The sequence below is a fragment of the Ruegeria sp. AF7 genome (assembly GCF_056541885.1).
On sequence record NZ_JBQFYX010000009.1, the window covers coordinates 1 to 53,017 of the forward strand.

Below are 53,017 nucleotides of genomic sequence, written 5' to 3' on the forward strand. Positions count from 1 at the left end.
CCTTGATCATTCCAATAATCTGTTCGTCTGAAAATCTGCGTTTCATGGTCCATCCTTTTCTTGGACGGATTACTAACACCTCGATGGCCTGATTTCAGGGGGTTGGGTCACTATGGATGAGAGCCATAGCATAAATACATCCCGGATAGCGGTTACGCTTTTGGCCGTACTAGTAGCTATTGCCGGATGTACAGGCAGGCATCACCATGGTGACTGGCATGGCCACGTGGCAGAAGAGTGTTATGGACCACACAATGACGTCGTTCATGAGGCTCATTGTGGGACATCTGAGTAAGTTATTCTGCACGTAGGCACCCGCAGGCAACCGGTCTGACTAGATGATGTTCATTAGTCGCCAGGCCAATGCCGTCAGTCTGTCCTTTACCCGAAGGGTCCCGCGTTTGGTGTGGGACTTTGGGCTTGTGCCGGGCAGTGGCCAACGGAAGTAATAAACGCCATGTCGGGACAGAGAGAGATACGCATACAGCTTCATTTTGTGTCACACCTGTGTGTCACACCGCTCTAATGCTTGCTATCTAGTTGTATTGTTAGGTTTTGGTGGAGCCTAGGGGAGTCGAACCCCTGACCTCTTGCATGCCATGCAAGCGCTCTCCCAACTGAGCTAAGGCCCCATCATTGTACCATCGGTACGGTGGACGGACGTTTAGGAGACAGCGGCAGCGAGTGCAAGTCCAAAGTTTGAATCGGGCGCGAATTTTCACCCGAGCTGCCCCTCAGGTGAAAAAGGCGACCCTGGGGATCGCCTTTTACTTGGTCAGTTGTCGTCGTCTGATGACATGTCGGTGATGTCGTCCAGAGAAACATCATCATTGTCGTCATCATCATCGTCCAGCAGATCGTCATCCAAATCCACGTCGACGTTGTCATCATCGTCCAGAACCAGATCGTCATCCGCCGTGTTTTCACGTGCTTTGACCGAAGCTGCGTCTTCTGCATCCGCCGAGATCATACGGCTTTTGGATGTTTCAAGCTCCACGATCTCGCCAGTGTAGGGGCTGATGATCGGGTCCTTGTTCAGGTCGTAAAACCGCTTACCGGTTGTCGGGCAAACACGCTTTACGCCCCATTCTTCCTTGGGCATGTCAAATCCCCTTGATATCAGGTGAGTCGTCTAAATGATTCAGCTCACCTGCCACAGGCAGAGGGCACTGTCAAAGTCTTTGCGCAAGAGAGGTCACGATATGGGAGAGCACGCATTGCCAGGGACACCGCCAGTGCCGCTGAGATTGCGCAAATCGGCCCGGGCACGGCGCATCAGTCTACGAATCTCCCAGCTGGATGGGCGCGTCACGCTGACTTACCCGACCGGTGTGCCGGAATCCGAGGCATTGAGCTTCGCCCGGACCAAGGAAGGGTGGATCCGGCAGCATCTGCAGGGTCGGCCGGATATGGCCACCGTGCAGTTTGGGCAGGTGATCCCGATCGAGGGTAAAACGCGCCGAATCGTCCCTGCAACCGGGCGGCGGGTTTTGCTGGATGCAGATGAGGTTGCCGTGCCCAAAGGGGCCGAGGCCCGCAGGCTGGCCCGTTATCTCAAGGAATTGGCGCGGGACCGGTTGACCGGAGCCTGCGATGATTATGCAGCTATCTTAGGGCGTTCGTATACGACACTCAGCCTGCGTGACACGCGGTCGCGATGGGGATCATGCAGTTCGCATGGCGGTTTGATGTTTTCGTGGCGCCTTATTCTGGCGCCTCCTGACGTGTTGCACTATGTCGCTGCGCATGAGGTGGCACATCTTGCCGAGATGAACCACTCGCCCGCCTTCTGGGCGCAGGTTGAAAAGATCTTTGGCCCGTATCAGTCGCCCCGCCGCTGGTTGCGTGACAACGGGGCCGAGTTGCATCGCTACAGATTTGACACAGAGCCGAGTTGACGTGGCGTTTTTTTGTGATCACATGAGCAAATGTTGAACGCGCGCCCTTCCGAAACCCAGACCGCAACACATGACCGGGTGTACCGGGCGCTGCGATCCCGGATCATGCATGGTGAGATGGCACCGGGGCAGGCCCTGACCCTTCGGGGCATCGGCAAGGAATTCGGTGTTTCAATGACCCCGGCGAGAGAGGCGGTGCGCCGCCTGGCCGCAGAAGGGGCATTGTTCCTGTCTACATCGGGCCGGGTATCGACCCCGGAGCTGACGAATGACCGGATTGAGGAACTGGCTGCCTTGCGCGCCTTGCTTGAGGTCGAACTGGCAAGCCGGGCCTTGCCCAGGGCACACATGGCCCTGATCGATAGGTTGCAGAGCATCAACATGACAGTTGCCGAGATGGTGACCAAACGGGATGCGGTTGGCTATATCCGTTCGAACCTGGAATTTCACAGAACCCTGTATCTGCGCGCTCAGGCTCCTGCGATGCTGGCCATTGCCGAAACTGTCTGGCTGCAGCTTGGGCCGACGATGCGGGCTCTTTACGGACGCCTCAGACGCGCAGAGCCGCCACATTACCACAAGCTGATCATCGCCGCGCTTAAGGCCGGGGACGAGCCGGGATTGCGGCTGGCAGTGCGCTCGGATGTGACACAAGGGCTGCGTTTGCTGGTCAGCTGAGCGGCTTCCTGCCGACATCGTCAAAGCGCCCTTCCAAGGTGTCACTGTTCTGGCCTGTGCAACCCGGCTGGGTTACTCTTGCGGCAAATCACAAACAAGAGCAGACCCAAACCATGATCACTCGCCGGACCTTTTCCATTTGCCTCGGATCAACGCTTTTGGCCGCCTGCACGGGCGGTGCCGCTCCGTCCGGCACGCCTGCAACCCGGATGCGGGCTGTTCCCAATGCCGGGTGGGATGCCTGGGTTGCCGGTTTCAAGGGCAGGGCAGTGTCGCAGGGGATTTCCCGGACAACCGTTGACCGCGCCTTTCAGGGGGCCGGGTATTTGCCCGACGTAATCGAACGCGATCGAAATCAGGTCGAATTCAAGCGCAGCCTCGAAGATTACCTAGCCATCGCGGCGTCGGACGAGCGGATCAGCACCGGCCAGCAGATGCTGCGGCAACATAACGGCACTCTGTCGCGGATCGAGGCGCAATATGGCGTTGATAAGGAAATCGTCGTGGCCGTCTGGGGGCTGGAAAGCCGCTATGGCGCGCGCCGCGGTGATGTGCCCGTTGTATCGGCGCTGTCTACGCTGGCTTATGATGGCCGGCGCGGGCAGTTCTTTGAAAGCCAGCTGATCGCGGCGATGAAGATCCTCCAGAACGGCGATACCACGCCTGCCAACATGACCGGCAGTTGGGCCGGGGCGATGGGGCACACGCAGTTCATTCCGACCTCGTATCTTGCCTATGCCGTGGATTTCACCGGCGACGGGCGGCGCGACATCTGGTCAGACGACCCGACAGATTCGCTGGCTTCGACCGCTGCTTATCTTTCGCGTGCAGGTTGGGTGCGTGGTCAACCCTGGGGCGGAGAGGCCGGAACCGTTTCCGGTACTCCGGTGGCCGTATTGCAGCCGCAAAAACCTGGCCCCCGCATCGCCGTGTTCCGCAATTTCCAGGTGATCAAACGCTACAACAACTCGGACAGCTACGCGATTGGTGTCGGTCATCTGGCGGACAGGATCGCGGGCGGCGCGCCGTTTCAGGCCTCGTTCGGGCCGGATGCAAACGGGCTGACACTGGACGACCGCAAGGAATTGCAGCGCCGCCTGACATCTGTGGGGTATGACACGCAAGGTGCAGACGGCGTGATCGGAAACAACACCACCACAGCCATCAGCGCGTATCAAAGCGCCAATGGTCTGCCCGTGACAGGTGAGCCTTCGGTTGCGTTGTTGCGCAGGTTGGGTGGCTGACGGTTACGCCGCCAGCCCTTTAGATCCGATATCAAGGAATTTCTGACGGCGGTCCTTTATCAGGGCCGCCCCATCCTTGCCGTCCAGTTCAGTCAACATGGCGGTGATGGCCTTGCGCACCGCCTCAACCGTTGCCGGACGATCGCGATGTGCACCACCCTTGGGTTCCGGGATGATCCGATCACATACGCCCAGCTTGTGCAAATCCTGTGCCGTCAAACGCAGTGCCTCGGCCGCTTCACGCATTTTTTCGGCATCTTTCCACAGGATCGATGCGCAGCCTTCCGGCGAGATCACCGAATAGACCGAATGCTCCAGCATCGCCACGCGGTTGGCGGTCGCAAACGCCACAGCGCCGCCCGAGCCGCCTTCACCGATGATGACCGAAACCAGCGGCACGCCGATTTTTAGGCACATCTCAGTCGATCGGGCAATCGCCTCGGATTGTCCGCGTTCCTCGGCCCCTTTGCCGGGATAGGCGCCAGCGGTGTCGATCAGGGTAATGACAGGCAGTCCAAAACGCCCCGCCATCTCCATCAGACGCACGGCCTTGCGATAGCCCTCGGGGCGGGCCATCCCGAAATTGCGTTCGATCCGCGACTTGGTATCGCTGCCCTTTTCGTGGCCGATCACCATCACCGGCTGATCGTTAAAGCGCGCAAGACCACCGATAACGGCCAGATCGTCGGCAAAGTTCCGGTCACCAGCCAGCGGTGTGAACTCGGTGAACAATGCGTCCACGTAATCCTTGCAATGCGGGCGTTCCGGGTGACGCGCCACCTGGCACTTCCGCCAGGGTGTCAGGTCGCGATAGAGTTCATCCAGCAGCTTGGAGGCTTTGGCATCCAACGCGGCGGCTTCTTCGGCCACATCCATTTCTTCGTTGGCACGGGCCAGCGCGCGCAGCTCTTCAGCTTTGCCTTCGATCTCGGCCAGCGGTTTTTCGAAATCCAGATACTGGGTCATGACGCCTCATCTGCGTGAAATTTCCTAGCTATATGCCGCTGGCTGGCCTCAGATGCAACTAGATGACACGGAAGCGGCATCTTTCATGTCAAAAGCCGTTGATCAGATTAAGAGATTCGCTTGCTTGTCAGCACATTCCCGACATGCCCAGCAAAACAATCGCTGAAATCGACCTTTGAGGAAACTCACCCCGGCCAAAGCACGGGATAGAGCGAAACCACAAGCAGCACAGCCATTGTCCAGTTGAATACGACCAATCGGCGCGGGTTCGTCAGCATCCGGGCCATCTGCTGTCCCAGAACGGTCCATGTGCTGACGGACGGTAAGTTGACGGCTCCGAAGACAAACGCAACGATGGCAATCGCATACATCGTCCGATCTGGCGTATAGGCCGTGGTGGCGGTCAGGGCCATGGCCCAGGCTTTTGGGTTTACCCATTGAAACGCTGCGGCTTGCAGAAATGTCATGGGCACGCCGGTGGCTTCGGCGCTGTTTGCCGGCGCGGCATGCGCGATCTTCCAGGCCAGATAGAGCAGATAGATCACCGACAGGACTTTCAACACCGTATAGCTGACGGGATACCGGTCAAAGACCTGCACCAGACCGGCCCCGACAAGCAGCACCATGAAGGTAAAGCCAAGCCCAATGCCCAACATATGCGGGATCGAGCGTCGGAAGCCGAAATTCGCCCCCGAAGCCATCAGCATCAGGTTGTTCGGCCCCGGTGTGATCGAGGTTACGAAGGCAAAGGCGATCAGGGCCATCAGGATGTCATAAGTCATGGAGCGAAGTATTGTCCGCTCTGCGGCAAATGAAATTGCTTTTTTGTGCGTGTTTCCTGTAGCTGTGCAATCAATGATGAAAAATGACAGAATAAACCGCCATATATTGCAGGAACTGACCCGTGACGGACGGATCAGCAATCTCGACCTGGCCGAGCGTGTGGGCCTTTCCCCTTCGGCCTGCCTGCGCCGCGTGCAAGAACTTGAGCGGGCCGGGGTGATCACGGGGTATCGCGCGGTGCTGGACCCGGCGGCGATGGGTATCGGCTTTGTCGCCTACATCGGTGTAGGGCTGGGCGAGCATACGAAGGCCGCGCAGGAGGGGTTTGAACGCGCGCTCCAACAAGCGCCGGAAGTTGTTGAGTGCCACAACATCACGGGAACAATCGAATACTTGCTGCGGGTCGAATGTGCAGACCTGCCGTCTTACAAGACCTTCCATACCGAGGTGTTGGGAACGCTGCCGCATGTCACCTCGATCACATCCTATGTGGTTATGGGTTCGCCCAAGAATTTACGGGCGTGACGTCTTGAATTGTGAAGGCACACTCACTTGCAGGGCGAAAACTCACGGCCTAATGTCGTGGAAATGACGTTGCCAGGGGATATGCACAGCCATAACGGCACGCAAACAGGGAGATTACGATGAAACGCGTTCGAACAGTGGCGGCCGCAGTTGCCTTGTCAGTGGTTGCCGGGGCCGCCTTGTCTGCCCCGCTGAAACTGCAACCTGCCAACCCGCAGCCTTCTCCGAAGGCGGGGCTGAATGTGAAATATGTTGGTACAGGTAATCAACACAAGAAGATCCGCGATCTGAGTCAGGCAAAAAGCATGTTGTCCAAAGCACAGCCTGGGCAACCGCTGCGAGGTTTGGATTACAGGGACACCAGTCAGGGTGACGATGTTATGACATTCGACAGCGCTTATAATGTTGCTGCCGAAATTACGGGGTACATGCGGTTCGATTCGCCGGGGATTTACGAGTTGGAAACCTGGTCGAATGACGGGATAGAAGCATTCGTCGGAGGCCAGAATATCGGCTATGTCACGGGTATTCAGGGCTGCGAGGCCAACCAGCGGACCGAAGTCGAAGTGCCCAAGGCCGGGTGGTACCCGCTCAAGATTATCTATTTCCAGAAGCTTGGAACATCCTGCCTGATGATGAAGTCGGGAAAAAAGGGCGAAAGGTTCACCTGGACGCCGAATGCAGTCTTTGGGCGGTGACGCCAGAAAACACATGAAAAAGGCGCCGGGTCAGGCGCCTTTATTTGTTTCTCAGCCGTTGGCCGCGATCAGTTCGGCCTGTGCCACGATTACCTCGGCCTGCTTGATCGATGCGATGTCGACCAGACGTCCTTTGTAAACTGTCGCACCTTCGCCATTGGCTTTGGCCTGTTCCATCGCGGCGAGAATTTCTCGGGCCTCTGACACGGCTTCTTCTGATGGGGTGAACACCTGATTGGCCAGCGCGATCTGCTTGGGGTGGATCGCCCATTTACCGACCATGCCCAGCGTGGCCGAGCGTTTGGCCTGCGCAATGTACCCCCCGTCATCGCTGAAATCACCGAAGGGCCCGTCGACTGGCAGCACGCCATGGGTGCGGCACGCGGCAACGATGGCGGCCTGTGCCCAATGCCATGGATCGGACCAGTGTTTCGCACCCTCGTGCAGCATGTAATAATTTTCCTGCGTGCCACCGATGCCGGTTGTTTGCATCCCCATCGAGGCAGCAAAATCCGCAGCTCCCAGGCTCATAGCCTGCAAACGGGGCGAGGAGGCCGCGATTTCTTCGGCATGGGCGATGCCAGCTGCGGATTCGATGATAACCTCGAAGCTGATCGGTTTGGCACGACCTTTGGCGCGTTCAATGGCAGTGACCAGTGCGTCCACCGCATAGACATCCGCCGCGCAGCCGACTTTGGGGATCATGATCTGATCCAGACGGTCGCCCGCCTGTTCCAGTACATCGACAACGTCGCGATACCAGTACGGGGTGTCCAATCCGTTGATGCGAACGGACATGTATTTGTTGCCCCAATCCACGGTGTTCAGTGCTTCGATGACATTGGCGCGGGCCGCATCCTTGTCCGAAGGTGCAACCGAGTCTTCAAGATCGAGGTTGATCACATCTGCGGCGGATGCTGCCATCTTCGGGAACAGTTTGGTGTTCGATCCCGGGCCAAACAGCTGACAGCGATTGGGGCGCGCCGGTGCGGCAGGTTGGATGCGAAAGCTCATCTGGACCTCGTCTGAGTAATGAAATTACGATTTTTCTGCTCAATGAGGTATTAAATTGCGTGGTACGGCGCAAGAGCGATTGTGCATCTGCGGCAATGCGGTTGCAGAAAGCGGCTTCAAAACTGCCCGGCTGGGGCGATTAAAGTTTAATCATTTTGAAAACTTCGAAGATTTTTGCACACATTGCGAATATTGCACAAGAAACTCGCGCATAGGTCGTGGTTGACGGGCCAAAACGCGAAGCGCTCGTTTTGCCGCTTCTCTAGCCTGCCCCGGAATCAAAGGAGTGACCGCAATGATCGAGACACCGTACCTGCTGTTCCTGGGCGATGCGCCCGACCAATTGGCGGCCAAAGTGGCTGTTGGGATCAAGGACTGGCGTCCGGAAAACGCCGTGGGCCAGTATCGAATGGATGGCTGCAAGGCCGATCTGGGCCTGACTGACATGACCCTGACCGAAGCGAAAGAAGCCGGAGCCAAGACGCTGGTGATCGGCGTGGCAAACCGCGGCGGTGTGATCAGCCAGGACTGGAAAAAGGTTCTGGTTATGGCGCTTGAGGAAGGGTTCGACCTAGCCTCGGGGTTGCATAACCTGCTGCGGGATGAGCCCGACCTGGTAGCGGTTGCCGAAGCAACCGGGCGAAAACTGCATGATGTACGGGTGCCCGAGATCGATTATCCGATCGCAAACGGGATCAAGCGCAAGGGCAAGCGGTGTCTGGCCGTCGGAACAGACTGTTCGGTTGGCAAGATGTACACCGCGCTGGCGATGGACGCCGAGATGCGTGAGCGCGGGATGAAATCGACCTTCCGCGCGACCGGCCAGACCGGCATCCTGATCACCGGTGACGGTGTGCCGCTGGACGCAGTCATTGCCGATTTCATGGCTGGTTCGGTCGAATGGCTGACACCGGACAATGACGTGGATCACTGGGATCTGATCGAAGGGCAGGGATCATTGTTCCACGTATCCTATTCCGGCGTGACCATGGCACTGATCCATGGCGGCCAGCCGGACGCCCTGATCCTGAGCCATGAACCGACCCGTGCGCATATGCGCGGCTTGCCAACCTATCAACTGCCGACATTGGAGGCCCTGCGCGACACCGCGCTGGCACTGGCCAAAGTGGCAAACCCGGATTGTCAGGTTGTTGGCGTTTCGGTCAACACGCAGCACATGTCCGAGGCTGACGCGACCGCCTACCTGGCCAAGATCGAAGCGGATATGGGCCTGCCTGCGACCGACCCGTTCCGCTTTGGTTCGGGCAAGCTGGTGGACGCGCTGGCCGCAATGTGATCTGAACAATGCGCCGGAGGCGGGGCTGTTTCGCCTCCGGCGTGAGTATTTGGGAAAAGATGAAGGAACGGGTGCGTGCAGATTGAGGTTTCTCGCGATGTGTTCCGGCTGGCGCAGGTCTTCACCATCTCGCGCGGGTCGCGGACCGAAGCAAAGGTGCTGACGGTTCGGGTGTCGGACGGAACTCATCAGGGCTGGGGCGAATGCGTTCCTTATGCGCGTTATGACGAAACGCTGGAGTCCGTAGAGGCCGAGATTGCCGGTCTGCCCGCGGATGTCAACCGCCGGTCGCTGATGGGTCTGCTGCCAGCAGGTGCCGCGCGAAACGCCGTGGATTGCGCCTTGTGGGATCTGGAGTGCAAACGTGTTGGCAAGCGCGCCTGGGACCTGGCAGGTCTGCCCAAGCCCGGCCCCGAGATCACCGCCTATACATTGTCGCTGGACACACCCGAGGCAATGCAGGCGCAGGCGGCCGCGAACGCGCATCGCCCACTTCTGAAGATCAAACTGGGCACGCCCGATGACATGCCCCGGCTTGAAGCTGTGCGCGCCGGTGCTCCGGTCTCCAAGATCATTGTGGATGCGAACGAAGGCTGGTCGGCCGAGGTTTACGCCGACCTCGCCCCGCATCTGGTGCGGCTGGGCGTGGCGTTGGTGGAACAGCCCTTGCCCGCGGGAGATGACGACGCATTGATCGGAATGAAGCGCCCGGTGCCAGTCTGCGCTGACGAATCCTGCCATGACCGCGCCAGCCTGCCCAAACTGAGGGGTAAATATGATGTCATCAACATCAAGCTCGACAAGACCGGGGGCTTGACCGAGGCGCTGGAGTTGCGCACGGCGGCAGTTGCCGAAGGCTATGACATAATGGTGGGATGCATGGTTGGCAGCTCGCTTGCCATGGCGCCTGCGACATTGCTGGCACAGGGTGCGATGGTAACGGACCTTGACGGCCCGCTTCTATTGGCCGAAGACCGCGACACCCCGCTGAATTTTGACGACGCCGGAGTGCACCCGCCTGCGGCCGCACTTTGGGGCTGAGGAGACGAACATGACACGTACCGTTTACGTAAATGGCGAATACCTGCCCGAGACTGAGGCCAAGGTTTCCATTTTTGACCGTGGTTTCCTGTTTGCGGACGCGGTTTACGAAGTCACCAGTGTGCTGGACGGCAAGCTGATCGAATTCGAAGGTCACTCAGTCCGTCTGAAGCGTTCGCTGGACGAGCTTGAGATGGCCGAGCCCTGCACCAAGGATGAACTGCTGGAGATCCACCGCAAGCTGATCGAGCTGAACGGCATCGAGGAAGGTCTGGTCTATTTGCAGGTCTCGCGCGGCAGCGATGGCGACCGGGATTTCGTGTTTCCGCCGGCAGATACCAAGCCCAGCCTCGTTCTGTTCACGCAGAACAAGCCCGGGCTGGCTGACAGCCCGGCGGCAAGGAAAGGTGCCAAGATCATCTCGATCGAAGACATCCGCTGGGGCCGCCGCGACATCAAAACGGTGCAATTGCTCTACCCGTCTATGGGTAAGATGATGGCCAAGAAGGCAGGTTGCGACGACGCATGGCTGGTCGAGGATGGCTTTGTGACCGAGGGCACCAGTAACAACGCCTATTTCGTCAAGAACGGCAAGATTGTTACCCGCCCTCTGTCCAACGATATCCTGCACGGTATTACCCGAAAGGCCGTGCTGCGGATGGCGGCTGAGGCGCAGATGGTGGTGGAAGAGCGTCTGTTCACCATCGACGAGGCCAAAGAGGCGGACGAGGCATTCACAACTTCGGCCAGTGCTTTTGTGATGCCGGTGGTCGAGATCGACGGTGTGGCGCTGGGCGACGGAACACCGGGTCCGATTGCCAAGCGTTTGCGCGAGATTTATCTGGACGAAAGCCGCAAGGCGGCGATCTGAAGAAAAAGGCCCGCTGCAGCGGCGGGCCTTTTCTCAGGCGTCAGCCTTTTTTGGTGACATTTTCTTCGAAGGCAACCTTGAAGGCGGCTTGTTTCTCGGGGCTGGCTTCGGTCTGGTAGTTGGTCTTCCACTCATCCATGGTCATGCCGTAAAAAACTTCGCGGGCTTCTTCCTTGCCCATCTCGATGCCTTTTTCATTGGCCGCTTCCTGATACCAGCGCGACAGGCAGTTTCGGCAGAATCCAGCAAGGTGCATCATGTCGATATTCTGCACATCGGTACGGTCTTCCATCAGGTGCTTTTGCAGCCGGCGGAAGGCCGCAGCCTGAAGTTCGATTTCGGTTTGCTTGTCCATAGTGTGACTTCTCTCTTGTGAGTTATATGGAACATAAGACGCCACCATGACCTTGAAAAGTGTGATGAATCAAATGATGATCAGATACGCGATGGACCTTTTTTGAGAGCTACTGTGAAAGTCATTTCTGCGCCGAAATCTGGATTTGAAACACTGGATCTAGTTTTGGTCGCTGCGAGTGTTGTGGTTTTTCTAGTGATCGCCATTTTGATCTATCGTGCTATGCTGCACCGCAAATCAATAAATTGCAAATGGGCCAGAAGCCAATCTTGATCGCGGTCAGCTGCGTGCTTGGGAATGCCAAGCGTGCCATTCTATTGCTTTCTCAGGAACCAAAAAGAAACCCCAGAATTGCAAAGCGGCCTTGCGGCCCAGACCTCTCTGAGATCTCGACCGTTCATCAAAGTCAAAGGTCGCTAGTGTCCAACGCTTCTTGCAGGATTATCGCCAGCCGCTCGGCCCAATGACGTTGCCCGGCATGGTCGGCGATCAGGTCGTTGCGCAGCTCGATCAATGCATTGGGACGGCCAAAAGCGGTGCAGTGCTTGTCAATCGCATCACCAGGCAAAACACCGGTATAGGGTTCATTGACACCAACGCACAGGTCATCTTCCTGTTGCAGCCGGTCGATCAAAGGGCGCGAAAACCGCTCGTCCGGTGTGTGCAGTACACCAATGTGCCATGGTCGGGGGTCACGTCCACGCAACTGGCGCGTGAAGGAATGCATCGACACAATTACCGCATGTGGCAGTGCCGCCAACTCGGCCAACGCTGTGTGGTAGGGGCGATAGCACATGTTCAGGCGGCGTTCGCGTTCGGCGGCATCGGCATTGCGGTTGCCGGGAATGATCGACCCGTCATACAGTTTCATCAACAGCGTGGGGTCATCTTCCCCTCGGTTCGGGTCGATTACGAGGCGCGAGAAATTGGCGGCAATCACCGGCGCGTTCAGAATCTCGCCCAGATGTTTTGATACCTCATACGCGCCGACATCATAGGCGATATGGCGCTCCATGTCCTCGCGCGGCAGGCCAAGGTCGCCGTCATTGACCTCGGGGGGGACAGTGTTGGTTGCGTGGTCGCATGTGATCAGCCATCGGGACGGGCGATCCGCGCCGTGAACGAAAAACGGGGTGTAAGTCATAAGCCTGTCATCTAGTTTGTCGCAGGTGTAGGGCAGTTGCTTTAAAAAGGGAATTGCGCAATAAGCGCCATAGCAGTGTTTGCGGTAACATTTTGCAAAAGCTGATCTGTGCAATCTGAGCCGGCATGAGGAGGTCAAGACCAATGCGACGCCTGAGAAATGTAAAAATCGTGGCGACGCTGGGACCGGCGTCCAGTGACTATGACACCATTCGCGCCCTGCACGAAGCCGGGGCGGATGTGTTCCGTCTGAACATGAGCCACGGCAGCCATGATGAGATTCGCGAACGCCACAGGATCATTCGGCAGGTTGAAAAGGATCTGGACAGCCCGATTGCCATTCTGGCTGATCTTCAGGGCCCCAAGCTGCGGGTTGGTGTTTTTGCAAATGATGCTGAGGAACTGGAAGAGGGCGCGGCGTTCCGTCTGGACCTTGATCCAACCCCAGGCGACACCACCCGCGTGTGCCTGCCGCACCCCGAGATTTTCGCGGCCCTTGAACCGGGCGCGCGCCTTCTGGTCAATGACGGCAAGATCCGTCTGATCGTTGAGGATTGTGGTCAGGACTTTGCCAATTGCTCAGTTGAGGTCGGCGGTACGATCTCGAACCGCAAGGGTGTGAACGTCCCGGATGTGGTGCTGCCGCTGGCGGCCTTGTCGGAAAAGGACCGTGGTGATCTGGAGTTTGTCTGCCAGTTGGGCGTTGACTGGCTGGCGCTGAGTTTCGTGCAACGCGCCAAGGATGTGTTCGAGGCCCGCGCGCTGGCTGATGGACGCGCCGCGATTCTGTCGAAGATCGAAAAGCCGGCGGCGGTCGAGGCGTTCGACGACATCCTCGATGCCTCGGACGGTATCATGGTGGCGCGGGGCGATCTGGGAGTGGAGCTGCCGGTATCAGCGGTGCCGCCCATTCAGAAGAGGCTGGTCCGCAAGTGCCGTAGTGCCGCCAAGCCGGTCATTGTCGCCACCCAGATGCTGGAAAGCATGATCGAAAGCCCGATGCCCACCCGCGCCGAGGTGTCGGATGTGGCCACCGCGATCTATGAGGGCACTGACGCCATTATGCTCAGCGCGGAATCGGCGGCAGGTGCTTATCCGGTTGAGGCCGTGCAGACCATGAATAAGGTAGCCATCGAGGTCGAGGCCGACCCGACCTATTCCCAGATCATCGCCGCGTCCCGGACGGCAAAAGGAAGCACTGTGGCCGATGCCATCGTCGCGGCCGCCCGAGAGATTGCGGAAAAGACCGATATCAAAGCCATCTGTTGCTTTACGCAAAGCGGAACGACCGCGTCATTGACGGCCCGCGAACGTCCCGGTGTTCCGATCATCGCGATGACATCGTTGATGGGGACCGCGCGCAGGCTTTGCCTGAGCTGGGGATGCAATTGCGTCATGACGCCCGAACTTCAGCGGTTCAAAAGCGCCGTTGTCAACGCGGCCCGCGCGGCGCGGGCAGGGGGGTTCGCAACCGAAACCGATCAGATCGTGGTTACGGCCGGTGTCCCTTTCAACGTTCCCGGCACCACCAACATTCTGCGGGTGGCCCCTTGTGATGAACGGCTGATCTACAGCACGGATCCGGAATAACCGCACCCTGACACTCGGGCCCGAGTGTCATGTCAGCCAACCGGCTCTTTTACAATTTCCATAACTGTAAAAGAGCTGGTCTGGTGTATTCCCGGCAGCTTGTTGATCTTCTCGCCCAGTACCAGACGGAAATGCGCAATATCGCGCGTTCGAACAGTCAAAAGATAATCAAACGAGCCCGCCACCATCAGGCAGCTTTCGATTTCCGACACATTCCGAACAGCGTCGTTGAACCTCACCAGGGATTGTTCCGCCGTCGCGACCAGGGATACCTGCACCACGGTCAACAGCGCCAGTCCCATCCTTTCCTTGTCGACGACGGCTCTGTACCCTTTGATATAGCCATTCTTCTCAAGTCGTTTTACACGCTCGGAACAGGGCGTATTGGTCAGGTTCACGCGCGCCGCCAACTCAACTATCGAGAGCCGTCCATTGGCCTCCAGCTCGTGCAGGATGCGTTGATCGATATTGTCTAAATCTCTGCTAATCAGTAAAATTCCCTGTATTTTTGGCGTAATACGACAAATTACACTGAAATTGGCCCAAAAAAATCTCCAATTCCTAGTGAAATTTCCTAATACTTATCAAAGGGCGGTCTTGTTGAAAAGTTCCAAGTTCCGGCCGCCCTGCCGGGGGCGTGGGCCCCGGCTTTAACAACAAAAAACGGAGGAACGAAATGACAACAAAGATTGTCATAGGACTCGACGGGACTGAGACCGGCGAGCGTGCGATTGCCTTTGCCAAGGATTTGGCAAAGCTGATCGGAACGTGCGATTTGCTGGTCGCTTATGTGATCGAATGGTCACCTTACACATTCCAGACACCTGAAGAAAACGCCCAGCGCCACAAGCGCCGCGAAGAAGAGGTTGATCTGGCGATGTCGCGTGTCGTGACACCTGCTGTAGAGGCCCTCAGGGCTGCGGGTTTCGAGGCGCAGGGCATTGTGCGCCATGGCGATGTAGCGGAAACGCTGAACGCCATCACGGTCGAAAACGGAGGTTCGCAAATCGTCGTGGGCCGGGCGTCCGCGGACGGGATCAAGAAACGTCTGTTCGGAAGTTCGACGCAATACCTGGTAATGCATGCCGACGTTCCGGTTACGGTCGTGAACTGAAGGGAGGGCCAAAAATGAGAACGCTAAAAACACTTGGCGCCGTAACGGCCGCCACCATTGCCGCCAGCCCTGCCCTTGCACAAGAGGCGCCGGGACTGGATGAAAAAATCAACCAAGCCTTTGCGAACCTGACCGGACCGTTTGTCAGCTTCATCTTTGCGCCGCTGCCCGGAACCAGCTTTCCGTGGATCGTTATGTGGCTGGTGATCGCGGCAACGGTTTTCACGCTGTATTTTGCCTTTGTGCAGATGCGGTTCTTCAGCCACGCGATCAGCCTTGTCAAAGGTGATTACTCCGATCCCAACGATGCGGGCGAGGTCAGCCACTTTCAGGCTCTGGCCACGGCGCTGTCCGGAACTGTCGGTCTGGGGAATATCGCGGGCGTGGCCGTTGCCGTTGGCATCGGCGGCCCGGGCGCAACCTTCTGGATGATCCTTGCGGGTCTTCTGGGCATGGCATCAAAGTTCACCGAATGTACGCTGGGCGTGAAGTACCGCAATGAATACGAAGACGGTACAGTATCCGGCGGCCCGATGTATTACATGTCCAAGGGCTTTGACGAGCTGGGCCTGCCGGGCGGCAAGATCCTGGCGGTACTGTTCTCGATCTTCTGTATTCTGGGCGCATTGGGCGGCGGGAACATGTTCCAGGCCAACCAGGCACATCAACAGATCGCGGGTATCGTTGGCGACTATCCGGGCTGGATTACCGGCATTGTTTTTGCTGGTGTGGTGTTCATGGTCATTGTTGGCGGCCTGAAATCCATTGCACGGGTGACCGAAAAGGTCGTGCCGTTCATGGGGGTGCTGTATGTGGCCACCGCACTGGTCATCATCGCGATGAATGCGGACATGATCGGCTGGGCCTTTGGTCAGATCTTTGCCGGTGCCTTCACGGGGCTGGGTGTTGCAGGGGGCATGGTCGGCGCGCTGATCCAGGGCTTCAAGCGCGCGGCATTCTCGAACGAGGCGGGCGTGGGCTCTGCAGCTATCGCGCACTCGGCGGTTCGGACCAAGGAGCCGATCACCGAGGGTTTTGTATCGCTGCTTGAACCCTTCATCGATACCGTCGTGATCTGTACCATGACGGCGCTGGTGATCATCATCACGCAACAGCTGATCATCGATCCCGAAACCGGCAACTACATGCTGAACGAAGCGGGTTCCGCCATCGCAACAGTGGATGGAAATTCCGGTGTCAGCCTGACTTCTGCCGCGTTTGGCAGCGCGTTCAGCTGGTTCCCGTACATCCTTGCGATTGCGGTGATCCTGTTTGCCTTCTCGACCATGATCAGCTGGTCCTACTATGGCCTCAAGGCCTGGACCTACCTGTTCGGAGAAGGACACACAAAAGAGCTGATCTTCAAGGTCATCTTCTGTGTCTTCGTGGTGATCGGCGCTGCGGCCAACCTCGGCCCCGTTATCGACTTCTCGGATGCGGCGATCTTTGCGATGGCGGTTGTGAACGTCTTTGCCCTCTACTTCCTGATGAAAGTGGTGCGGCAGGAACTGGCGTCCTACTCCGCAAGGCTGAAGAGCGGTGAAATCCGTAAATTCGAACACTAAATCCAATCACCGGGGCGGCTTGTGTCGCCCCGGTGCCTGACCAGGCTGCAAAAAGCACAGATTCTGGTCCAAACCCCCTTGCCAGTATGACCGAACTTGCGTAAACGGCGCTTCTGATCGCGTGACCGGCCGAGATGGCATGCCGAGTCGCGTCTGAAACCGAACCCGAAAAAGGAGACGGAAATGCCTAAGATGAAGACCAAATCAAGCGCCAAGAAGCGCTTCAAGGTGACTGCGACCGGTAAGGTCCTTGCTGGCCAGGCCGGCAAACGGCACGGCATGATCAAGCGGACCAAGAAATTCATCCGCGACGCCCGTGGCAACACCACCCTGTCCGCCCCCGACGCAAAGATCGTCAAGGGCTACATGCCCTACGACCGCTAAGAGGAGATGTAAGAGATGTCCCGCGTTAAAGGTGGAACCGTAACTCACGCCCGTCACAAGAAGATCATCAAGGCCGCAAAAGGCTATTATGGTCGTCGCAAGAGCAACTTCAAAGTCGCAACTCAGGCCGTCGACAAGGCCAACCAGTACGCGACCCGTGACCGCAAGAACCGCAAGCGCAACTTCCGCGCGCTGTGGATCCAGCGGATCAACGCTGCTGTGCGCAGCCATGACGAGGCTCTGACATATTCCCGCTTCATCAACGGTCTGAACCTGGCCGGTATCGAAGTGGACCGCAAAGTTCTGGCCGACCTGGCCGTGCACGAACCGGAAGCGTTCGGCGCGATCGTCGCCAAAGCTCAGGCTGCTCTGGCTGCCTGAACCTCTGAAAAGAGACAGTGAAAGAAAGGCCGTCCCTTTGGGGCGGTCTTTTTTGTTGCAACATGCGGTGCATTCCAAGCGCTTCTTGGGTCAGGGCATCCATCCCTTCTGCATTGGGATGACGCCAACCAGTTTCAGGCATGACCGGTTTGATCTAGATCATGTAACAGCCCTCGGATCATATTATATATGATTTTATGAATATAAATGAAAAGGGTGAAATCATGACACTAAACTGGAAAGTTGGAGGTGTTCTGCTAGGGCTCGTGTTCTTCGGGGCAGTTCTTCTGGTGAAGCCGATCGGTGTTTCGACCCAATTCGTCATCCTTGACGGAATTATCGCGGACACCGTCAATTCGGAATTCGTGACGCAGACGGATGACGGTTACGGTTCATCCAACGCATACATGGCGAAATCCAATGGCAAATACGCCAAGTACGTATCCAATCCGTTGAATTACAGCTTTGTCTTCGTTTTGGCTATGGCCGCGGGGGCGTTCTTGTCGGTCAAGGCGCGCGGTGGTCTGGAACGCGGAGAGGGCAAGCTGCCCATGATCTGGCGCGAAAACTACGGCGATACGCCCTGGGCTCGAAACCTGGTTGCGCTATTGGGCGGCTTTGTCGTCCTCTATGGGGCCAGGTTGGCGGGTGGGTGCACATCCGGTCACATGATGTCCGGTATGATGCAGACAGCCCTGTCAGGCTATATCTTTGCAGCCGGGGCATTTGCAGCGGCAATTCCTACGGCAATGCTGATCTACCGGAAAGGATAAGGCGATGGAAATCATTCTTGCGATCATCATTGGCGCCGCTTTCGGAGCCGTACTTGACCGGATTGGCGCAGCGAATCCAAATTGGATTGTGGGCATGCTGACACTGCGTCGACTCCAGCTGATGAAAACGATCCTTCTGGCAATCGGAACCGGTTCGATCCTCATGTTCGGCGGGCAGATGCTGGGGTTTGTGGATGTCGGCCATATGTCGGTGAAATCGGCCTATGTCGGTGTCTTCATTGGCGGATTGTTACTGGGTGCGGGCTGGGCTGCATCGGGCTACTGTCCGGGAACAGGGGTCTGCGCCGCTGCGTCCGGTCGCCGTGACGCCTTGTTCTTCATCGTCGGTGGTTTGTTGGGTGCTGCGGCCTATATGGCGACATATCCGGCCTGGAAGGCCACGGGTCTGCTCGATGGAATTGCTGGCGGCAAAGTCACCCTGGGTACAGTTCCGGGATCCGCTTACGAGGGTGTTTTGTTAATGTCCGGCGATATTCTCGGTATCGCACTGGGTGCCGTCTTTGTTCTGGTTGCTTTCGTTCTTCCGGACAGCCTGATCGCAACCGGTGAAAAGGTTGGTGTTGCGGCCGAATAATCACGGCTGAACGTACACATTCACGACCAGCATCCCGACAAAAAAACCGGCGCAACACGCGCCGGTTTCTTTTTTTAGGGATATCGGTGATCTTACCCGAACACACGCCCCAGCGCGCCGTCAACCGCGTCGGTGATCTGGTCGATGTCATCGGCCGTAGCAATCAGCGCAGGCGAGAAGCACAGCGTGTTGTTGCGACCGGGGATCGAGCGGTTGGTGACGCCGATGATCACGCCCTGTGCCATACAGTCGGCAGTAACGGCCTGCGCCAGTTTCTCGTCCACCGGCTCTTTGGTGCCGCGATCCACAACCAGTTCGGCCCCCAGGAACAAGCCCTTGCCGCGCACATCGCCGATGACCTTGTGCTTGTCCATCAGCGCCAGAAGGTTGTTCGTCATACGCGCGCCCATATCCGTGCAGTTCTGCAACAGGTTTTCATCCTGAATGATGCGCATGTTCTCGATGGCCGCTGCCGGACCAGCGGTGCACCCACCAAAGGTCGAGATATCGCGGAAATAGTTCATCGGGTCCGCGGCATCGTCTTTGAACAAGTCAAAGACTTCCTCGGTGGTGACCATGCAGGCAATCGCGGCATAGCCTGACGCCACACCCTTGGCCATGGTCACGAAATCGGGTTTGATACCGTATTGCTGGTACCCGAACCACGTGCCGGTGCGGCCCACGCCACAGACAACCTCGTCGATATGCAGCAGCACATCGTATTTCTTGCAGATCTCCTGCACGCGCTGCCAGTATCCTTCAGGCGCTTCGATTACACCACCACCCGCTGTTACAGGCTCAAGGCACAAGGCACCTACGGTATCGGGGCCTTCGCGCAGGATGACGGCTTCAATCTGGTCTGCGGCCCATTCGCCGAAATTCTCTTCGGGTGCGCTGTCCAGCTCGTGCTTGCGATATTCCATGCAATGCGGCACGCGCACGAAATCAGGTGCGAAGGGACCGTATTGCGCTGTGCGCTCGTCCTGACCGCCTGCCGACATGGTCGCCAGCGTCGAGCCGTGATAGTCCCGATCGCGGTACAGGATCTTGGTTTTCTTGCCGCCATATTTCTTGTGCGCGATCTGGCGCACCATCTTGAACGCCTTCTCGTTCGCCTCGGAACCTGAGTTGGTGTAATAGACCCGGCTCATGCCCGGCATCTTGTCGATCAGTTGCTCGGCAAACAGCGCACCCGGGATCGAACCGGCCGAATTGGCGAAATAGCACAGCTTCATCAGCTGGTTGTAAACCGCCTTGCAGATCGATTCGCGGCCATAGCCGACATTGACGGTCCAGACGCCGCCAGAAACCGCATCCAGATGCTCTTTGCCTTTCTGGTCCCAGACACGCATGCCCTTGCCCTCGACAATGATGCGAGGGTCATTGGTTTCAAAGGGTTTATGCTGGATCAGATGGTGCCAGATATGGGCGCGGTCAGCCTCGACTACGCGGGAAAGATCGTTTTCGTTGAACGTGCCGTCCATGACATGTCCTTTCAGTGAGGAAGCGGTGCGCGGGATATGGGAATACCACATCCCAGCATGTGTTTAAGATGCTTCAGATCACCGCGAAAGCCCTGCTGTAGATAGGGCCAGATCGTATCATCCCGTATTGCCAGTCGGTTTTGCCGCCGTATTTCTACGGGTTTGTCAGAACGCTAACTTTGTGCTCAATTCGCCCAAACTGCGTTTCGGGAGGACAGCGGATGGCAGCGACACATATCTACGAGCGTCATTTGGACAAATGCCGGGCAAATTACACACCTCTGTCGCCCCTTACGTTCATTGAACGGACGGCGCAGGTCTACCCGGATTACCCATCCGTGGTTTATGGGGATCGCCGGTATTCCTGGGCTGAAACCTATGCCCGTTGCCGGCGTCTGGCGAGTGCGTTGACAGCGCGTGGGATTGGACGGGGCGATACCGTTTCAATAATCGCGGCCAACATCCCGGAAATGTACGAGGCGCATTTTGGCGTGCCCATGACGGGCGCTGTTCTGAACGCAATCAACACGCGGCTGGATGCGCCGATTGTCGCATTCATCCTGAACCATGCCGAAGCCAAGGCGCTGCTGGTCGACCCCGAGTTTTCGGATGTGGTGAAAGATGCGCTGCAACAGGTCGATCATGACATTCTGGTCATCGATATCGAAGACCCCACCTTCGACGGCGGTGAAAAGCTGGGCCGCCTGACCTATGATGCCCTGCTGGCCGAAGGCGACCCCGCGTTTGACTGGTCACTGCCAGCGGACGAATGGGACGCGATCACATTGAATTATACCTCGGGCACCACGGGCAACCCCAAGGGCGTGGTTTACCACCATCGCGGCGCGACCCTGAACGCACAGTCGGATTTGCTGGACTGGGATATGCCCAAGCATTCGGTCTATCTTTGGACCCTGCCGATGTTCCACTGCAATGGCTGGTGCTTCCCGTGGGCCATGGCAGCCAATGCAGGTGTTTCCGTTTGCTTGCGCGCGGTGCGGGCCGAACCGATCTATGCTGCTTTCCGGGACGAGAAAGTGACCCATTTCTGCGGTGCGCCGATCGTTCTGAACATGCTGGCCCACGCTCCGGATAAGTTGAAGGACTTTGACCACCAGATCAAGGTGATGACGGCAGGTGCCCCGCCGCCTGCGGCCGTGATCGAAGCGATGGAGGCGATGGGTGTCGAGGTCACGCATGTCTATGGCCTGACCGAAACCTATGGGCCTTCGGTTGTCTGCGCATGGAAAGACGAATGGAACAGCAAAGGGCCTGAAGACCGCGCGGCCCTCAAGGTGCGGCAAGGGGTGCGCTATACAGCGTTGTCCGGACTGATGGTGGCCGACCCGGAAACGCTGGAACCGGTTCCGGCTGATGGCGAAACCATGGGTGAGATATTCATGCAGGGCAACGTGGTGATGAAAGGATACCTCAAGAATCCCGACGCTACCGACAAGGCCTTTCACGGTGGCTGGTTCGCGTCCGGTGATCTGGGTGTCATGCACCCCGATGGCTATATCGCGCTCAAGGACCGTTCAAAGGACATCATCATCTCGGGCGGCGAAAATATCTCATCTGTCGAGGTCGAAGGCATCCTCTACAAGCATCCGGCGGTGATGGAGGCCGCCGTAGTGGCCCGTCCCGATGAGAAATGGGGCGAAACGCCCTGCGCCTTTGTCGAGTTGAAACCCGGCGCGGCCGCAACCGAGGCAGAGCTTATCGCCTTCTGTCGCGACCACATGGCCCATTTCAAAGCACCCAAAACGGTGGTGTTCGGCACCCTGCCCAAGACATCAACCGGCAAGGTGCAGAAATTCGTTCTGCGGGATCAGGCGCGGGCGCTGGGTTAAAGATTGTCGAAGATCGACAGGTCCAACGCCAGCATCTCACCCATCCAGATCGCGCGGTCGCGGTGATCCTCCAGATGTTCACCGGTTTCCGGGTGCGTGAAGACCGTCAGACCCTGCCGGTTCAGCATCAGCCATGGGATGACCTGATCGAATGCGCTCGCAGCAAAGCCCAGCTGGCAGCTCCAGCGGGGATGCGGGCCGACGTTTCGGGCGTGCATTCGGCCCATTTGAACAGGGAACAGGCGGGCCGCCTCTTCACAGACCAGTCGCGCGGTGTCCTGCGTGTCGGCATCGAAATAGACATGGGCGTGATAGCCGGTGATCTCGGGCATAGGAACCTCATTTGCTTTGTTGGCTCAAAGCTAAGGCCTAAAAGGAAGAAAACCTAGCTGCGCATGCACACAGGGTCTGTGCAATGTTAACCCGGCGCATGTGCGTCGGGATGCGCCGCGACAAAGGCCGGGTGATCTGCGCAGGCCTCTTCAACCCGCAGCAGACGGGGCATATCCGACAGATCAACCTGCCACCGGCGCGCGTTATAGATTTGCGGGATCAGGCAGAGGTCGGCGAGACCGGGCTTTGACCCAACACAGTAGGGGGCCTGTTCAAAATCCCCCAGCATGGCTTCAAACGCCTGCAATCCGGGTTTGATGAAATGCCGCATCCAGTCGCCAGGCATGTCCGGGGCGTTTTGGCTCAGGGTGGTGGCAAAGCGCGCAACCGACAGGTTGCAGACCGGATGGATGTCGACCGCAATCGCATAAGCCAGCGCCTGAACACGCGCGCGTTCCGCCGGATCATCAGGCAGAAGGTTCAACTGCCGGGTCTGGTCCAGATAGTCGAGGATGGCCAGCGATTGCGTCAACCGCAGCCCGTCTATATCCAGAACCGGCACAAAGCCCTGCGGGTTCCGAGCGATATGTTCATCGCTCTTTTGTGCGCCGCCCACCAGATCGACAACAACCGGGCGATACGCGATTCCGGCCAGATTCAGGGTGATCCGCACCCGGTAACTGGCCGAGGACCGCCAATAGTCATAAAGGACGACGTCGCTCACGTCCGGGCCTGTCAACTGTCGGTCAAAGCGGCAGCGCGAAGGGCGTCCGTCAGCACCGTACTGTCACCGATGTGGTTGGCCAGCACCAGTACCAGCCGCGCATTCAGCGCGTCGCTGTCTGCTTTTTCCAGGCCCTCATGCGCGGCCAGAAGTTCGGCATAGAAGTCATCGGCGTTTTTGATGTTCGGGGTTAGGATCAGGTCTGACATGGGGCTTACTCCTTACCGCAGGCTCTGCGGATCGCGTGCCGGAAGGTGTTTTCTTCGTAACTGTCTCGGCGGGCCGCCACATGTTGGTCCGGCCGGATCAGGTAGACAGCGCTGGTCGCGTTACCCAGATAGCGGCGTTTGAGGGCCAGCGTCATATCATCCTTGACCGACAGCGCCAGTCGCGTGACTTCGATCCCATCTTCTTCCAGGGTATCAGGGGCGTCTGCATCGATGGTCAGAAGCGTGAACTTGCCTGCAAGCTTGGGCAGCAGAAATTCGTCACCAAGCGGAGCGTCGGGGCAGGCCGAACCCGGTCGCGTTCCGGTGGGGCCGTTCAGCGCGTCCGCAGAATTCAGCGAAGACCCGTCATAGGTGCAGGGCTGGCTCAGGCGACCCGAATTCACCAGTGGGCGGGCGAAGTCGTAATGTTCGCTCAGGTCCAGTACCGCATCACGCAGGATCCGCGACATCTCGGATTTCGGGGTGATGAAATCGGTCGACCGGCTGGAATTCAGGATGTTCTCGTCCGCCCCGTACACGCGTTCGGCGTTGTAGCTGTCCAGCAGAGTTTCAGGTGCTTTCCCATCCAGAACCAGCTTCAGTTTCCAGCACAGGTTGTCGGTGTCCTGAAGGCCGGAATTGGCCCCGCGCGCGCCAAAGGGGCTGACCTGATGCGCGCTGTCACCCGCAAACAGAACACGGCCCTTGCGGAAGCTTTCCATGCGACGGCACTGGAACGTATAGATCGAGACCCATTCAAGCTGAAACTCGACATCATCGCCCAGCATCGCCTTGAGGCGGGGGATCACGTTCTCTGGGCGCTTTTCGCGTTCCTTGTCGATATCCCAACCCAGCTGCAAGTCGATGCGCCAAACATTGTCGGGCTGTTTGTGCAACAACGCGGATTGCCCGCGATTGAACGGCGGATCGAACCAGAACCAGCGTTCAGACGGAAAATCCGCATCCATGATCACGTCTGCAATCAGGAAGTTGTCTTCGAAAATCCGTCCTTCGAAATCAATGCCCAACATCCGCCGGGCAGGGGATGTCGCGCCATCACAGGCAATCAGCCAATCGGCTTCGATTGTGTAAGGTCCTTCGGGCGTCTCGACCTCCAGCCGCACGTGATCTTCATGCGTTCCAATCGCCTCGACCTTGTTGCGCCCGCGTATCTCAATCGGTGCGCCTTCTGCCTGCAACTCGCGGACCCGTTCAACAAAGTAGTTCTCGAAATGGTATTGCTGCAGGTTGATGAAGGCAGGGTTGGCATAACCTTCATCCGGTTGCAGGTTGAAATCATAGACCTGTCGATCATCGAAGAACACCTTGCCCCGATCCCACAGGACGCCCTTGTCGACCAGTCGGCCCCCGCATCCCAGCCGGTCGGCAATTTCCAGCGTGCGTTGCGAGAAACAGATGGCGCGGCTGCCGAAACTGACCTTGTCATTCTCGTCCAGAACCACGACGTCGACCCCTTGCTGCGCCAGATCAATCGCGGCGGCCAGACCAACCGGGCCCGCGCCGATCACGATAACCTTGCGCCGAACTGGCGTCGGGCTGTCCTGATCCGGACTGCGTTCATAGCCGTAAAGCGGAGTTTCAAAGATCTTGTTCATGGGCTTCCCCCCAAGCAGATGGGCCAAAGTGCTGCATGTCCTGTGCTCCGGCAACATGTGCCGAAGCCTTTGGCATATGGTTTCATTGAATCCCGCCGCCTAAAACGATCTGGATCAAACTGGGTCGTTTTTCCTTACCCCTGCAGGGCCTCCCACATCTCAAGATCGCGCTGGGCGGTCCAGATGCGAGGCGTGTCGATACCACGGGCTTCGTCGTAGGCGCGGGCGACGTTGAACGGCAGGCAGTGTTCGTAGATCGCGTAATTGGCGAATTTCGGGTCACATTCGGCGCGGACTGCATCCCATGCCTCTTTCAGGCTGCCACCGCGCGCCGCAACCCTGGCCGCCGGGCGGTAGGTGCTTTCGACGAAATCGCGAGTGTTTTCGATGGCGGCATTGACCATGTCCTTGCCAACCAGCGCATCGCCGCGTCCCGGTGCGATGGCGTCGACATCGAACCACTTGATCTCGTCCAGCGTGTCGCCCCAGTCGTTGAAATGCCCGTCACCGCAATAGCAGGCCGAGTGATATTCGACGATGTCGCCGGTGAACATCACGTTCTGGTCTGGCACGTGGATGACGATATCGCCGGCGGTATGGGCGCGCCCCAGATGCATCAGGTCGATCCGGCGATTGCCCAGATAAACGGTCATCGTGTCGCTGAATGTGGTGGTGGGCCAGGTCAGGCCGGGGATGCTTTCATGCCCTTCGAACAGGCGCGGGAAGCGCTGGAATTCGCTGTCCCAGTCTTCCTGACCGCGTTCCACCACCATGGCGCGGGCCATGTCGGACATCAGGATCTGTTGCGCGCCAAAAGCGCTGGCACCCAAAACCCGCACTGCGTGGTAATGGGTCAGCGCCACATGGGTGATCGGCTTGTCGGTCACAGACCGCACGCATTCGATCACCTTGTTGGCCAGGCGCGGGGTCGCCTGTGCCTCGACGATCATCACGCTGTCATCGCCAATGATCACGCCCGAGTTCGGGTCACCCTCGGCGGTGAAAGCATAAAGCCCTTCGCCCACTTCAGTGAACGAGATTTTCTTTTCCGACATGTCCCCCTGGGACGCGAATGCTTTGGCCATCTTGGTTTTGTCCTTTTGCGGTTGCGCGGAAGGCAGAGGTTGGATGCCTCCGGCGGGAGTATTTGGAAAAAGATGAAGCTCAGTGCGTCATCGCCCGAATGGGGAATTGAGTGCAGGCAGAACGGTGCCGGTGCAATCGCCAAAGCCAATGGTATAGCCATCGCCCCTGGCAGCGCCGGTCAGGGTCATTGTGTCGCCGTCTTCGATAAAGCTGCGGGTCTCGCCGGTCTCAAGCGTAAATGGCTCGCGCCCGGCCCAGCTGAGTTCCATAAGCGAGCCGAATTCGCTGCGTTCCGGCCCCGAGATGGTGCCCGAGCCCAACAGATCGCCCGGGTTCATCGCGCAGCCGCCAATGGCGTGATGGCACAGCTGCTCAGCCGCCGAATAATACATGCGGTTATAGTTGGTCCTGGCGATGACCGAGGCGCGGTCGGCGCCTTCGGGCTGCATCAGAACCTCAAGCTCGATGTCGTATAGCCCGTCCTTGCTGCCCTTGAGATAGGGCAAAAGCTCTTTCTCACGCGGGGGGGTGGGCGCGCGGAACGGCTCCAACGCGGCAGCCGTCACGATCCACGGAGAGATCGAGGTGCCGAATGCCTTGCCCTGGAACGGCCCCAGCGGTTGATACTCCCAGCCCTGGATATCGCGCGCCGACCAGTCGTTCAGCAGCACATAGCCAAAGATCATCGCATCGGCCTCGTCCACCGTGATCGGCTGGCCGAACTCCGACCCGGTGCCGACGATGGCGCCCATCTCCAGCTCGATATCGAGCCGTTTCGAGGGGCCAAAGGACGGCATCTCGGCATCGGGGGCCTTGGTCTGGCCATTGGGGCGGTGGATCGGCGTGCCCGACACCACGACCGAGGAGGCTCGTCCATTGTACCCGATCGGGATATGCAGCCAGTTTGCCGGCAGATCGGGCGAGCCGCGCAGGATGGCGCCCATGTTCTGGGCGTGTTGCTTGCCGGCGTAAAAGTCTGTGTATTCGCTGACAACCAGCGGCATATGCAGCGTGGCTTTGGCCATCGGCACCAGCAGCGGTTCAACAGTCTCCTGCTCTTTCGACCCTTTGGACAGAAGCGCGGTCAGCCGCTCGCGCAGGGCGGCCCAGACGGCGGGGCCTTCTTCCATCAGATCGTTCCAATAGGGCACGTCGAACAGCGGATAGTCGTTCAGCGCGACAAGACCCTCGGCCTCGGCCGCGGCCATGTCGAGGATCATGTCGCCAATGGCCACGCCGCAGCGCGGATCATCTCCTTCGGTCGAGAAAACACCGTAAGGCAGGTTATTCAGTGGAAACGGATGCGCCGCGTCGTTGGCCGAGGCCACCCAGGATTTCATCAAAGGCATATTTTGCCCCTATTTTGTTGTATTTGGTACGTAGTTCGAAACGATCATAACCCCGAATAGACAGGCGCCAAAGCCCAGAGCGGGCGCGGTTGCAGCAGGTTGGCTGCCAAGGCCCCGCCTTTGTTTTCCGGTTGCGGCGGCAGTACGCCTGCAACCGGAATGGGAATGTTCCTCGCCATCAGGACGAGTGCCGTCTGGGTAACCCAGTCTGAGGGTCATTTCTTGCCTGGTGTGCCGTCGAACTTCTTCTCAAGCGATGTCCAGCAGTCGATATAGTCGTCCTGCAACGGTGCCTCATTGGCGGCAAACGGCGTCAGGTGCTGGGGGAACCGGGTTTCGAACATGAACGACATCGTCTGGTCCAGCTTTTCCGGCCCCAGATTGGAATAGGATGCCTTGTCAAACGCTTCCCTGTCGGGACCATGCGGAATCATCATGTTGTGCAGGCTGGTGCCACCGGGAATGAAGCCCTGCGGTTTCGCATCGTATTGGCCATAGATGTTGCCCATCAGTTCCGACATGATGTTCTTGTGATACCAGGGCGGGCGGAACGTATCCTCCATCACCATCCAGCGTTCGCGGAACAGGACAAAGTCGATATTTGCGGTGCCGGGCTGGCCCGAGGGCGCCGTCAGAACGGTAAAGATCGACGGGTCTGGATGGTCAAACAGGATCGCGCCAACCGGGCAATAGTTGCGCAGATCGTATTTGTAGGGTGCATAATTGCCGTGCCACGCCACCACATCCAACGGGCTGTGTCCGATTTTAGTGGTATGAAACTGGCCACACCATTTGATCGTCACGGTCGACGGGGTTTCACGATCCTCATAGGCAGCGACCGGAGCCTTGAAATCGCGCGGGTTGGCCATGCAGTTGGCCCCGATCGGACCACGACCCGGCAGTTCGAATTTCTGGCCGTAATTCTCGCACACAAAGCCACGTGCAGGGCCTTCGAGAACTTCAACCCGGTACAGCAGTCCACGCGGGATGATCGCGATTTCTTTGGGCTCAAGGTCAATGATTCCCAGTTCAGTCGCAAAGCGCAGGCGCCCTTCCTGTGGCACCACCAGCAACTCGGAATCGGCCGAGAAGAAATAGTCGTCGACCATGGATTCGGTGACCAGATAGATGTGGCAGGCCATGCCAACCTGGGTGTTCACATCCCCCGCCGTCGTCATGGTCCGCATCCCGGTCATCCAGTTCAGACCTTCGTCGGAATGCGGCACCGGATCCCAACGATACTGGCCCAGGCTGATCACATCCGGGTCGATGCAGGGGGCCGATTTCCAATAGGGCAAGTCGATTTTTTCGTAACGGTGCGAATGCTTTACCGACGGGCGAATACGATAGCACCAGGTGCGTTCAGGCGGGTTGGCGGTAAAGGCCGTGCCGCTCAGCTGTTCACCGTAAAGCCCGTAGTTGCACCTTTGCGGGCTGTTCATCCCCTGCGGCAGCGCATCGGGCAGCGCCTCGGTTTCAAAGTCGTTGCCAAAGCCGGGCATGTAACCGGCGTGGGTACCAACAGGCGTTGCTGCTTGCGTCAATGAATGCGGATCCGTCGGACGGTTCATTACGTATTCCTCCGTTTGCTGCTTGTCGGTTAATAGTTGATTTTGTAACTAACAAGCATGACACATGACGAATCTGAAAAAAATGATGACTTTTTCCTGCAGAATTTTCTGCCGTTCCTGCTGAACCAGGCGGCCGAGCGCGCCTCGTTGGAATTTCAGGCTGTCTACAAGGGGCGGTACGGAATGCTCAGAACCGAATGGCGAGTGCTGTTCCATCTGGGGCTGTTTGGCGAAATGACCGCCAAGGAAATTGGTGAACGGGCCAGAATGCACAAGACCAAGATCAGCCGTGCAGTTGCCAAGCTCGAGGAGCGCCGATACCTGAAACGCACACGGGACGAGGCTGATCGTCGGGCGGAATGGCTGACACTGACACCCGCCGGGCAAGCCGTGTATCGTGACTTGTACGGGGTGGCTGCAAGCTATGACGCAAGGCTGTCGGACCTGTTCAGCGAAAAAGAGGCCGCCTTGCTGCGCCAGATGTTGCGACGGTTGGCTGGCGTGGATTGACCACTGGTAATTAGCGCCTGCCGTCCCCAGATGTGTTTCATGCTTGATACGGAATTTGAAATGACGTCATTCGAACCTGCCAAGGTATCCACACACACCCTGATTGACTGGTTGGTCCAGAAGGGGCTTGAGGGTGCCGGGCAGGAAGAGTTGCTGGAAGGCTTCTGCACCAGCCTGGTCGATATGGGCATTCCGCTGATGCGGTTTCATGCGGCGCAGTCGACCTTGCACCCGGTTTATGGCGGAACCGGATATAGCTGGTACAAAAGCACCGGCGGTGAGTCCGAGAAGTTTGAAAACACGGATACGCCCAGCCCGATGTGGCAACAAAGCCCGCTCTATGCGCTGCTGAACGAGGATCTGGATGAAATCCGGGTCAAACTGGTGGACCATAATGAACCCAGCCGATTTCCGTTGTTGAACGACCTGAGAGAGGTTGGGGCGACCGATTATTATGCCACCGGCATCTCGTATGAGGGGTCGGGGAAGATGCACCCCGACGGTACCAAAAAAGTCAGTGATGGCGTCCTGATGTCCTGGGCCAGCGATGCGCCGTCCGGGTTTGATGACAGCGATCTCAGGCACATTCATGCAGTATTGCCGCATCTGGGGCTGGCGCTTAAATCCGCCAAGAACCAGAACCTGACCGAAGACCTGATGCGGGTCTATCTGGGTCGTGATGCCGGGCGCCGCGTCCTGTCGGGTGAGATTCGTCGCGGATCATTGCAGCAGATCGATGCGGTGATCTGGAATTTCGACCTGGAAGGGTTCACCAACCTGTCAGAAGACCTGCCGGGTCACGAAATCATCGACATGCTCAATGATTACCTGGCCGTGGCCGTGGGCGTTGTGCACGACAAGGGTGGGAATATCCTGAAATTCATGGGCGATGGGCTGATGGCCATGTTCGATGTCGGCGAAATCGACGAGGACGCCCGTGCCGCGCTCAGCGCGGTGCCCTTGCTGCAAGCCCGTATGGATGAATTGAACGCCAGACGTCAGGCGCAGGGGCTGCCGGTTGCGAATTTCACGCTGGCCCTGCATTCCGGCGAAATCCTGTATGGCAATATCGGGTCCGAAACACGGCTGGATTTCACGGTGATCGGCCCCGCCGTCAATCAGGCCGCCCGCATCGCGGGAATGCACCGGTCGCTGGGTCAGCGAATCCTGATCTCGGACGACGTCGCGGTCGCGGCACGCCCCTGCGCGCAAGACCTCATCTCGGTCGGGCGCTACATGCTGCGCGGGGTGAACGAACCCAAAGAGCTGTTCACGGTATACAGTTCCGGCGGGCCATCAGATTCCGGGTGAAACCGAGGCTATTCTGTTCAGCGATTCCGAAACTGAAAGTCGTGAAGGAACACCTTTGTTTAGCTGGGTACGAGCGGCGGGTTGGAGCGAATGTTCGAGAATGGTGAGGATTTGAACGAATAACTGGTTTGAGGCCATTGCCGACAATGCGGTTTTAAGCAGGGTAATCAGGGAAACCTTCATATTGACCTGATCCGGCGTCCTGTATTTGCATTGAGCTCGAATTGGAGTGCGGCCTTTGAAAAACAACTACATACTAATCGACTTTGAAAATGTTCAACCCAAGAACCTCGAACTCCTTCGGGGACATGTTTGCACCTTGATTGTTTTCGTAGGAGCCAATCAAAAAAGCATACCTTATGACTTTGCACAAGCACTGCAAAGCTTGGGAGAAAATGCTGTTTATCAGAAGATAGCAGGGAATGGCTCGAACGCCTTGGACTTTCATATTGCGTTCTACTTAGGAGAACTCTCTGCTAAAGACGCCAATGCGTACTTCCATGTTATTTCTCGTGACAAAGGCTTCGACCCATTGATTGCACATCTGCGACAAAGGAAGCTCCCCGCTTTCCGTCATGCAGACCTATCCGAGATTCCATTCGTCAAAATCTCGAATGCAAGCTCGCTGGATCAAAAAATTGATGCGATTGTTGACAGCTTGAAGTCTAGAGGAACTTCGCGTCCTAGGAAGATCAAAACCCTTAAGGGAACGATGAACGCCCTTTTTTTAAAGACCTTGGAGCAGGAAGAGCTGGAAAGGCTGGTTGATGAGTTGAAAAGACGTGGTCACGTAGTCTTTTCGGACCAATCAGTCAGTTATGGCCCCGACATTACCCAGCACTGACTGGCTTAGGGGCTGAGAGTTTCGCGTTTTGAATTGCCCGTTTTCCCCTCAGACCTGCCTCCAATACAACTGATCAGAAATCGACTTCGACACCCGGCAGGTTCAGCTCTCGCATCATGTCGCGCAGTTCCTGCCGTGCTGCGATGTTCGAGATGTTCAGCTGTTTGACGCCAATATCCTTGAGGTCCAGCAGGGTCAGGCCGCGCGGAAACAGTTCGCGAAAGATCACCCGTTCGGAAAAGCCCGAAGCGACGCGGAAGCCGATGCGCTGCGACAGCATTTCGATCGCGCGCTGCATCTTTTCCTTGTTGACCATGCGCTGGGTACCGACGCGGTTGCGCACAACGACCCAGTCGATGGGCTTCAGCCCGGCCTGTGCCCGCAATTGCCGGGCGTTCCAGACCATCTCGGAATAGACGGACGGGCCAAGGATTTTCTCACCCTTTGAATCAATCCGCGCCAGCAGGTCAAAATCGATGAAACTGTCGTTCAAAGGGGTGATCAGCGTGTCGGCCAGCGAATGGGCCACCTGGCTCAGCCGGGTATGAGAGCCGGGGCAGTCGATCAGGATAAAGTCACTGTCGCTTTCCAGTTGCGACACGGCAGCAGACAGGCGGTGGTCATAGATATTCTCGCCCGGCTTCAGCGTGCTGGCATCGATCTCGGGCAGGTCGTGATGGCGGGGGCCGGGCAGCGTCAGGCCTGCGCTTTTCAGAAAGTTGTTCCGGTTCTCGAAATACCGTCCAAGGCTGCGTTGCCGCAGATCCAGATCAAGCGTGCTGACCTTGTGCCCCAGTCGGGCCAATGCGGTTGCCACATGCATCGACACGGTCGATTTGCCAGCGCCGCCTTTTTCGTTCCCGACCACAATGATATGTGCCATGCTTGTATTCCCAAGTCTTGCCGTGTTTGACTACACGTTGTTGGCACCCACTATATGTTGTGTCGCCTGCGATGAAAAGAACCTCAAGCGGCGCTTTTGGGCATTATCGGACTCTATTTTGGAAAACACAGCGCCCTGCGCGGGTTACGCGAAGGTGCCTGTCTGGTGATCTGCCACGATCTGCCATCTGATCACGGGTTTGGCAGCGAAATCGCCGCGTCAGTGCGTGTTTCCGAACGCATACACCAACCGCTGCCTGCAACGATCCGCGTCGGAATCAATCGCGCCTTTAGCCTGATTCATACACGCACAGATCGCCCGCCCAATGGGTCCTTTCGCGGTAGCGCCGGTTGGGCCGGATCGTGAAAACTATGCGGGGGACGGAAAATTTGATTAAATACCAAACAGATTTACATCGAATAACCTCGCAGGCTTTGCGCAGGTCCTCTTTGGTTCATCTTCAAAGCAGGTGAAAGGGGCATAGGCATGCCGGACACTGCTGCGGACAGTTCAGGCGGTTCACGCGTTGTTCTTGCAATGACGGCCATTTGCATGATGGTCGTTGGCTTCAACACCACCGCTGTTGCGACCATCCTTCCATATCTGAAGGCCGAGTTCGATCTGACGCCCTCGGGTCTGCAATGGGTGATGGCGATCTATACGGTGGCAAGCGCGGCCCTTGTGACGATTGTAAGTCGGCTTGGGGATATCACGGGCAAGATGGGTGTCTTTTTCTTTGGCATGATCGTGTTTGCTTGTGGCTCGGCTTCGGTGCTGTTTTCACAGAACGCGTCGATGCTGCTGATTGGGCGTGGCGCGCAAGGGGCAGGGGCTGCGGCCCTGTTCGGCACCTCATTGTCCCTGCTGACCGCCGCAACGCCCGAGGAAGAACGGGCCAGCGTGACCGGTGTTTGGGGCGCAATCGTGGGCCTTGCGATAGGCGTCGGGCCCATAGTCGGAGGAAGTTTTGCCAACTTCCTGAGCTGGCGCGGGGTATTCGCCACGGACCTTGTATTGCTTGCCATTGCGTTTGTGATCGGCCTGCAGGTCAGCAGGAAAAACTATGTCCCGGATACGCGCCTTCAGGGTGCGAAATTCGATACCGCAGGGGCGATAGCCATTGTCTTGCTTCTGGGTCCATTGTCATTCGCACTCAGCAACGGTGAAGCACGCGGATGGGACAATGCCCTGACCATTGTTCCTTTGGGGGTCGCCGCTTTGGCGGCTGTCGGTCTGGTTTATACCTCGCGGCGCAGCGACGATCCGCTGGTCGAGTTCCGATATTTCCGGCACCCGCGCTACCTTATGGCGGCAACGGGGATGTTCTTTGTGGGATTTGCGTTGTTTTGTTTCTTTATCTATTTCAACGTGTTCGTCCAATCCCCGGACGCGTTCGGCTATTCACCGGTTGAGGCAGGCGTCGCGATACTGCCGCTAAGCCTGAGCATGTTTGTCATTTCCGTCACCGCTCCGCGCCTGCTTGCGCCATACAGTTTTCAATGGCCGGTGACCGTCGCAATGGGATTGATGGCCTGCGGCTTCCTGCTTTTGACAACAACCTCGAACATCGACAGCTATGCTGAAATCTGGTGGAAGCTGATCATTGTGGGGGTTGGCATCGGCATTTGTTTTTCGTTGCTGCCCCGTCTCGGGCTTCGGTTGCTGCCCGACGAACATGTCGGACAGGGGTCCGGGGTGATCAACACATTCCTGTATTTCGGGGCCACGATGGGATCGGTTGTCGGCGGTCTGGCCGCGTCCCTGACCATCCGCTCCGGCCTGTCCGAAGTCATCGCGGCGCTGCCCGACGGGTCGGCACAGCGCGGCGACCTTGCGCGCGCCCTGACGCATGGCACGGCAACACAGGTGGAACAGTTGATTGCCGGGCTTGACCCGTCAACAGGCTCAACACTAGCCAAAGCATTGCGTGACCTGCAGGATAATGCATTTGATGCGGCGATGCTCATGGCTGCTATCGCGGCCTGTATCGGGCTGGTGATCGCGCTGCTGTTGCTGCGCGGTCCGGTTCCGCCATTGCACGACGCGGCCGAACTCACGAAACCCAAGGATCAGAAACCGGGGAAAGCAGGGGCCTGAAACGAAAGAAGGCCGCCCGCTGGCGACCTTCCTTTGAAAGACTGTGGCAAAGGTTTAGAAACCCAGGCCTTCGTATTTCTTCTTGAACTTCGACACGCGGCCGCCAGCGTCCAACAGGCGCGACGAACCACCGGTCCATGCAGGATGTACCGAAGGGTCGATTTCCAGTGCCAGCTGGTCGCCTTCGCTGCCCCAGGTGGATTTCATCTGAACGACGGTGCCATCGGTCATCTTGACGTCGATGACGTGATAATCGGGATGGATGTCTTTTTTCATCTTTCCGCTCCTTACGCTTCGGCGCCAGCTTTAGGCTTGTAGTTGGTGACCTCTGCGATACGTGCGGATTTACCGCGACGCGAGCGCAGATAGTACAGTTTGGCGCGGCGAACGCGACCACGGCGGACAACGGTGATGCTGTCGATATTGGTCGAATACAGCGGGAACACACGCTCCACGCCTTCGCCAAACGAGATTTTGCGAACGGTGAACGAACCGGCAATGCCGCTGCCGTTGTTGCGCGCGATGCAGACGCCTTCGTAGTTCTGCACACGGGTGCGCGACCCTTCGGTCACCTTATAGCCGACACGGATAGTGTCACCGGCTTTGAAATCGGGGATGTCTTTCCCCAGGGCGGCAATCTGTTCCGCCTCAAGCTGTGCGATCAGGTCCATCGCAGTTTCTCCTATCTGCTCGTGGTTGGTCCACGAAGTTGGGTACGGCCTGAGAGCTCTTGGTCTTCACCGGGTCCTGCGTACAGCCCGCCAGAGGTCAGATCGAATGTTCCTTTGGTCTGGCCTGACCCGACGCATCCCTGCCGAAGAAAGCGGGACGTCACGCCATGGTGCAAACCAAAACACCGGAGTCGCAGAACGCGGCACCGGATTGCGGTCGTTTAAGGGTATTGCCGGCAGGGATCAAGGGAAAAACGCCCTGTCTTGCCCAAGGCGCCGGTAGGAATCCGCCAGCCTGAAAGTAAGGCGTTGCCAAGCGGCCCAGATCAGGCATTCTGAGGCAAATAATATGAGCAGATATTTCAGACAGGACCCTATGATGCGATTGGCATTCATGCTGGCCATAACGGCCGTCGCGCTGATGTCTTGCGGGCGGGGCGGCCCGAAACCTCAGGCCGTAGAACCCGTTCCGGGCGTGGACAGGACAGCACCGCTTGTGATCTACCCCGATTTTGGCGACGCGGATCCCCATGACTGGGAAGGGCGTCACCCCGGACAATACCCGATCCATGGCCTTGACGTTTCACGCTGGCAGGGGCCGATTGACTGGCGCACGGCCCGGGCATCAGGCGTCAGCTTTGTTTTTCTGAAGGCGACCGAAGGCGGCGACGTGGCCGATCCCCTGTTCGATGATCACCGCCGCGGCGCACAGTCGGCTGGTGTGCCCTGGGGCGCCTATCACTATTATTATTTCTGCCGCTCGGCCCGGGAGCAGGCCCGCTGGTTCATCCAGAACGTGCCCAAAGGGGCAGACCTGCCGCATGTGCTGGATATGGAATGGACGCCGCATTCCAAGACTTGCACGCTGCGCCCTGATGGCAGAACCGTCCGCGCCGAGGCGCAGCGTTTTCTGGACATTCTCGAACGACATTATGGCCGCCGCCCGATCGTCTATACCACGGTGGATTTCTTTGAAGACACCGATATCGGGCGCCTGCCCAAGACCGAGTTCTGGCTGAGATCGGTTGCGGGCCACCCCCGCACTGTCTATCCCCGCGCGGTCTGGCGGTTCTGGCAATATACCGGCACCGGTCTGGTGCCGGGCGTTCAGGGCCGGGTAGACATCAACACCTTCAACGGCACACCAGACGTCTGGGCCAGATGGAAGGCCGGGGGTTAGGTCTTTGGTGCGCCGTAGGTTTCCATAGTGCCGCCGCCAACCAGATGGTCCAACCGGCGCTCCCGCTCTTCCCCAAAGGCGTTGCGCACACTAGACCTGCGGCAAGTGCGCAACAATCCGGCCTGTCACTCAGACGAATCCGATCGGGATTTTGCATAGTCGGCCCAGATATCCGGGCGCCGCTCGCGGGTAATGTCCTCAGCCATCTTGTGACGCCATTCGGCGATGCGGCCGTGGTGGCCCGACATCAGAACCTCAGGTATCGGGCGGCCTTTCCAATCCGCAGGGCGGGTGTACTGCGGATGCTCCAGCAGGCCCGAGGAAAAGCTTTCCTCTTCGGTCGAGGCCTGATTGCCCAGAACGCCGGGGATCAGGCGCACCGTGGCATCGATCAGGGCCTGTGCTGCAATTTCACCGCCGGTCATCACGAAATCCCCCAACGAGACCTCCTGCACACCGTAATGCTCCAGCACACGCTCATCCACGCCTTCGAACCGGCCACACAGCAGGGTCATGCCATCGCAGCGTGCAAGGGTCTGCATCATGCGCTGGTCCATGCGCCGCCCGCGCGGGCTGAGGTAAATCAGCGGCCAGTTGCCCTGAATGCCCGACATGGTGTGCTCGATGGCTTCGCCCAACACATCGGGCCGCAAAACCATACCAGCGCCGCCCCCGGCGGGCGTGTCATCCACGTTGCGATGCCTGCCGACGCCGAATTGCCGCAAATCCACGGTTTCCAGCTGCCACAACCCCTCCTGCAGGGCCTTGCCGGTCAGGCTTTCCCCCAGAACGCCTGGAAAGGCGGTTGGAAACAGGGTGATAACCTTGGCTTTCCAGACGCCATGCAGGTCCGGGGTGGGTGTCATCAGCTCACGCGGTTTCAGCTTGGCCCGGATCGCCTTGCGACCATAGGATTTGCCGGGTTTGTCAGTCATTTCTGGCGGGCCAATTCATGTTGGGCGGTTCGAATCAGGGCCTTTTTCTGAGTGATTAACGCTGCTTCGTCCAGCGATGATCGGTTCAGGGCCAGCAGTTCCCTCAGGACGTCGTCGGACAGCTGAGGGCTTTCATGCACAGGCTTCACAAGCTGCGCAGATTTCCCGGGTGGCAGGTCGAGAAATTCGGCAAATGGTGCGCCCAATCCAAGGTGGTGGCCTTTCAGCGCTTCCATCCACGCGGTCCGTACCGTGACAGTTGGCAACCGGTCTCTGATCCGGTCTGCCGTGTCCTGTGGCGATGGCAGATGCGCAAGATCGGCGCAAAATCCGTCCAGGTCCTGAACCATGCGCGACAGTTGAAGATCGCGGGCCCAAAGGCTGCGCAACCACACATCGCGATTGCGTAACGACAGGTAGACGGTGATGTCGGTTTCTTCGCCCACCAGACGGCGGCGCAGCACGCTGACGACCGTTTCCGCCAGTTCGGGTGCGGCCCCGTATCCTTCGATTTTGTTCCTGCTGGGGCGCAGGCCCAGAAAATTCTCTTCGCTCAGGATCAATCCTCGGCGTGCTCCGAAATCCAGACCGTCGAAAAAAGTGTGCAACTGACCGCCAAAACCCGCCAGCGTGTCATCCAGTCGATAGATCGAATGGCGCGTGGCCGCTTCGCTTAAACCGGCCTTGCGGGTCTTATACGGAAGGACCAGAGCGAAATGAGGCCAGATCAGCTCGCGGTTTTCATGCAGAAAGGACTGTGCTGCCGTCATGCCGGTCTTGTGAAAACCCAGATGCAGCAGAACACGTCGCATCAGATCAGGCCTTCGGGCGGGTCGGCCACAATGCGGCCCTGTTCCAGATCGACGGTTGGCACCACCAGCATCGTGAACGGCAGCAGAACCGTCGCCTTCAGGCCCGGCCCGTGTAGTTCCAACAGGTCCGTGGCCCCGTGGTTCTGCACGGATTTGACCTTGCCCAGCAGGGTGCCGCCGGTGTCATAGACCTCAAGCCCGATCAGGTCTGTGTGGTAGAACTCGTCATCGGGCAACGAGGGCAACTGATCGCGCCGCGCAAACAGGCGCAAACCGTTCAGGGCATCCGCCTGTTCCTTGGTTTCAACCCCGCCAAGACGGGCGGCAAAACCGTTCTTGATCGTACGCGTCAGAACCACCGGATAGCGTTCCTTGCCGGTTTCATCCGTCAGTGGCGAATACGCCTCGATATCTTCGGGAACGGCGCAGAAGCTTTTCAGGCGCACTTCACCACGTACACCATAAGACCCCGCGACGCTGCCGACGCAGATCAGATCATTCATTGGCAGCCCCCGTCGTCAAACAGATCCCGTTTCTCCATTCGCCTAGCCCTTCGCAGGCTTCGCGCTGATTGTTGCGCTCAAAGAACACGCCCACAATAAAGGCGATCAGCAGCAGAATGGGAAGGCGTATCAATCCGAACATGCTGCCCTACCTTGTTTCGATCTTCAGGCTGTCGGCCCGGTTTTCCCAGCCAACCTGCTCAAGTTCGGGGGTGTCGGACACCTGTTCTGGCCACCCGACGCAAAAATACCCGATCAGACGCCAGTTGTCCGGCACATCCAGATCGCGCGCCATCTGCTCGGGGTCCAGAATGGATACCCAGCCCAGCCCCAGCCCCTCTGCCCGTAGGGCCAGCCAGAACAGGGTGATCGCAGAGACCACGGAATAACGCCGCATCTCGGGCATCGAGCCCGCGCCGAGACCCATTCCCTTGTCGGTGTTGTCGTCGCAGAACACGGCCAGTTGCACCGGCGCTTCCTGCATTCCCGACAGTTTCAGGCGGCTGTAAAGCTGCGCCCTGTCGCCGGAATATCCCGCCAGGGCGTCATCATTGGCGGTTTGGAAATTCCTTAGCGCCGCAGCCCGGGCCGCCGCGCTTTCGACGCGGATCACGCGCCACGGCTCGCTTAGCCCCACGGAGGGGGCCAGCCGAAACGCGTCGAGGCAGCGCGCAAGCACTGCCTCGTCTACCGCGTCGCCGCGGAACCGTCGCACATCGCGCCGGAGCCGCAACAACAGATCGAACTGCGTGCGAAATGCGTCAGTAAAGGTCTGATCCCGCACGCTTCGGCCTGCTTATTCTTCTGCAGCCGCTTCTTCAGCCGGTGCAGCAGCCGCTTCGGCAGCTTCCGCAGCCTTTGCAGCTTTCTCTTCCGCGCGTTCCTGAGCTTTCTTGCCCGGGGTACCCTTGTTGGGGTTGTTGCGCTCGGCCTTGTCACGGGTGCCGGCAGCTTCCAGCATACGTGCGATACGGTCGGTGGGTTGGGCGCCCTGATCCAGCCAGTGCTGAACGCGTTCCATGTCCATTTTCACACGCTCTTCGCTGTCTTTCGGCAGCAGCGGGTTGTAGGTGCCCAGTTTCTCGATGAAACGGCCGTCGCGCGGCATCCGGCTGTCAGCCGCGACGATGCGGTAAAACGGACGTTTTTTCGAGCCTGCGCGGGCGAGACGAATTTTCATTGCCATGGTGGTATCTCCTTTGAATGGCATCACGCCGGAGGCGTGTATTTGATTGGCCGGTGTCTTTTCCGGTTAATTCTGGTGTTTGTTGAACCTCTGGTTCACTTCTAACTTGCTGAACCTCTGGTTCACCCTTGGTGTTTCCTGTGGTGTCGGATGACTTCCTGAATGATGAAATTCAGAAAAGCCTTGGCGAAATCGGGGTCCAGATCGGCCTCTTTCGCCAGGTCTTCAAGCCGTGCGATCTGCGTGGCCTCACGCGAGGGATCGGACGGGGGAAGGTTGTGTTCGGCCTTGAGCTTGCCAACGGCCTGTGTGTGTTTGAACCGCTCGCCCAGCGTATAGACAAGGATCGCATCCAGCCGGTCGATGCTTTCGCGATGCTCTTTCAGCAATGCAGCCGCGCGTGTCACGGGGTTGTTCATTGGCCGGTCCTTTCGGCTGTCGAAACGTCAATCTTGGGGTGCCGCCACACCTGGCAGGACTGGCCCAGCAGTTCGGCATTGTCACGCTCCAGCGTTGCACCCAACCGCTCGGCCAAAGCGCGCGAACGGTCGTTTTCGTGGGCGATATACGAAATCACCCCGTTCAGGCCCTGATGCCGCGCCGCATAGGACCGGGCGGCAAGCGCCGCCTCGTAGGCAAAGCCTTTGCCTTCGAAATCTTCCATCACGGTCCAGCCCAGTTCAGGCTCGTCCCAGCCGGGGGCGTCAATCAGGCCGACTCCGCCAGCGAACCGACCGCTGGATTTCTCGGTCAGGTGCCAAAGGCCAAATCCTTTCAACGCCCAGTGCCCAAGGCGTCTGGCCAACATGCCCCAGCTTTCCAGCGCGTCCCGGGGTCCGCCCACCATATGGCTGCGCTCGGTTGCAAAGAATGCGGTCAGCGCAGGCAGATCATCCAGATGCGGCGCGCGCAGGATCAGACGTTCGGTTTCAACGGTGGGGATGGTGAACGCGGTCATGCGTAGGCCTCCATCCCGCCATTCACCAAATCGGCAGGCGCGGGGTGCCGCCAAATCTCGGACTTGCCGAATTTGGGGTGGTCATAGTGATACTCGAACTGCGCGCCCAGCCGTTTCGCCACGGCCTTGCTGGCATGATTGTCCAGATCAATCAGCGAGATCGCCGTCTCCCACCCCAGAACATCATACGCATAAGACCGCGCGGCCAGTGCCGCCTCGGTCGCGTACCCCTTGCCGGTGGCATGGTTCATCAACGTCCAGCCGATCTCGGGTTCAGGCCAGCCTTCGGGGCACCAAAGCCCGATCCGCCCGACATAACTGCCTGAGGCTTTTTCCTCGGCGCTCCAGAACCCGTAACCGCGCAGGGACCAGTGGCCCAGCAGCGAAGCGATCAGTCGCCAGACCTCATCCCGGCGCAGTGGCCCGCCGACGAACTTCGCCGCATCGCTGGCGAAAAACGCGGTATCGGCGTCCAGATCAGCCTCGGACGGCGCGCGCAGGATCAGGCGCTCGGTTTCAAGCCGGGGGATATGTTGGGCGACGGCGTTCATTACTTCTTCTTGCCAAACCCGCTCAGGCCCTGAGGCAGCCCCATGCCGCCGCCCAGGCCGGGCAGACCGCCGGGCATTTTGCCGCCCATTGCCTTGGCCGCCTGTTCCAGTGCCTTGGGGTCCATGCCGGCTGCCATGTCTTCGGGGCTGGGGCCGCCTTTGCCGAACATGCCCTTCATGGCCTGTTTCAGCATCTTGCCTTTGCCCATCTTGCCCATCTTCTTCATCATGTCCGACATCTGCCGGTGCATCTTGAGCAGCTTGTTGAGGTCGCTGACCTCCATCCCCGAACCGGCTGCAATCCGTTTCTTGCGGCTGGCTTGTAGCAGCTGCGGGTTGGCGCGCTCGCGTTTGGTCATGGACTGGATCAAGGCGATCTGTTGGCGCAGGATCTTGTCGTCCAGACCCGCCTGATCCATCTGCTTGGCCATTTTGCCCATGCCCGGCATCATGCCCATCATGCCCTGCATGCCACCCATCTGGATCATCTGTTCCAGCTGCATCTTCAGGTCGTTCATGTTGAACTGACCTTTGACCATGCGCTTCATCATGCGCTCGGTCTGTTCCATCTCCATCGTTTCCTGGGCCTTTTCGACCAGGGCAACGATGTCGCCCATGCCCAGAATACGTCCGGCGATCCGGTCCGGCTCGAAGGTCTCCAGCGCGTCCATCTTCTCGCCCAGACCGACAAAGCGAATGGGCTTGCCAGTCACTGCGCGCATCGACAGCGCCGCACCGCCGCGCCCGTCGCCGTCCATCCGCGTCAGGACCACGCCCGAAATGCCGACCTTGGCGTCGAATTCTTCGGCCACCTCAACGGCGACCTGACCGGTCAGGCCGTCAACCACCAGCAGGGTTTCGCGCGGGTCAACCGCGTTGCGGACCTGCTCGACCTCGTCCATCAGCACTTCGTCGATATGCAGGCGACCGGCGGTATCCAGCATGTAGACGTCATAGCCGCCCAATGTGGCCTGCTGCTTGGCGCGCTTGGCGATGTCGACGGGTTTCTGGCCCGGTACAATCGGCAGCGTATCAACGCCGACCTGCGCGCCCAGAACCGCCAGCTGGTCCATCGCCGCCGGGCGATAAACGTCGAGCGAGGCCATCAGGACTTTCTTGCCCTCTTTCTCTTTCAGGCGCTTGGCCAGTTTACCGGTGGTGGTGGTCTTACCCGAACCCTGCAAACCGACCATCAGGATCGGGGCGGGCGGGTTGTCGATCTTCAGCTTGCCGGGGTCTTCCTCGCCGCGCAGGGTATCGACCAGCGCGTCATGCACGATCTTGACGACCTGCTGACCGGGGGTGATCGACTTGGTCACCGCCTGACCGGTCGCCTGGTCCTGCACCTTCTTGACGAATTCACGCGCCACCGGCAGCGAGACGTCGGCCTCGAGCAGGGCAACACGGACCTCGCGCAGGGCGGTCTTGACGTCTTCTTCAGACAGGGCACCCTGTTTGGTCAGCCGATCAAAGACGCCGGAAAGGCGTTCGGATAGATTTTCAAACATGCCTTCGGCCTCCTTAGCCGGTTATCTGGTGGCGCGTCCTAGATAGGATGCGTCGGTTAAATGCACAAACGCCCCCACGGGCGAAACTCGCTGGTGGGGGGCGATCCCTGAACGACTCAAGGGACCGGAAGATCAAGACGCTTCCGGATGTTTGGCGGTCATCTACGCCTCTGGGCGCTGCGAGTCAAGGCAAACGCTTTGAGCATCTGGCCACTTGGTGTAGCGACCAAAGGTCGGGGTCAGTTTTGGAGTTTGGTCATGAGTCAACCATTGCCGCAGCGCACCAAGGATTATGTCGGTGAAGTCACGAATACCGATATCTGGTCCGACTTCGTAATCCGTCCCGACGACATCTTTGTCTGCACGCCTCCCAAATGCGGCACCACGTGGACACAGACGCTGGTACGAATGCTGATCACCAAAACCGCGGATCCAGTCGTGTACAACAACGCGGTCTCCCCCTGGCTCGATTGCGGGTTCAGAGATCGTGAGGAGCAGGACAGAATACTTGCCGCACAGACGCACAGACGGTGCATCAAGACCCACACGCCATTGGACGGGATCACCTATTCCCCGGATGCGACCTATCTGGTGGTGCATCGCCATCCGGTTGACGTGCATTTCTCGCTGCGCCGCCATGTGGAAAACATGAAAGACGACTGGCTGGACTACCTGTTTCCCGATGATCTTTCCGAAGCCTTCGCGATGTTTCTGGACCGGCCCGCCTCGTCAAAGGGCACCGACGATCTGACGCTGGCCTCATACGTCCACCATTACCGTTCATTCTGCGCGTTCCGGCATCTGCCAAACATTCATTTCCTGCATTACGCGGAACTCAGCCGTGATTTGCCGGGGCAGGCGGCGCGGATCGCAAACATCTTGGGGACCGAGATCGCACCAGAAATGATCGACGATATCGCTGAAGCCGCAAGCTTTGGTTCAATGAAGGAAAACGCCCGGCGCGCTTCGCAGCAGCCCGGTTTCAAAAGCGCGTTTCAGGATTACGCGCAGTTCTTCGCGTCCGGGACCAGCAATAAATGGGAGGGAAAGCTGACCGCCGATGACATGGCCCGGTACGACGCGCGCCTGTCCGAAATGGTGACACCGGCTGACCGAGCCTGGCTGGAGCATGGACAAGTCCTGTAATCGTCAGGCCTGTTCCTTCGCGTCTTCCTGCTGCGCGGGCAGCCATGCATTGACCGCGTCCACCAGTTTATGCGCGCCGCGCCCGTTCGAGTACGCATCGACAATCGGATGACGCCCTTTGCTCATTCCCTTGTCCAGCACCAGAACCGGGCGATACAGCGTCGAACTGCTGCTGTCGCTGCGGAAAGTCGAGCTTTCAACTTCGGCATGGGACAGGCTGGACAGCTGATGCTCAACCGCCTCATAGCCAAACACAGACTGCCTTCGGATCAGAATGCGGTTCTTTGTGCGGTCCAGAATGACCTGAACCCGCCGCACGAAAACGCAAAACGCCCCGACACCTAGCCCGCCGCCGATTAATGCAAAGAACAGCCCGAACCAGATATTCTCGCCGCCGTCACTGACCATGGCCAGACCTGCGCCGACAAAGGCCAGTATGAAAAAGACCAGCATGATTCCGATGAACCAGGGCGTGTCGGCAAGGATCAGTTGGGTCGGAGTGTTTCGAGTGACTTTCATGGCAGCACGCTAGCACCGTTTTCTGCTCTGCCCCAGCTTGAATTCGCCGCCATGTTGCGCGATGAGCGCTACAAACAGGAGGGCCCCATGGACGCATCATCCACATTTCAGGATACATTGCCGCTCAGTTCTGACGCGCTGTTGGCGCAGCTGGATGATTGGGGGCTGCCCTACCGCCTGCATACCCATGTTCCCTTGCGCACGGTCGAGGACTCCAAGGCCGTAGAAGGCCAGTTCATGGTGCCGGGCGAGAACGCGTTGCGGGTCAAGAACCTGTATCTGCGCGACAAGAAAAAGCGCAACTACCTGGTGACGCTGGAACAAAGCCGCGAGATTGACCTCAAGGCGCTGGGCGCAGAACTGGGTGTCGGCGCCCTGTCCTTTGGGTCGGCAGACCGGCTGTTGCAGAACCTTGGTATTCGCCCCGGTGCGGTCAGCCCGCTGGCGATGATCAACGGTGTGCAGAACAATGTGCAATTCTTCATGGACGCCGCCGCCCAAGGGGCCGAGGTGATTTATATGCACCCGTTGGTCAATGACCGTACCGTTGTGATGAAACAATCCGACGTGATGGCGTTCTTCGATCGCATCGGTTGCATCGTTACGTGGCTGCCCTGATCACTCAAGCGCCAGTTTCAGCGCGGCGGCGACATGCGCGGCGGACGGGTTGATGAACAGGTGCCCATCGGCCTCGAATACCGGGTCATCCAGATGCATTGGAAAGGCCAGCGGCAGCTCGGTGCAGGCCAGCAGAATGGCGGTTCCGGGACGGGCATTTTTGTTGCAAAAGGCCAGCAACCTTGCCCGGGCCGCATCAGAGGCACCACCGTAGAAATCACTGTCGATCATCGCCTGCATCTCGGAAATCTCGGGGTCGGGCAGCCGCGCATTCGCGGTGATGCCCTCGGCCGCCAGACGATCCGCATAGTTGGTGGCCTGCATCGTCACGGTTGTTCCCAGCACCAATGCGTTTGACACGCCTGTGCTGGCCGTGGCCTCTGCCGTTGCATCGAAAATGCTGAGGATGGGCATGGAAACACCCTGTCTGATCGCGTGCAGCCGCGCGTGCGGGGTGTTGGACGCTATGATGCCAAAATCGCATCCTGCGCGCTCCAGCGTCAGCAGCGCGTCGCGAAACACCGCATCAAACGCCGCCCAGCTGGCTTCGTCCCCGGCGACACCCCGCAAGGCGCGGGTCTTGGCCTGTGTGACGGACTCGATGGTCATGGCAGGGATCGGCAAGGGCGCGCCGTGGCCGCGCGCCGCAAAGTGACGCCCGGCACCCTCGGCAATCGCCCTGTAGTAGTCCACGGTCGAGGCCCAGCCCACACCGCCCAGAATTCCGATCTTCTTCATGCGCGCCATCCGGTCCGCCAGTTCCATCTGACCAGCAGACTGGACGTTTCAGAGATCATTGACCAGTGGCGATCAGGCCGCCAGTTCTGTTACCGCCTTTTTGGCGCTTTCCAGCGCGGCTTCGGGGTTCACCGCCATCTGATCCGCGGCGATGACCGCTACATCATGGATGCCGATAAAGCCCAGAACGTGACGCACATAGTTGGTGGCAAAGTCGATTTCGGATCCGACAGCAGTACCGCCCGACGCGATTGCCAGAATGGCGCGTTTACCCTCCAGCAACCCTTTTGGGCCGTTCTCCGAATAGGAAAAGGTCAGGCCCGCGCGGGCGACCAGGTCGACCCAGGCCTTGAATGCGGCGGGGACCGAGAAGTTGTAGATCGGCAGGCCGATAACGATGGTGTCAGCCTCTTGCAACTCGGTCACCAGCGCGTCCGAAAGGGCCAGCCGGTCGCGTTGCAGGTCGTCGCGCTGCTCGGCCGGGGTAAAGTTGGCGGCGATCCAGTCTTCGGTCAGCAGGGGCAGGGGGGTAGCCAGGTCGCGGCGGATGATGCGGGCGGCACCCAACTGCCGGACAATGCGGTCAGACAGGTCGCGGGTGGTCGAACCCGCGCGGCGGGCAGAGGCGTCTATATGCAGGATGGTTTTAGCCATTTTTCGGGTCCTTTAGGTCAGGGAAATCTTGTTCTGATCCCAATATGGCTGTTGCGTTTGCGAACAAAACTCGGATACATCAACAGCTATTGTTAGAAATTGCACAGAACGGTGTGACGATGGACAATTGGGATGAGGTGCGGACCGCCTATCAGGTGGCGCGCATGGGAACCGTCAGCGGCGCGGCCGAGGTTCTGGGCGTGCACCACGCCACAGTGATCCGCCACATCGACGCGATCGAGGCCCGGTTGGGTGTCAAACTGTTCCAGCGCCACGCGCGGGGATATACCCCGACCGAAGCGGGCGACGATTTGCTGCGCGTGGCGCAGGCCACCGAAGACCAGTTCAACCAGCTTGTCGGCCGGATGAAGGGGCGCGGTGACGATGTATCGGGTGAACTGGTGGTGACGTCGCTGGGCTCCATCGCGCCTTTGGTGGTGCCGACGCTGACCGAGTTTCAAAAGATGCACCCCGAGCTGATCGTGCGCTACCTGACCGGAGACCGCCTGTTCCGGTTGGAATATGGCGAGGCGCATGTTGCAATCCGCGCGGGATCAGCCCCGGATCAGCCCGACAACGTTGTGCAACCCTTCCGGCAGGAAGAAGTCGGCCTCTATGCCAGCACCTCTTATATCGAACGGCACGGCAAACCTTCGGGCATCGAGGATTTCGGGAACCACCACTTCGTCAGCTCTGACGATGAAGGCAGCCGAGCGCCGTTCACCCGGTGGCTGCGCAACACGGTATCCGCCGACCGCATTACCTTTCGCTGCACCAACAATTTCTGTATGCGCGAGGCCGTTCTGGCCGGGGCCGGTATCGGCTTTATGGCCCGTTGGGAGGCCGCCCGTCATGAAAGTCTGGTCGAAGTGATCGACCCGCTTCCGGAATGGTTCGGCAACCTGTGGCTGGTGACCCATGTGGACCTGCACCGAACCACCAAGGTGCAAACGTTCCTGAGTTTTCTGAAAGAGGCCTCCAAAGGCTGGTGCCCATGAATCCGCAGATGCGCGGCCATCTGGCCATGCTGGCCTTTTCGGCCCTTGTCGCAGGCAGCTTCTCGCTTGGGTCGATGATTGCCAACGAAATTGCTCCGGCGGCCTTGAATGCGGTGCGCTTTGCCATTGCGGCTGTGGTGATTGGTGTGGCGGCATTGGCGACAACCGGTCTGCCCCGCAGTGCCGCGCAGGCGCCCTGGAGGTATCTGGTGCTGGGCGGGTTGTTCGCCACCTATTTCGTCCTGATGTTTTACGGGCTGAAAACCGCCCCGCCGGTCAGCGCTGCCGCGGTTTTCACCCTGACCCCCGTTGTCTCGGCCATTGCGGGCTGGGTCCTGCTGCGCCAGATCACCACGCCGCGCATGGCAATGGCCCTGTCCATCGGTGCGATTGGGGCGCTGTGGGTGATCTTTCGGGCCGACTGGCAGATGTTCCGCGCCTTCCAGATCGGCGGGGGCGAGATCATCTATTTCTGGGGATGCGTCGCGCACGCGATCTACACCCCCATGATCCGCAGGCTGAACCGCGGAGAACCTGCCGTCGTGTTCACGTTCGGAACGCTGGTTGCCGGGTGCCTGTTATTGGTCCTGTTCGGCTGGTTCGACCTGAAAGCGACCGAATGGGCAGCCCTTCCCGCCATCGTCTGGATCGGGTTGTTCTATATCTCATTCTTCGCAACGGCGGCCAGTTTCGTTCTGGTGCAATTCTCCTCGCTCCGGCTGCCGTCGGCCAAGGTCATGGCCTATACCTATCTGGTGCCAAGCTGGGTGATCCTGTGGGAAATCGCGCTGGGCAAACCTGTCCCGACGGGATTGATCCTGGGCGGTGTGGCGCTGACGGTCATTGCCCTGCTGATGCTGCTGAAGGAAGAAGCCCCGCGCAACAGCCCCCAACGCCGGGCAGCTGAATAAAGCCACTCCCGGTCTGAAACCGGTACGGATTGCCCACGAATTCCAAAGGCAAAATCTGTTGAGCCAGATCAAGGCAGGCCCTTGGTCTCAGGACTACCTTGGAAGGCGGACAAAAGGAGGAGATTATGTTCAAACATATCATGCTGCCGATTGACCGCCACCTGCCGCCCGAGGTTCGCAAGGCCGCAGATGTCGCCGCGCAGGTGGCAAAATGGCAGGGCGCCAAGATCACTCTGGTCAGTGTCAGCGGGGCCCATATGGGTGCATCCTCGGAAACCGAGGCCGAGATCGACAAGCAACTGGCCGACTTCACCGAACAGCTTGCATCAGAAGGCGCGGCCGAAGTTGCGGTGCGCAAGATACACTCGGTCGATGTTGCTGCCGAAGTGGACAGCGATCTGACCCGCGCGGCAGAAGAGATCGGTGCAGACCTGATCATCGTGGGCACCCATGCGCCCCGGATCACCGATTACATCTTTTCCAGCCACGCCGGATATCTGGCCAAACATGCCAGCATGTCGGTCTTTGTGGTGCGCTAGGTCTCGTCCGAGATCGGAAGCTCGACTTCCAGAAACCGTTCGAACGCATCCAGGTTGATGGGTTCGAACTGACCGAACCCCTGCATCCAGACCGAAGCGGTGCGCAGCGCGTCGGGTTCCAGCTTGCACCATTTCACCCGGCCGCGCTTTTCCTGTGATATCAGCCCGGCCTTGGTCAGGATGACCAGATGTTTCGAGATCGCCGCCAGCGACATCTCGAACGGCTCGGCCACATCAGTCACGGCCATATCGTCCTCCAGCAGCATCGCCAGAATGGCGCGGCGGGTGGGGTCGGCAAGGGCTGCAAACACGGTGTCGAGATCGTTGGACATGGGTCTTTCCTAATGGGCGAGAACCCGTTTGACAATTTCCCCCATCACGTCACTGTGCAGCGGTGATGCGCAAAGGGGGCGGCTATGGCGCTGAAATACTGGCTGGTGATCTGCGTCCTTGGCATCGGGTGGGGCATGTCTTTCATGTTCAACGCCATATTGCTGCGCGAACTTGGACCGCTATCCGTGTCATTGGGGCGTGTTGCATTTGGGGCGCTGGGCTGTTGGATCTATGTGATTGCCGCCCGCATGCCGGTTCACCTGACACTCGGGCGCGCCATCGGTCTGCTGGGGTTCGGGGCGCTCAGCTATGCAGCACCATTTGCGTTCTATGCGCTTGGGCAGCAGCATATCGCGTCCGGCGTGGCAGGGATCGTGAATGCGACAACACCGGCCTTTGCCGTCATCGTTTCGCATTTCTGGCCGGGAAGCGAGCGTGCGACGCTGTTGAAATCCCTTGGTGTGTTGTGCGGCTTCGTCGGGATTGTCGTGTTGTCCGTCCCGATTTTGCACAATGGCCAAACCTCTCAGTTCTGGGCGGTTCTGCTGACTCTGTGCGCGCCGATCTGTTACGCGTTTTCCGTCAACATTGCGCGGGCCTTTCGTGACATGCAGCCGGTGGTGCTGGTCGCCCTGGCCCTGACAGGAGCGACATTGGCGATTTTACCCCTGGCGCTTTGGCGTGAAGGCCTGCCGGTGATCGAGCACACTGAAACATGGCTTTCGTTGCTGATGATCGGTTTTGTGCTGACCTCGGCCGCTTTCATTGCCTTCTACTGGTTGCTGCCCAGAGTCGGGCCAACCAACATTTCGACCGTCACGCTGATCGCACCGGTTTCCGCCCTGATACTTGGAACCTGGGTTCTGGGGGAAACTCTGCAACCCGAACATTTGATGGGCATGGCGGCGATTTTTGCCGGGCTCTTGCTGATCGACGGACGTCTTGTTCGACACCTGTGGCCTCAGCGCACGCACAAAGATCAACCAAAAGGTTGAATATGGGTTTTTGGGTGATTGTTGCCGTTCAGGGCATGGGCAAGCAATTTGGCTGGACGAGTTTACCAGTAATAACAGTTTAAAAACAACACACTAACCTGCGTCATTTCACGCCATCAACGCCGTTGACTCTGCGCCTTTGGCGCCTTAGCACCATGCGCAAGACAGCGCGAGGATTCCGTCCGTGACCGATGACGACCAAAAGCAGCGTATGGCGCAGCTTGAGGCCAAGATCGACGCGGCGAAAAAGGCCAGACAACCGGCTGCCCGCGCTGACAGTGACATATCCGGGGGCGAGCTTGCCTGGAGGATGGTCATCGAAATGGTTTCCGGTCTGGGGATCGGATTTGGCATCGGATACGGGCTGGACAGCCTGCTCGGGACAATCCCGATCTTTCTGGTGCTGTTCACATTGCTGGGCCTTGTCGCGGGCGTGAAGGTTATGCTCCGCAGCGCGAAAGAGGTTCAAGATAAACAAGCGGCCCATATGCAGGTCGAAAAGGACGAGAGGGACTGAACGTGGCAAGCGAGACCACCGCAGCACACGGCGCCGAAGGCGCAGACCACGCAGCAGAAGCCAGCAGCCTGGTGTTTCACCCGATGGACCAGTTCATCGTCAAGCCGCTGTTCGGTGGCGAGATTGCCTGGTACACCCCCACCAACGTGACCCTGTGGCTGTTCCTGGCCATCGTGGCGATCTTTGGCCTGCTGGTTCTCAGCACATCAAAGCGCGCCATCGTCCCTACCCGGATGCAGTCGATTGCGGAACTGGCCTATGGCTTCATCTACAAGATGCTGGAAGACATCTGCGGCAAGGACGGCGTCAAGTTCTTCCCCTATGTCATGACCCTGTTCATGTTCATTGTGACCGCGAACTTCCTGGGCCTGATCCCGACCTCGTTCACCACCACGTCGCATTTCGCCGTGACCATCCCGCTGGCGCTGGCCGTGTTCCTGACCGTGACCATTCTGGGTTTCGTCAAGAACGGTGCCGCGTTCCTGGGCCTGTTCTGGGTCTCCAGCGCGCCGCTGGCGCTGCGCCCGATTCTGGCGATTATCGAGCTGATCTCGTACTTCGTGCGCCCCGTCAGCCACTCCATTCGTCTTGCAGGTAACGTCATGGCGGGCCACGCGGTGATCAAGGTGTTTGCGGGCTTTGCCGCAATTTCCCTGATTTCGCCCGTGTCGGTTCTGGCGATCACCGCAATGTATGGTCTCGAGGTCCTTGTGGCCTTCATTCAGGCCTACGTATTCACCATTCTGACCTGTGTTTATCTGAAAGATGCGCTGCATCCTTCGCACTAAGGTCCGATAACCCAACATCGAAACTTCCAATTCGTAAGGAGATACATCATGGAAGGCGATCTCGCACACATCGGCGCAGGCCTGGCAGCAATCGGTTCCGGCGCAGCCGCAATCGGGGTGGGCAACGTTGCAGGCAACTTCCTGGCCGGCGCCCTGCGCAACCCTTCGGCGGCTGCTTCGCAGACCGCAACCCTGTTCATCGGTATCGCATTCGCAGAAGCCCTGGGGATCTTCGCATTCCTGGTCTCGCTGCTGCTGATGTTCGCCGTCTAATCTGCGGAACCTGATCCTTACGCGCAGGTGGGTCCAAGCCATAGCGGCCCACCTGTTGTAAAGACAACGTTCCGACGGAGGACATCATGGCGACTGAACCCATTAGCGAAGAAGTAGTTGGCGCGTGCGTCGACTCGCATGGCTCTGCCATCGGGATGCCGCAGCTCTGCTTCGATTGGTTCCCCAACCAGATTTTCTGGCTGGTCATTACGCTGGTCGTCATCTTTCTGGTCCTGTCTCGCGTGGCTCTGCCCCGCATCGCGGCAATCCTGGCCGAGCGCCGGGGGACCATTACAAATGACCTGGCTGCGGCCGAAGATCTGAAGGCCAAAGCGGTCGAGGCCGAGGAGGCCTATAACAAGGCGCTGGCCGATGCCCGTGCCGAAGCGCAGCGTATCGCGGCCGAAGCACGCGCAGAAATCCAGGCTGGTCTGGATGATGCGATTGCCAGGGCGGATGCGGAAATCGCTGCAAAGGCGGCTGAATCGGAAAAGGCAATTGCCGAAATCCGTGCCGGTGCGCTGGAAAGCATTCAAGTGGTCGCCAAGGATACGGCGGCTGAACTGGTCACCGCGCTGGGCGGCGAGGCGGATGCCAAAGCCATCGACAGTGCCATTGACGCGCAGATGAAAGGATAAGTGACATGCGGAACACTCTTGCCCTTATCCTGACCGTTGGTGCCGCCAGCCCCGCGCTGGCTGCAAGCGGTCCGTTCTTCTCGCTTGGCAATACTGACTTTGTCGTCCTTCTGGGCTTCATCGTTTTCATCGCGGTCCTGTTCTACTTCAAGGTGCCGGGCATGATCGGCGGTGCGCTGGACAACCGTGCCGAAGGCATCAAGGCCGAGCTGGACGAAGCCCGCGCCCTGCATGAAGAAGCACGCAGCCTGCTGGCTTCGTACG

At 58.7% G+C, this 53,017-nt stretch carries 65 protein-coding genes and 1 tRNA gene (1 of these 66 cut by a window edge); 33 read left to right on the forward strand and 33 right to left on the reverse strand.

The features are described from left to right. Positions 1–556: 556 nt before the first annotated feature. Both ACR0AP_RS14175 and ACR0AP_RS14180 read right to left on the reverse strand, forming a co-directional pair. Positions 557–632, reverse strand: a tRNA-Ala gene (locus tag ACR0AP_RS14175). A 143-nt stretch (positions 633–775) separates the two neighbouring features. Continuing rightward, positions 776–1,102 carry a TIGR02300 family protein gene (locus ACR0AP_RS14180; RefSeq protein ID WP_267366159.1) on the reverse strand — a complete coding sequence of 109 codons (327 nt, stop codon included), beginning with the start codon at positions 1,100–1,102 and terminating at the stop codon, positions 776–778. A 100-nt stretch (positions 1,103–1,202) separates the two neighbouring features. Here ACR0AP_RS14180 and ACR0AP_RS14185 point away from each other — a divergent pair, with 100 nt between their 5' ends. From ACR0AP_RS14185 to ACR0AP_RS14195, 3 genes are all read left to right on the forward strand, one after another. Then, positions 1,203–1,898, forward strand: coding sequence for a M48 family metallopeptidase (locus ACR0AP_RS14185; RefSeq protein WP_245220556.1), 696 nt, complete (start codon positions 1,203–1,205; stop codon positions 1,896–1,898). Between the two features lie 30 nt (positions 1,899–1,928). Further along, the gene (locus tag ACR0AP_RS14190) at positions 1,929–2,576 is read left to right on the forward strand and encodes a GntR family transcriptional regulator (protein WP_480507280.1); all 648 of its coding nucleotides are present in this window, start codon (positions 1,929–1,931) and stop codon (positions 2,574–2,576) included. Positions 2,577–2,689: 113 nt separating this feature from the next. Beyond that, positions 2,690–3,820 carry a lytic murein transglycosylase gene (locus tag ACR0AP_RS14195; protein ID WP_480507282.1) on the forward strand — a complete coding sequence of 377 codons (1,131 nt, stop codon included), beginning with the start codon at positions 2,690–2,692 and terminating at the stop codon, positions 3,818–3,820. A gap of 3 nt (positions 3,821–3,823) precedes the next feature. Here the strand turns inward: ACR0AP_RS14195 and ACR0AP_RS14200 are convergent, their stop codons facing one another. Continuing rightward, positions 3,824–4,786 carry an acetyl-CoA carboxylase carboxyltransferase subunit alpha gene (locus tag ACR0AP_RS14200; protein WP_480483817.1) on the reverse strand — a complete coding sequence of 321 codons (963 nt, stop codon included), beginning with the start codon at positions 4,784–4,786 and terminating at the stop codon, positions 3,824–3,826. Between the two features lie 185 nt (positions 4,787–4,971). Beyond that, a complete protein-coding gene (locus tag ACR0AP_RS14205; RefSeq protein ID WP_267366163.1) occupies positions 4,972–5,568 on the reverse strand; it encodes a LysE family translocator in 597 nt (198 codons plus the stop codon). Positions 5,569–5,641: 73 nt separating this feature from the next. On the opposite strand from ACR0AP_RS14205, the gene ACR0AP_RS14210 reads away from it, so the two are divergent. Together ACR0AP_RS14210 and ACR0AP_RS14215 are read left to right on the forward strand one after the other, a co-directional pair. Further along, positions 5,642–6,094, forward strand: a complete 453-nt coding sequence (locus ACR0AP_RS14210) for an Lrp/AsnC family transcriptional regulator (protein WP_480507284.1) — start codon at positions 5,642–5,644, stop codon at positions 6,092–6,094. A 119-nt stretch (positions 6,095–6,213) separates the two neighbouring features. Next, on the forward strand, positions 6,214–6,792 hold the full coding sequence (locus ACR0AP_RS14215) for a PA14 domain-containing protein (RefSeq protein WP_480507286.1): 579 nt from the start codon (positions 6,214–6,216) through the stop codon (positions 6,790–6,792). Between the two features lie 51 nt (positions 6,793–6,843). Here the strand turns inward: ACR0AP_RS14215 and ACR0AP_RS14220 are convergent, their stop codons facing one another. Beyond that, positions 6,844–7,806 carry an L-malyl-CoA/beta-methylmalyl-CoA lyase gene (locus tag ACR0AP_RS14220; protein WP_480487228.1) on the reverse strand — a complete coding sequence of 321 codons (963 nt, stop codon included), beginning with the start codon at positions 7,804–7,806 and terminating at the stop codon, positions 6,844–6,846. A gap of 295 nt (positions 7,807–8,101) precedes the next feature. Here ACR0AP_RS14220 and dgcN point away from each other — a divergent pair, with 295 nt between their 5' ends. The 3 genes from dgcN (at position 8,102) to ACR0AP_RS14235 (ending at position 11,015) form a co-directional block, all read left to right on the forward strand. Further along, positions 8,102–9,103 carry an N-acetyltransferase DgcN gene (dgcN, locus tag ACR0AP_RS14225; protein WP_480507288.1) on the forward strand — a complete coding sequence of 334 codons (1,002 nt, stop codon included), beginning with the start codon at positions 8,102–8,104 and terminating at the stop codon, positions 9,101–9,103. Positions 9,104–9,178: 75 nt separating this feature from the next. Next, on the forward strand, positions 9,179–10,144 hold the full coding sequence (gene dgcA, locus ACR0AP_RS14230; RefSeq protein ID WP_480507290.1) for an N-acetyl-D-Glu racemase DgcA: 966 nt from the start codon (positions 9,179–9,181) through the stop codon (positions 10,142–10,144). 10 nt (positions 10,145–10,154) lie between these two features. After that, the gene (locus ACR0AP_RS14235; RefSeq protein WP_480507292.1) at positions 10,155–11,015 is read left to right on the forward strand and encodes a D-amino-acid transaminase; all 861 of its coding nucleotides are present in this window, start codon (positions 10,155–10,157) and stop codon (positions 11,013–11,015) included. 40 nt (positions 11,016–11,055) lie between these two features. Here ACR0AP_RS14235 and ACR0AP_RS14240 read toward each other — a convergent pair whose 3' ends face one another. Together ACR0AP_RS14240 and ACR0AP_RS14245 are read right to left on the reverse strand one after the other, a co-directional pair. Continuing rightward, positions 11,056–11,370: a DUF1244 domain-containing protein gene (locus ACR0AP_RS14240; RefSeq protein WP_480507294.1), complete on the reverse strand. Its 315-nt coding sequence runs from the start codon at positions 11,368–11,370 to the stop codon at positions 11,056–11,058. Between the two features lie 406 nt (positions 11,371–11,776). Further along, entirely contained in the window at positions 11,777–12,514 is a 738-nt protein-coding gene (locus tag ACR0AP_RS14245; protein ID WP_480507296.1) for an N-formylglutamate amidohydrolase, read from the reverse strand. Between the two features lie 143 nt (positions 12,515–12,657). Here ACR0AP_RS14245 and pyk point away from each other — a divergent pair, with 143 nt between their 5' ends. Then, positions 12,658–14,103, forward strand: coding sequence for a pyruvate kinase (pyk, locus tag ACR0AP_RS14250; RefSeq protein ID WP_480507298.1), 1,446 nt, complete (start codon positions 12,658–12,660; stop codon positions 14,101–14,103). A 32-nt stretch (positions 14,104–14,135) separates the two neighbouring features. Here the strand turns inward: pyk and ACR0AP_RS14255 are convergent, their stop codons facing one another. After that, a complete protein-coding gene (locus tag ACR0AP_RS14255; RefSeq protein ID WP_480507434.1) occupies positions 14,136–14,630 on the reverse strand; it encodes a winged helix-turn-helix transcriptional regulator in 495 nt (164 codons plus the stop codon). A gap of 149 nt (positions 14,631–14,779) precedes the next feature. Here ACR0AP_RS14255 and ACR0AP_RS14260 point away from each other — a divergent pair, with 149 nt between their 5' ends. The 6 genes from ACR0AP_RS14260 to ACR0AP_RS14285 all read left to right on the forward strand — a co-directional run bounded on the left by ACR0AP_RS14260 (position 14,780) and on the right by ACR0AP_RS14285 (position 18,915). Beyond that, a complete protein-coding gene (locus ACR0AP_RS14260) occupies positions 14,780–15,217 on the forward strand; it encodes a universal stress protein (protein ID WP_209506060.1) in 438 nt (145 codons plus the stop codon). Between the two features lie 14 nt (positions 15,218–15,231). Continuing rightward, positions 15,232–16,782: an alanine/glycine:cation symporter family protein gene (locus ACR0AP_RS14265; protein WP_480507300.1), complete on the forward strand. Its 1,551-nt coding sequence runs from the start codon at positions 15,232–15,234 to the stop codon at positions 16,780–16,782. Between the two features lie 183 nt (positions 16,783–16,965). Further along, on the forward strand, positions 16,966–17,166 hold the full coding sequence (gene rpmI, locus ACR0AP_RS14270) for a 50S ribosomal protein L35 (RefSeq protein ID WP_010443552.1): 201 nt from the start codon (positions 16,966–16,968) through the stop codon (positions 17,164–17,166). Between the two features lie 15 nt (positions 17,167–17,181). Then, complete coding sequence (gene rplT / locus ACR0AP_RS14275; RefSeq protein ID WP_039523695.1) at positions 17,182–17,547, forward strand: 50S ribosomal protein L20; 366 nt, start codon at positions 17,182–17,184, stop codon at positions 17,545–17,547. A 224-nt stretch (positions 17,548–17,771) separates the two neighbouring features. After that, positions 17,772–18,320: a YeeE/YedE thiosulfate transporter family protein gene (locus ACR0AP_RS14280; RefSeq protein ID WP_480507302.1), complete on the forward strand. Its 549-nt coding sequence runs from the start codon at positions 17,772–17,774 to the stop codon at positions 18,318–18,320. 4 nt (positions 18,321–18,324) lie between these two features. Further along, positions 18,325–18,915, forward strand: a complete 591-nt coding sequence (locus ACR0AP_RS14285; protein WP_480483805.1) for a YeeE/YedE thiosulfate transporter family protein — start codon at positions 18,325–18,327, stop codon at positions 18,913–18,915. Between the two features lie 92 nt (positions 18,916–19,007). Here the strand turns inward: ACR0AP_RS14285 and ACR0AP_RS14290 are convergent, their stop codons facing one another. Then, the gene (locus ACR0AP_RS14290) at positions 19,008–20,399 is read right to left on the reverse strand and encodes an aminotransferase family protein (protein ID WP_480507304.1); all 1,392 of its coding nucleotides are present in this window, start codon (positions 20,397–20,399) and stop codon (positions 19,008–19,010) included. A gap of 221 nt (positions 20,400–20,620) precedes the next feature. Here ACR0AP_RS14290 and ACR0AP_RS14295 point away from each other — a divergent pair, with 221 nt between their 5' ends. Continuing rightward, on the forward strand, positions 20,621–22,249 hold the full coding sequence (locus ACR0AP_RS14295; protein ID WP_480507306.1) for an acyl-CoA synthetase: 1,629 nt from the start codon (positions 20,621–20,623) through the stop codon (positions 22,247–22,249). On the opposite strand, the gene ACR0AP_RS14300 is transcribed toward ACR0AP_RS14295, so the two are convergent. The 7 genes from ACR0AP_RS14300 to hmgA all read right to left on the reverse strand — a co-directional run bounded on the left by ACR0AP_RS14300 (position 22,246) and on the right by hmgA (position 29,137). Then, positions 22,246–22,581 (reverse strand): DOPA 4,5-dioxygenase family protein, encoded by a 336-nt coding sequence (locus tag ACR0AP_RS14300; protein ID WP_209506072.1) that lies wholly within the window; start codon positions 22,579–22,581, stop codon positions 22,246–22,248. The two genes, ACR0AP_RS14295 and ACR0AP_RS14300, sit on opposite strands and share 4 nt — an antisense overlap. 86 nt (positions 22,582–22,667) lie before the next feature. Further along, complete coding sequence (gene maiA / locus ACR0AP_RS14305; protein WP_480507308.1) at positions 22,668–23,306, reverse strand: maleylacetoacetate isomerase; 639 nt, start codon at positions 23,304–23,306, stop codon at positions 22,668–22,670. Positions 23,307–23,317: 11 nt separating this feature from the next. Further along, complete coding sequence (locus ACR0AP_RS14310; RefSeq protein ID WP_209506076.1) at positions 23,318–23,515, reverse strand: DUF2783 domain-containing protein; 198 nt, start codon at positions 23,513–23,515, stop codon at positions 23,318–23,320. 5 nt (positions 23,516–23,520) lie between these two features. Further along, positions 23,521–25,131, reverse strand: coding sequence for an FAD-dependent oxidoreductase (locus ACR0AP_RS14315; protein WP_480507310.1), 1,611 nt, complete (start codon positions 25,129–25,131; stop codon positions 23,521–23,523). Positions 25,132–25,265: 134 nt separating this feature from the next. After that, positions 25,266–26,216, reverse strand: a complete 951-nt coding sequence (locus ACR0AP_RS14320; protein ID WP_480507312.1) for an MBL fold metallo-hydrolase — start codon at positions 26,214–26,216, stop codon at positions 25,266–25,268. A gap of 87 nt (positions 26,217–26,303) precedes the next feature. After that, positions 26,304–27,566: a fumarylacetoacetase gene (gene fahA / locus ACR0AP_RS14325; RefSeq protein WP_480507314.1), complete on the reverse strand. Its 1,263-nt coding sequence runs from the start codon at positions 27,564–27,566 to the stop codon at positions 26,304–26,306. Positions 27,567–27,781: 215 nt separating this feature from the next. After that, on the reverse strand, positions 27,782–29,137 hold the full coding sequence (gene hmgA, locus ACR0AP_RS14330) for a homogentisate 1,2-dioxygenase (RefSeq protein ID WP_480507316.1): 1,356 nt from the start codon (positions 29,135–29,137) through the stop codon (positions 27,782–27,784). A gap of 57 nt (positions 29,138–29,194) precedes the next feature. Here hmgA and ACR0AP_RS14335 point away from each other — a divergent pair, with 57 nt between their 5' ends. The 3 genes from ACR0AP_RS14335 to ACR0AP_RS14345 all read left to right on the forward strand — a co-directional run bounded on the left by ACR0AP_RS14335 (position 29,195) and on the right by ACR0AP_RS14345 (position 31,802). After that, positions 29,195–29,647, forward strand: coding sequence for a MarR family winged helix-turn-helix transcriptional regulator (locus tag ACR0AP_RS14335; protein ID WP_480507318.1), 453 nt, complete (start codon positions 29,195–29,197; stop codon positions 29,645–29,647). 39 nt (positions 29,648–29,686) lie between these two features. Continuing rightward, a complete protein-coding gene (locus ACR0AP_RS14340) occupies positions 29,687–30,958 on the forward strand; it encodes an adenylate/guanylate cyclase domain-containing protein (RefSeq protein WP_480507320.1) in 1,272 nt (423 codons plus the stop codon). A 229-nt stretch (positions 30,959–31,187) separates the two neighbouring features. Further along, positions 31,188–31,802, forward strand: coding sequence for a PIN domain-containing protein (locus ACR0AP_RS14345; protein WP_480507322.1), 615 nt, complete (start codon positions 31,188–31,190; stop codon positions 31,800–31,802). A 73-nt stretch (positions 31,803–31,875) separates the two neighbouring features. Here the strand turns inward: ACR0AP_RS14345 and ACR0AP_RS14350 are convergent, their stop codons facing one another. Then, complete coding sequence (locus ACR0AP_RS14350) at positions 31,876–32,685, reverse strand: division plane positioning ATPase MipZ (RefSeq protein WP_480483795.1); 810 nt, start codon at positions 32,683–32,685, stop codon at positions 31,876–31,878. A 96-nt stretch (positions 32,686–32,781) separates the two neighbouring features. Between ACR0AP_RS14350 and ACR0AP_RS14355 the strand changes: the two genes are divergently transcribed. Next, on the forward strand, positions 32,782–33,051 hold the full coding sequence (locus tag ACR0AP_RS14355) for a hypothetical protein (RefSeq protein ID WP_480507324.1): 270 nt from the start codon (positions 32,782–32,784) through the stop codon (positions 33,049–33,051). A gap of 120 nt (positions 33,052–33,171) precedes the next feature. Then, positions 33,172–34,782, forward strand: a complete 1,611-nt coding sequence (locus ACR0AP_RS14360) for an MFS transporter (protein WP_480507326.1) — start codon at positions 33,172–33,174, stop codon at positions 34,780–34,782. A 54-nt stretch (positions 34,783–34,836) separates the two neighbouring features. On the opposite strand, the gene rpmE is transcribed toward ACR0AP_RS14360, so the two are convergent. Together rpmE and rplS are read right to left on the reverse strand one after the other, a co-directional pair. Next, positions 34,837–35,058 (reverse strand): 50S ribosomal protein L31, encoded by a 222-nt coding sequence (gene rpmE, locus ACR0AP_RS14365; protein ID WP_267366773.1) that lies wholly within the window; start codon positions 35,056–35,058, stop codon positions 34,837–34,839. Between the two features lie 11 nt (positions 35,059–35,069). Beyond that, a complete protein-coding gene (gene rplS / locus ACR0AP_RS14370) occupies positions 35,070–35,453 on the reverse strand; it encodes a 50S ribosomal protein L19 (RefSeq protein WP_267366771.1) in 384 nt (127 codons plus the stop codon). A 379-nt stretch (positions 35,454–35,832) separates the two neighbouring features. Here rplS and ACR0AP_RS14375 point away from each other — a divergent pair, with 379 nt between their 5' ends. Next, positions 35,833–36,633, forward strand: a complete 801-nt coding sequence (locus ACR0AP_RS14375; protein ID WP_480487199.1) for a glycoside hydrolase family 25 protein — start codon at positions 35,833–35,835, stop codon at positions 36,631–36,633. A 125-nt stretch (positions 36,634–36,758) separates the two neighbouring features. Here the strand turns inward: ACR0AP_RS14375 and trmD are convergent, their stop codons facing one another. From trmD to ffh, 10 genes are all read right to left on the reverse strand, one after another. Beyond that, positions 36,759–37,568, reverse strand: a complete 810-nt coding sequence (gene trmD, locus ACR0AP_RS14380) for a tRNA (guanosine(37)-N1)-methyltransferase TrmD (RefSeq protein ID WP_480507328.1) — start codon at positions 37,566–37,568, stop codon at positions 36,759–36,761. After that, positions 37,565–38,380, reverse strand: a complete 816-nt coding sequence (locus ACR0AP_RS14385; protein ID WP_480507330.1) for a hypothetical protein — start codon at positions 38,378–38,380, stop codon at positions 37,565–37,567. Before ACR0AP_RS14385 ends, trmD begins: the two co-directional genes overlap by 4 nt. Further along, on the reverse strand, positions 38,380–38,883 hold the full coding sequence (gene rimM, locus ACR0AP_RS14390) for a ribosome maturation factor RimM (protein ID WP_480507332.1): 504 nt from the start codon (positions 38,881–38,883) through the stop codon (positions 38,380–38,382). Before rimM ends, ACR0AP_RS14385 begins: the two co-directional genes overlap by 1 nt. Beyond that, positions 38,876–39,025, reverse strand: a complete 150-nt coding sequence (locus ACR0AP_RS14395; RefSeq protein ID WP_209506115.1) for a hypothetical protein — start codon at positions 39,023–39,025, stop codon at positions 38,876–38,878. The genes rimM and ACR0AP_RS14395 overlap by 8 nt, the downstream gene beginning before the upstream one ends. A 6-nt stretch (positions 39,026–39,031) precedes the next feature. Further along, the gene (bluB, locus tag ACR0AP_RS14400; RefSeq protein WP_480507334.1) at positions 39,032–39,667 is read right to left on the reverse strand and encodes a 5,6-dimethylbenzimidazole synthase; all 636 of its coding nucleotides are present in this window, start codon (positions 39,665–39,667) and stop codon (positions 39,032–39,034) included. A gap of 12 nt (positions 39,668–39,679) precedes the next feature. Next, positions 39,680–40,069 (reverse strand): 30S ribosomal protein S16, encoded by a 390-nt coding sequence (gene rpsP / locus ACR0AP_RS14405; protein WP_209506119.1) that lies wholly within the window; start codon positions 40,067–40,069, stop codon positions 39,680–39,682. 122 nt (positions 40,070–40,191) lie between these two features. Then, positions 40,192–40,488, reverse strand: coding sequence for a chorismate mutase (locus ACR0AP_RS14410; RefSeq protein ID WP_209506121.1), 297 nt, complete (start codon positions 40,486–40,488; stop codon positions 40,192–40,194). Continuing rightward, on the reverse strand, positions 40,485–41,027 hold the full coding sequence (locus ACR0AP_RS14415) for a GNAT family N-acetyltransferase (RefSeq protein WP_267365321.1): 543 nt from the start codon (positions 41,025–41,027) through the stop codon (positions 40,485–40,487). The genes ACR0AP_RS14410 and ACR0AP_RS14415 overlap by 4 nt, the downstream gene beginning before the upstream one ends. After that, positions 41,024–41,578 (reverse strand): GNAT family N-acetyltransferase, encoded by a 555-nt coding sequence (locus ACR0AP_RS14420; protein WP_480507337.1) that lies wholly within the window; start codon positions 41,576–41,578, stop codon positions 41,024–41,026. Before ACR0AP_RS14420 ends, ACR0AP_RS14415 begins: the two co-directional genes overlap by 4 nt. Further along, positions 41,578–43,086 (reverse strand): signal recognition particle protein, encoded by a 1,509-nt coding sequence (gene ffh / locus ACR0AP_RS14425; RefSeq protein ID WP_209506127.1) that lies wholly within the window; start codon positions 43,084–43,086, stop codon positions 41,578–41,580. The genes ACR0AP_RS14420 and ffh overlap by 1 nt, the downstream gene beginning before the upstream one ends. A 258-nt stretch (positions 43,087–43,344) precedes the next feature. Between ffh and ACR0AP_RS14430 the strand changes: the two genes are divergently transcribed. After that, positions 43,345–44,232, forward strand: coding sequence for a sulfotransferase domain-containing protein (locus ACR0AP_RS14430; protein WP_480507339.1), 888 nt, complete (start codon positions 43,345–43,347; stop codon positions 44,230–44,232). 3 nt (positions 44,233–44,235) lie between these two features. Here ACR0AP_RS14430 and ACR0AP_RS14435 read toward each other — a convergent pair whose 3' ends face one another. After that, the gene (locus tag ACR0AP_RS14435; RefSeq protein WP_480507341.1) at positions 44,236–44,751 is read right to left on the reverse strand and encodes a hypothetical protein; all 516 of its coding nucleotides are present in this window, start codon (positions 44,749–44,751) and stop codon (positions 44,236–44,238) included. 87 nt (positions 44,752–44,838) lie between these two features. On the opposite strand from ACR0AP_RS14435, the gene ACR0AP_RS14440 reads away from it, so the two are divergent. Then, on the forward strand, positions 44,839–45,369 hold the full coding sequence (locus ACR0AP_RS14440) for a prolyl-tRNA synthetase associated domain-containing protein (protein ID WP_480507343.1): 531 nt from the start codon (positions 44,839–44,841) through the stop codon (positions 45,367–45,369). On the opposite strand, the gene ACR0AP_RS14445 is transcribed toward ACR0AP_RS14440, so the two are convergent. Continuing rightward, complete coding sequence (locus ACR0AP_RS14445) at positions 45,370–46,107, reverse strand: aspartate/glutamate racemase family protein (protein ID WP_480507345.1); 738 nt, start codon at positions 46,105–46,107, stop codon at positions 45,370–45,372. 72 nt (positions 46,108–46,179) lie between these two features. Then, positions 46,180–46,761, reverse strand: coding sequence for an FMN-dependent NADH-azoreductase (locus tag ACR0AP_RS14450; protein ID WP_480494690.1), 582 nt, complete (start codon positions 46,759–46,761; stop codon positions 46,180–46,182). A gap of 119 nt (positions 46,762–46,880) precedes the next feature. Between ACR0AP_RS14450 and ACR0AP_RS14455 the strand changes: the two genes are divergently transcribed. The 3 genes from ACR0AP_RS14455 to ACR0AP_RS14465 all read left to right on the forward strand — a co-directional run bounded on the left by ACR0AP_RS14455 (position 46,881) and on the right by ACR0AP_RS14465 (position 49,209). After that, on the forward strand, positions 46,881–47,759 hold the full coding sequence (locus ACR0AP_RS14455; protein ID WP_480494788.1) for a LysR family transcriptional regulator: 879 nt from the start codon (positions 46,881–46,883) through the stop codon (positions 47,757–47,759). Further along, positions 47,756–48,670, forward strand: coding sequence for a DMT family transporter (locus tag ACR0AP_RS14460; protein ID WP_480507347.1), 915 nt, complete (start codon positions 47,756–47,758; stop codon positions 48,668–48,670). Before ACR0AP_RS14455 ends, ACR0AP_RS14460 begins: the two co-directional genes overlap by 4 nt. A 125-nt stretch (positions 48,671–48,795) precedes the next feature. Next, positions 48,796–49,209 carry a universal stress protein gene (locus ACR0AP_RS14465; protein ID WP_267367733.1) on the forward strand — a complete coding sequence of 138 codons (414 nt, stop codon included), beginning with the start codon at positions 48,796–48,798 and terminating at the stop codon, positions 49,207–49,209. On the opposite strand, the gene ACR0AP_RS14470 is transcribed toward ACR0AP_RS14465, so the two are convergent. Further along, positions 49,206–49,541, reverse strand: a complete 336-nt coding sequence (locus ACR0AP_RS14470; protein ID WP_480507349.1) for an ArsR/SmtB family transcription factor — start codon at positions 49,539–49,541, stop codon at positions 49,206–49,208. The two genes, ACR0AP_RS14465 and ACR0AP_RS14470, sit on opposite strands and share 4 nt — an antisense overlap. An 84-nt stretch (positions 49,542–49,625) precedes the next feature. On the opposite strand from ACR0AP_RS14470, the gene ACR0AP_RS14475 reads away from it, so the two are divergent. From ACR0AP_RS14475 to ACR0AP_RS14500, 6 genes are all read left to right on the forward strand, one after another. After that, entirely contained in the window at positions 49,626–50,537 is a 912-nt protein-coding gene (locus tag ACR0AP_RS14475) for a DMT family transporter (RefSeq protein ID WP_480507351.1), read from the forward strand. 184 nt (positions 50,538–50,721) lie between these two features. Beyond that, entirely contained in the window at positions 50,722–51,054 is a 333-nt protein-coding gene (locus ACR0AP_RS14480) for an AtpZ/AtpI family protein (protein ID WP_480507353.1), read from the forward strand. A gap of 2 nt (positions 51,055–51,056) precedes the next feature. After that, on the forward strand, positions 51,057–51,842 hold the full coding sequence (locus ACR0AP_RS14485) for a F0F1 ATP synthase subunit A (RefSeq protein ID WP_267366759.1): 786 nt from the start codon (positions 51,057–51,059) through the stop codon (positions 51,840–51,842). A gap of 48 nt (positions 51,843–51,890) precedes the next feature. Beyond that, on the forward strand, positions 51,891–52,115 hold the full coding sequence (locus ACR0AP_RS14490) for a F0F1 ATP synthase subunit C (RefSeq protein ID WP_005981269.1): 225 nt from the start codon (positions 51,891–51,893) through the stop codon (positions 52,113–52,115). Between the two features lie 86 nt (positions 52,116–52,201). Continuing rightward, positions 52,202–52,753 carry a F0F1 ATP synthase subunit B' gene (locus tag ACR0AP_RS14495; protein WP_209506152.1) on the forward strand — a complete coding sequence of 184 codons (552 nt, stop codon included), beginning with the start codon at positions 52,202–52,204 and terminating at the stop codon, positions 52,751–52,753. A gap of 5 nt (positions 52,754–52,758) precedes the next feature. Beyond that, positions 52,759–53,017: the beginning of a F0F1 ATP synthase subunit B gene (locus ACR0AP_RS14500; RefSeq protein ID WP_480507355.1), read on the forward strand. Its footprint extends 302 nt past the window's final position; only the first 259 of its 561 coding nucleotides appear in the window; it begins with the start codon at positions 52,759–52,761; the stop codon falls past the right edge of the window.

Bases quoted from the DNA above. Each gene is read 5' to 3' on its own strand.
- ACR0AP_RS14240 (WP_480507294.1), bottom strand. From the start codon at position 11,370: ATGGACAAGCAAACCGAAATCGAACTTCAGGCTGCGGCCTTCCGCCGG.
- ACR0AP_RS14180 (WP_267366159.1), bottom strand. From the start codon at position 1,102: ATGCCCAAGGAAGAATGGGGCGTAAAGCGTGTTTGCCCGACAACCGGT.
- ACR0AP_RS14335 (WP_480507318.1), top strand. From the start codon at position 29,195: ATGACACATGACGAATCTGAAAAAAATGATGACTTTTTCCTGCAGAAT.
- ACR0AP_RS14435 (WP_480507341.1), bottom strand. From the start codon at position 44,751: ATGAAAGTCACTCGAAACACTCCGACCCAACTGATCCTTGCCGACACG.
- ACR0AP_RS14245 (WP_480507296.1), bottom strand. From the start codon at position 12,514: ATGACTTACACCCCGTTTTTCGTTCACGGCGCGGATCGCCCGTCCCGA.
- ACR0AP_RS14450 (WP_480494690.1), bottom strand. From the start codon at position 46,761: ATGGCTAAAACCATCCTGCATATAGACGCCTCTGCCCGCCGCGCGGGT.
- ACR0AP_RS14455 (WP_480494788.1), top strand. From the start codon at position 46,881: ATGGACAATTGGGATGAGGTGCGGACCGCCTATCAGGTGGCGCGCATG.
- ACR0AP_RS14340 (WP_480507320.1), top strand. From the start codon at position 29,687: ATGCTTGATACGGAATTTGAAATGACGTCATTCGAACCTGCCAAGGTA.
- ACR0AP_RS14360 (WP_480507326.1), top strand. From the start codon at position 33,172: ATGCCGGACACTGCTGCGGACAGTTCAGGCGGTTCACGCGTTGTTCTT.
- ffh (WP_209506127.1), bottom strand. From the start codon at position 43,086: ATGTTTGAAAATCTATCCGAACGCCTTTCCGGCGTCTTTGATCGGCTG.
- ACR0AP_RS14295 (WP_480507306.1), top strand. From the start codon at position 20,621: ATGGCAGCGACACATATCTACGAGCGTCATTTGGACAAATGCCGGGCA.
- rplS (WP_267366771.1), bottom strand. From the start codon at position 35,453: ATGGACCTGATCGCACAGCTTGAGGCGGAACAGATTGCCGCCCTGGGG.
- ACR0AP_RS14205 (WP_267366163.1), bottom strand. From the start codon at position 5,568: ATGACTTATGACATCCTGATGGCCCTGATCGCCTTTGCCTTCGTAACC.
- ACR0AP_RS14410 (WP_209506121.1), bottom strand. From the start codon at position 40,488: ATGAACAACCCCGTGACACGCGCGGCTGCATTGCTGAAAGAGCATCGC.
- ACR0AP_RS14300 (WP_209506072.1), bottom strand. From the start codon at position 22,581: ATGCCCGAGATCACCGGCTATCACGCCCATGTCTATTTCGATGCCGAC.
- rpsP (WP_209506119.1), bottom strand. From the start codon at position 40,069: ATGGCAATGAAAATTCGTCTCGCCCGCGCAGGCTCGAAAAAACGTCCG.
- ACR0AP_RS14215 (WP_480507286.1), top strand. From the start codon at position 6,214: ATGAAACGCGTTCGAACAGTGGCGGCCGCAGTTGCCTTGTCAGTGGTT.
- ACR0AP_RS14235 (WP_480507292.1), top strand. From the start codon at position 10,155: ATGACACGTACCGTTTACGTAAATGGCGAATACCTGCCCGAGACTGAG.
- ACR0AP_RS14210 (WP_480507284.1), top strand. From the start codon at position 5,642: ATGATGAAAAATGACAGAATAAACCGCCATATATTGCAGGAACTGACC.
- ACR0AP_RS14420 (WP_480507337.1), bottom strand. From the start codon at position 41,578: ATGAACGCCGTCGCCCAACATATCCCCCGGCTTGAAACCGAGCGCCTG.
- ACR0AP_RS14260 (WP_209506060.1), top strand. From the start codon at position 14,780: ATGACAACAAAGATTGTCATAGGACTCGACGGGACTGAGACCGGCGAG.
- dgcN (WP_480507288.1), top strand. From the start codon at position 8,102: ATGATCGAGACACCGTACCTGCTGTTCCTGGGCGATGCGCCCGACCAA.
- rpmE (WP_267366773.1), bottom strand. From the start codon at position 35,058: ATGAAAAAAGACATCCATCCCGATTATCACGTCATCGACGTCAAGATG.
- ACR0AP_RS14280 (WP_480507302.1), top strand. From the start codon at position 17,772: ATGACACTAAACTGGAAAGTTGGAGGTGTTCTGCTAGGGCTCGTGTTC.
- ACR0AP_RS14495 (WP_209506152.1), top strand. From the start codon at position 52,202: ATGGCGACTGAACCCATTAGCGAAGAAGTAGTTGGCGCGTGCGTCGAC.
- ACR0AP_RS14315 (WP_480507310.1), bottom strand. From the start codon at position 25,131: ATGAACAAGATCTTTGAAACTCCGCTTTACGGCTATGAACGCAGTCCG.
- trmD (WP_480507328.1), bottom strand. From the start codon at position 37,568: ATGACTGACAAACCCGGCAAATCCTATGGTCGCAAGGCGATCCGGGCC.
- ACR0AP_RS14475 (WP_480507351.1), top strand. From the start codon at position 49,626: ATGGCGCTGAAATACTGGCTGGTGATCTGCGTCCTTGGCATCGGGTGG.
- ACR0AP_RS14265 (WP_480507300.1), top strand. From the start codon at position 15,232: ATGAGAACGCTAAAAACACTTGGCGCCGTAACGGCCGCCACCATTGCC.
- ACR0AP_RS14185 (WP_245220556.1), top strand. From the start codon at position 1,203: ATGGGAGAGCACGCATTGCCAGGGACACCGCCAGTGCCGCTGAGATTG.
- ACR0AP_RS14200 (WP_480483817.1), bottom strand. From the start codon at position 4,786: ATGACCCAGTATCTGGATTTCGAAAAACCGCTGGCCGAGATCGAAGGC.
- hmgA (WP_480507316.1), bottom strand. From the start codon at position 29,137: ATGAACCGTCCGACGGATCCGCATTCATTGACGCAAGCAGCAACGCCT.
- ACR0AP_RS14320 (WP_480507312.1), bottom strand. From the start codon at position 26,216: ATGGCCAAAGCATTCGCGTCCCAGGGGGACATGTCGGAAAAGAAAATC.
- ACR0AP_RS14350 (WP_480483795.1), bottom strand. From the start codon at position 32,685: ATGGCACATATCATTGTGGTCGGGAACGAAAAAGGCGGCGCTGGCAAA.
- ACR0AP_RS14440 (WP_480507343.1), top strand. From the start codon at position 44,839: ATGGACGCATCATCCACATTTCAGGATACATTGCCGCTCAGTTCTGAC.
- pyk (WP_480507298.1), top strand. From the start codon at position 12,658: ATGCGACGCCTGAGAAATGTAAAAATCGTGGCGACGCTGGGACCGGCG.
- ACR0AP_RS14375 (WP_480487199.1), top strand. From the start codon at position 35,833: ATGCGATTGGCATTCATGCTGGCCATAACGGCCGTCGCGCTGATGTCT.
- ACR0AP_RS14195 (WP_480507282.1), top strand. From the start codon at position 2,690: ATGATCACTCGCCGGACCTTTTCCATTTGCCTCGGATCAACGCTTTTG.
- rimM (WP_480507332.1), bottom strand. From the start codon at position 38,883: ATGAATGATCTGATCTGCGTCGGCAGCGTCGCGGGGTCTTATGGTGTA.
- ACR0AP_RS14190 (WP_480507280.1), top strand. From the start codon at position 1,929: ATGTTGAACGCGCGCCCTTCCGAAACCCAGACCGCAACACATGACCGG.
- ACR0AP_RS14445 (WP_480507345.1), bottom strand. From the start codon at position 46,107: ATGAAGAAGATCGGAATTCTGGGCGGTGTGGGCTGGGCCTCGACCGTG.
- ACR0AP_RS14415 (WP_267365321.1), bottom strand. From the start codon at position 41,027: ATGACCGCGTTCACCATCCCCACCGTTGAAACCGAACGTCTGATCCTG.
- ACR0AP_RS14465 (WP_267367733.1), top strand. From the start codon at position 48,796: ATGTTCAAACATATCATGCTGCCGATTGACCGCCACCTGCCGCCCGAG.
- ACR0AP_RS14460 (WP_480507347.1), top strand. From the start codon at position 47,756: ATGAATCCGCAGATGCGCGGCCATCTGGCCATGCTGGCCTTTTCGGCC.
- ACR0AP_RS14285 (WP_480483805.1), top strand. From the start codon at position 18,325: ATGGAAATCATTCTTGCGATCATCATTGGCGCCGCTTTCGGAGCCGTA.
- ACR0AP_RS14310 (WP_209506076.1), bottom strand. From the start codon at position 23,515: ATGTCAGACCTGATCCTAACCCCGAACATCAAAAACGCCGATGACTTC.
- ACR0AP_RS14385 (WP_480507330.1), bottom strand. From the start codon at position 38,380: ATGCGACGTGTTCTGCTGCATCTGGGTTTTCACAAGACCGGCATGACG.
- ACR0AP_RS14290 (WP_480507304.1), bottom strand. From the start codon at position 20,399: ATGGACGGCACGTTCAACGAAAACGATCTTTCCCGCGTAGTCGAGGCT.
- ACR0AP_RS14395 (WP_209506115.1), bottom strand. From the start codon at position 39,025: ATGTTCGGATTGATACGCCTTCCCATTCTGCTGCTGATCGCCTTTATT.
- ACR0AP_RS14470 (WP_480507349.1), bottom strand. From the start codon at position 49,541: ATGTCCAACGATCTCGACACCGTGTTTGCAGCCCTTGCCGACCCCACC.
- ACR0AP_RS14220 (WP_480487228.1), bottom strand. From the start codon at position 7,806: ATGAGCTTTCGCATCCAACCTGCCGCACCGGCGCGCCCCAATCGCTGT.
- ACR0AP_RS14430 (WP_480507339.1), top strand. From the start codon at position 43,345: ATGAGTCAACCATTGCCGCAGCGCACCAAGGATTATGTCGGTGAAGTC.
- ACR0AP_RS14490 (WP_005981269.1), top strand. From the start codon at position 51,891: ATGGAAGGCGATCTCGCACACATCGGCGCAGGCCTGGCAGCAATCGGT.
- rplT (WP_039523695.1), top strand. From the start codon at position 17,182: ATGTCCCGCGTTAAAGGTGGAACCGTAACTCACGCCCGTCACAAGAAG.
- rpmI (WP_010443552.1), top strand. From the start codon at position 16,966: ATGCCTAAGATGAAGACCAAATCAAGCGCCAAGAAGCGCTTCAAGGTG.
- fahA (WP_480507314.1), bottom strand. From the start codon at position 27,566: ATGCCTTTGATGAAATCCTGGGTGGCCTCGGCCAACGACGCGGCGCAT.